We start from the raw sequence: 57,671 nt of genomic DNA, 5'->3' as shown, positions 1-57,671 counted from the left end.
TGAGGATGATGCAGTACCTGGGGAAACAACTGGCTTGCACAACACCTGGAAGCTGGCGCGAGCAAGCGTCGGTCAGCGTTCGCTACGGTTGCCCCGAAGTTGCTGTTTCAACACCTTCAACGGCGGCGCATAGAAAAACCCGAACGACACACTCCCCGTGCGCCCTTTCACCGCGTGGTGCAACCGGTGCGCCCGGTGCAGGCGCTTCAGGTAGCGGTTGACCGGCCGTGGCTCGCGCGGCCAATGCCGATGAAAGAACCCATCATGGGCCAGCACGTACAGCACGCCATAACCCGCCACGCCACCGCCCACCCACTGCAGCGGCGCATAGCCACTTTTGCCCAGCGCCATCAGTGCCGCAGCAACCAGCCCCAGGGCCACCAGGTACAGGTCGTTGGTTTCGAGCATGCCCAGCTGTGGCTCATGGTGCGAGCGGTGCAACCACCAGCCCCAGCCATGCATGATGTACTTGTGCGCCAGCGTGCCAACGCCCTCCATGGCCACCAGGGTGCCGAACAGCACGGTGAGATTGAACAACATGGAACGATCCGGGTGATGGCAAAGGGAGCCGCAAGGTTAACGGCTGGCCAGTTTTTTTTCCATTTTGCGTGACCAGATGAGGCCCATTTGCGCATTAAGCCATTGTCATGTTTTTGCCCTTGACCTGCTTGGCCACGCAACGTATGGTCCGCGTCGCAATTTTGCCTTCCTCAACAGGAGACCTGCCTTGGACAGTAGCCCCAGTCGCTTGCGACAGGCCCGCGTGGCGCGCTAGCCCGGCAGTGTCTTGTACTGTCTGGCCAGCCTGGCAAGACGGTGGTTTCTTGTAACCCCGCATCTCCCCTCCCCGTGGTCCTGCGCATTTTTCTGGTTTTTCAACCGCGCCAACTGATGGCGTTCATGCGGGTGTGTGCCCGTGGAAGAGGTTTGCTATGGATTGGAAAATATTTCTGCTGCGCGTCAGCATCGCCCTGCTGCTGGGGGCGCTGATCGGCGCCGAGCGCCAGTTGCGCCAACGCTTGACCGGGCTGCGTACCAACGCACTGGTCAGCACAGGTGCCTGCCTGTTCGTGCTGATGACCCAGGCAGTGCCGGGCATGGCCGCCGCCGATGCCTCACGGGTCGCTGCCTATGTGGTCTCGGGCATCGGCTTTCTTGGTGGTGGCGTGATCATGCGTGACGGTTTCAACGTTCGTGGGCTGAATACCGCCGCCACCTTGTGGTGCACCGCTGCGGTTGGCGTGCTGTGCAGCCTGGGGCTGCTGCTGGAGGCGGCCCTCGGGAGCCTGGTGGTGTTGTGCGCCAATATCCTGCTGCGCGACATCGCCCAGCGCCTGGACCGGCAGGACATGGTGCCGGCCACCGAGGTGGAGCAGCACTTCGAAGTGCGCATCGTCTGCCGCGCCGAGGACGAGATCCAGGTGCGCAGCCTCATGCTGCATAGCCTGGGCGACCCGCAGTTGCGCCTGCAGTCACTGCAAAGCGCTGACCTGGACAACCCTGCCCGGCTGGAAGTACGTGCTGAATTGCTGGGCACCGCCCAAGCCCCTGCGCAGCTGGAGCGCCTGGTCAGCCGGGTCAGCCTGGAAAAAGGGGTAAGTTCAGTGCGCTGGCAGTTACAGCAACAGGTATTGGCGGCGGATTGAATGACCAAGGCGGGAGCTGAAAGCCGCGCCTGCAAACGCGTTCGACTGCAGGCGCAGCCTTGCGCTGCGAACGGGCGGCCAGGTCCCGGCACATTACGAGTCCGCATGAACAACCAGCGTCTCTGCCACCCGGTACCCGTCACGGCCCTCGCGCTTGGCCTGGTATAGCGCCGCATCCGCTGATGCAAGCAGCGTCTGCGCCGTCACCCCCTCCCGCGCCAGGTCACCTACGGCAATTCCCGCACTGAACGACACCCGCCCCAACGGACTACCCGCATGCTCCAGCACCTGGCGTCGCAACAGTTGTTGCAACTCCAGCACCAAAAGCTCTGCGCCTCGGCCATCGGTATCGGGCAGCAGCAGGGTGAATTCCTCGCCGCCATAGCGCACCGCCAAGTCGGCCGGCCGTTTCAATACCTGGGGCAGCAACTCGGCAAAGCGCCGCAGGCACCAGTCGCCCGCGGGATGGCCGTACAAGTCGTTATAGGCTTTGAAGTAATCCAGGTCGAGCATCACCAATGCCAGCGGATAACCCTGCCGCCGCGCCCGGCGCAGTTCGGGCTCGAACACCGCATCCAGCCGCCGACGGTTACCCAGACCGGTCAGGCTATCGGTCAATGCCAGCGCTTTCAGCGTCTGGTGCGCCTGGTGCAGCGCCCGCTCGATGGCGATGCGCTCGCGTAACTGCCGCAGTACGACCCCGCCAAAGGCCGCCAGCCCGAGCAAAAACAGCAACAACACCGCCACCGACTTGATCGCATCGTGGCGCCAGGGCGCAATGATCGACTCACGCGACAGCCCCGCTTCCACCACCAGCGGGTAGCTGGTCAGCGCACGGTATCCATACAGCCGCGGAGTGCCATCCACCACCGCGACTGCCTCGGCTACGCCCTCCGCGGCATACGGCAAATGGTTGCGGAAGATTTCGCTGCTCGCCAGGCTGCGGCCTATCACCTGCTGCACGAAGGGGCGGCGTACCAGGATGGTGCCGTCGCGCTTGGCCAGCACCAGCGCGCCGCGCTCATCGAGCTTGAAATCACCGTAGTAGCGTACGAACCATTCGACCTTTATGGTGCCCAGCAGTACGCCGGCGAAGCTGCCATCGGCATACTCCAGGCGTCTGGAAATGGGGATGATCAAGTCGCCGGTCGAGCGGCTACGAACCACTGAGCCGATGCGTACACCCCGGTCGGTGTGGTTGCGATGATAGACAAAGTAATCACGGTCGGCGTTATTGGCGTTCGGCGGGATGGCCGCCTGGTCAGTAACGATCCAGCTGCCGTCCGGCCCATACACGAACAACCCGTGCAGCTGCGGCATGATGGTCTTCTGTTGCGCCAGCAACGCATGCAGGCGCGGCCGGTCGATACGCTCGAAGCCGTCACCCTCCAGGCGTTCAGCCAAGGCGGCGGTGATGGCATCGACCTGGCGAATGGCGTCTTCAGCATGCTGCGCCGTTGCTCGCGCCAAGTTAGTGACCATGTTCTCGGCATTGCCGTAGGCGTGTCGGTAATCACGCCAGATGCGCCAGCCTTCCACCAGCACAAAGGCCAGCATCACCACCACCATGAAGGCCAGTACCAGGCGGAACAACGCGACCGCGCGCCCCTCGCCGGTTGCGGCGAAAAGCCCGTCGTCGTCCTGTTGCCTGGCTGCGCCCATTGGAATCCCTGGCCTTAACGCGTTTGCCGCCTTTCACTATAGTTCAGCGCCGCGCACAGAAAGCTGCGACGAAAAAGATTAAACCTTTACCCCGCTCGCCCCCTCAACCGTACGCGACACTGAGGTCGCGCCAAGGGTAAGGAGTGAAGCATGAGCAGCCTATTCATGAAACGCGTCGGTTTGTCCATGGTGCTGGGGCTGGCATCGGCGCATGCATTGGCGGCCAGTTCCGATGACTTCGTCGATGCGGCAACCGAGGCCGGCATTGCCGAGGTGGTCACCGGTAACCTGGCCAAGGAAAAAAGCCAGAATGCCGACATCAAGACCTTTGCCGGGCAAATGGTCACTGACCACACCCAGGCGAACCAGAAACTCGCTGAAATCGCCCGCAAGCTCGACATTTCGGTACCGGATGACGCTGCAATGACCGACAAGGTCAAGAAGATGATCCTGGAATGGCGCGATGAATCGTTCGACAAGTCGTACATCAACAACCAGGTCGACGCTCACGAAAAAGCGGTGGAGCTGTTCAAGAAAGAGGCTGCATCGTCTGACAAGGCTGAGCTGAAGGCTTTCGCCAGCGAAACCCTGCCCAAACTGGAACAGCACCTGGAGCATGCCAAGGCACTTCAGGCCAAGCACGGCAAGTGAGGCCCGACATGAGCAACGATGCATTGAAAACCGAAGTGCTTACCCGGCTGTTGCATGCGCACCCCGAGGGGCTGGGCAAGGAAGTGCTGGATAACTACCGCGGTGAGAAAGCAGTGGCAGGCATGCTCAAGACACTGCAGGAGGCCGGGTTGATCCAGGATGGCAGCGTGGCGGTGAACAGTGACCACCAGATCAGCGTGCACTACCCCATCAAGCTGTCGGCGGCGGGTGTCGAAGCGGCGAGACAGGCTGAATCCTGAGCGGATCGTAGTAGGAGCGGCTGCGCCGCTCCTACACGCGTTCAGGTGTTCTTCTCGATATCTCTGGGTGGCTTGGCCGGCCCTTGTGGGTCGACCTGTGGGTCGTCTACATCGGGCGAATCCGGGTCGAAACCCAGATCATCCTGCGTTTCAGCCTGCTCCGAGGAGTGCGGCCCTTCTTTTTCAGGTGGTCGTGATCCAGTCATGGCGTTCTCTCCGGTGGGTGTTTAAGGAAGAAAGCCCCGGCCTGGAAAAGTTTGATTAATCTGCGCCTTCAGCCACCTGCGCCCTGCACAGCGCCAGTGCTTCGTCACGCGCTTGCAGCTGCTCCTGCAGATGCTGTAGCTGTCGCGCCTGCTCCGCGCACATGTCGCGACGTTGCTCCAGGCTTTGTGTCAGCACGTCCAGTTGCCGGCGCATCTCCTCGCTTGCGCCCTGGGCCTGCGCCAGGATCGTACGCAAGCCCTGGATCTGTGCATCGCGTTGCTCCAGCAACTCATCCTGCGCCCGGCACTCACTGGCAGCCTGGCGGTGCTCGCCCAGCAAACGCTCGTTATCCCGGTGCAGGCGGGTCAGTTCGTCCTGTTTGACGATCATGCCCTGCTGCAACTGGCGCACCTCAACCTGCATTTGTTGCAGTTGTGCCTCGTGACGGCGTTGGTCCTGCTCCCGTTGCTCGCGACTGGCGGTGCGATAGTGCTCTAGCGCGTCACGGGCATGCCTGTGCTTGTCCTCCAGCGACTTGACCTGCTCGTCCTTGTCGGCAAGGCGCACCTGCATCTCGCCCAGCGATTGATTGAGGCTGGCACTGCGCAATTGTTCAGCCTGCAGCGTGCTCTGCGTGGACAACAGCTTTTCAGTCTCAGCGGCCAAGGCCGCTGCATCGATCTGATGGCGTTGCTGAGCAGCAGCCAATGCCTGCTGGGCGTTTTCCAACTGCGCCTGCAGCCTCTCCCGCTGTTCTGTAAAGGCGCTTTCGGCCTGTTCGATCTTCAGGTCAGCCTCGTCTTGCAGTTGTGTTGCCAATTGCCCGACCAGACGGCTCAGCACATCACTCAGCGCCACGCCGCCCTCGGAAGCCACTGGATGCTGGCCGTTCAACTCTTTGAGGTAGCGGTGAATCGTGGTCTTGGAGCCCGTATTGCCCAGTTCGATACGTATCGCATCAATGCTGGGGTTCTCGCCACGGGCGATCAGCGCCTGTCGCGCCTGCTGCACTACCACCTTGTTGATACCGCCCCGGGCCATGCTTGCTCCTACGATTTTGTACTGTGTTATGTAACATGTAATTACATACCAATTATGGCAACTCTATCTTACCCCTGCAAACGTTTCCTAAGATTGAATAATCACGGCTTATCGCATGTGAGCTGCAAAAAGCGGCTGTTTACCATCCTTGAAGCCGTACTGAAGCCGGTGGTGCGCCACCTTGTGCCAGCGGCGCTGCGGCGGCACCATGGGCGTCCGGTACCAAGCGCTCACAGAAAGCACCACAGAAAATGACCCTGGAAAACTACAAGGCAATCGCCGACAGCATCGCCCTGCTGCTGTACCCGCACGCTGAAGTCATCGTGCATGACCTTGGCAGCCAGACAGTCGTGTATATCGCCAACAACTTTTCCCAGCGGCAGCTGGGTGACGATTCGGCAATCGATCACGAACTGGGCGATCTGCTCGAGGGCGGCAATCTGGGCCCGTACGAAAAGCTCAACTGGAATGGCCAGAAGGTGCGGTCCATCAGCACCGTGCTGCGCAACGCCCAAGGCGAAGCCGAGCACCTGATGTGCATCAACCTGAATGTGTCGGTACTCGAGCAGGCTCGTGTGGCGCTGGACGCGTTCTTCCAGATGAGCCGGCTGGTGCCGCAGCCTGACGCATTGTTCCGCAACGACTGGCAGGAGCGTATCAACACCTTTCTGCATGCCTGGCTGCAGGCGCGCAATCTGTCCCTGCAAACCCTGCAGATGAAGGACAAGCGCAGCCTGGTGCAGGCGCTGCATGCCGAAGGCGCGTTCGAAGGGCGCAGTGGTGCCGATTATGTTGCCAACGTGCTGAGCATGGGCCGCGCCACCGTGTACAAGTACCTGAAAGAAATCAAAGGCTGATAATGCCTCGCCGCCACGCTGGCCACCCAAACAGGTGATGCCAGCCGTTGCCCTGCCCGCTTGCCTGAAGTAGATGAATATTCTATCGTGGAAAAATATTCCACATGCATTCAGGAGCGCCGCATGTCACCCGCGACAGTTTCTTCAACCGTTGTCGATGCCCCATACCTCGATGCGCTCCATGAAGCCATCCAGCAAGCCCATGCCGCACTGCGTCCCGCTGTCGGTATCACCCCGCTCACTTACAGCGCCAGTCTGTCGGCGCAGACTGGCTGTGAAGTGCTGCTCAAATGCGAACACCTGCAGCACACCGGCTCTTTCAAGTTTCGCGGCGCCAGCAACAAGATCCGCTTGCTGCCGGCGGACCAGCGTGGCAACGGTGTCATTGCCGCCTCCTCTGGCAACCACGGCCAGGCGCTCGCCTTGGCAGGTAAGGCTGCCGGCGTGCCGGTCAAGGTCTACACCGCCACTTCGGCTTCCCCTTATAAAATCGCGGCGATGCGGGCGCTGGGTGCTGAAGTGATGTGCCTGCCCATCGACCCGCTCGGCGTGGAGCTCGAGGCGGCCCGCCAGGCAAAAGCCCAGGGCGTGCCCTTCGTATCGCCCTACAACGACCCGCAAGTCATCGCCGGCCAGGGCACCATTGGCATGGAGTTGTTCGAGCAGGCACCAGACCTGGATGCAGTGTTCGTGGCCGTGGGCGGTGGCGGCATGATTGCCGGCATCGGCGCTGCGCTGCGGGTACTCAAGCCGGGCACGGCGATCGTCGGCTGCTGGCCCGAGAATGACCCGGCCCTGGAGCAATCGCTCAAGGCCGGCACAATTATTGAAGTGGACGCCCGCGACACGCTGTCGGACGGCACTGCGGGCGGCGTCGAACCCGGTGCTATCACCTTCCCACTGTGCCAGTCGCTGGTGACCGATACCGTGCGGGTCAGCGAAGCCGAAATCCGCGCAGCCATGCGTGAAATTGCCAGCAGTGAACGTTGGATCATCGAAGGTGCTGCGGGGGTCGCGGTCGCCGGCATGAAAAAGCTCGCCGAACGCTATCGGGGCAAACGGGTCGCGGTGATCCTGTGTGGCCGCAACATCGTGCTGGACAAGTTCCTAGAGGCGATCGGATGAAGACCTACGACAAGGCCCAGATCATTGCCAGCTTCAATACGGAACTGGCGGTACGCCGGCTTGAGGAAGGCTTTGTCGCGTACTCGGACTCCAGGGTACAAGTGCCGCCTGTGCAGAGCTTTGCATTTACCCAAAACAACGGCGATTGCTGCGTAAAATCGGCGTACGTCGAAGGCAGCCCCACCTTCACCGTCAAGCTCTCGACCGGCTTCTATGACAACCCGTCCAAGGGCCTGCCAAGCAACGATGGCCTGATGCTGGTGCTGTCTGCGACCACTGGCCAACCACTGGCCCTGCTGCAGGACGAAGGCTGGCTGACCGGCATGCGCACCGCCCTGGCCGGACGTATCGCGGCCAGGCTGTTGGCACCGGCGCAGGTCAAGGCAATTGGCATTATTGGTACCGGGATGCAAGCACAAATGCAGCTGGAACAGTTGCGCGCCGTTACGGATTGCCGCCAGGTGTTCGTCTGGGGCCACAATGCCAGCCGGCTTGACGCCTGCGCAGCCTTTGCCCGTCACCTGGGCTTCCAGGTTCGCAGCACCCAGGATGCGGCCGAACTCGCCGGGGCCGCCAACCTGATTGTCTGCGCCACCCCTTCCCGCCAGCCGGTGTTGCGCAGCGAATGGGTCCAGCCTGGCACGCATATCACCGCCGTCGGTGCCGATGCGCCGGGCAAGCAGGAACTGGAGCCCGCGCTGGTTGCCAGGGCCGATCGCATCATCGTCGACTCGGTCGTCCAGTGCAGCCAGTACGGCGAAGTGGCTCACGCACTCGTCAGTGGCCTAGTCAGCCCTGACCAGCTGATCGAACTGGGTGCGCTGCTGGCCGGCCGCGCCAAGGGGCGTGAGCACGACGGCCAGATTACCTTGGCAGACTTGACCGGCGTAGCAGTACAAGATGCGCAAGTCGCAAGTTGCACCCTGACGGCACTGAGCGCCTGCGACTAGCACTGCATCAACGGGTGCGCTGCACGCGTGCGGGCGTGCGCTGCATCAGCACCTTGCCATTGCGTACCGACACCAGCGCATGCCCTTGGCTGCGGACCATTTCGTAATCGTCTGGTGCCGACAGCAGTAACAGGTTCGCCGGGCGCCCTACTTCGATACCGTAGCGCTCGCCCAGGTTCAGGGTGCGGGCGCTGTTGTCGGTGATCAGGTCCAGGCAGCGCTGCAGGTCCTCGTAACCGAGCATATGGCAGATGTGCAGGCCAGCCTCGAGAATGCGCAGGATGTTGCCGTTGCCCAACGGGTACCAGGGGTCGACGATCGAGTCCTGGCCAAAGCACACGTTCATCCCGGCGCGGTCGATCTCGGCCACGCGGGTAACGCCACGGCGCTTCGGGTAGTTGTCGAAGCGCCCCTGCAGGTGGATGCTTTCGGTCGGGCACGAGACAAAGTTGATGCCCGACAGTTTCAGCAGCCGGAACAGCTTGTAGCAATACGCGTTGTCGTACGAACCCATGGCCACGGTATGGCTGGCCGTCACCCGCGCACCCATGCCGCGCACGCGGGCTTCTTCGGCCAGCACCTCAAGGAAGCGGGATTGCGGGTCATCGGTTTCGTCACAATGTACGTCTACCAGGCAGCCGGTACGCTCGGCCAGGTCCATCAGGAACTTCAGCGATGACACGCCTTGGTCGCGCGTATTCTCGAAGTGGGGAATGCCGCCGACCACGTCGGCGCCAATGGCCACCGCCTCGGTCATCAAGGCCCGGCCGTTCGCGTACGACTCGATCCCCTCCTGCGGGAAGGCGACAATCTGCAGGTCGACCAACTCGCGCACGTCTTCGCGCACCTCAACCATTGCCTTCAGCGCGGTGAGTTTCGGGTCGGTGACGTCGACGTGGGTACGTACATGCTGGATACCGTGATCGACCAGCATGTCGATGGTCTTCTTTGCCCGGCGCTTGATGTCGTCGTGGGTGGTGATTTCCTTGCGCTCGGCCCAGCATTCGATGCCTTCGAACAGCGTGCCGCTCATGTTCCACCGCGGCTCGCCGGCGGTCAGGGTGGCGTCGAGGTGGATGTGCGGCTCGACAAAGGGTGCCACTACCAGGTTTTGCGTGGCGTCCAGATCATTGCCAACAACAGCCACCACGTCGGCCTGAGGCACGATGGCGGCGATGCGCGCGCCATCGAGCTCGATGCGGAACAGGCCATCTTTGCCGCGCAGGCGTGCGTTGATGATATTCATGCTGTTACTCCTTGCCGTGGGCTTCGCTCATGCACGATAGCAGCATGGCGACCGCCCCATGCAAATCCTGAACAAGGCGTGAAGCCGCTGCTATCCCTGCCGGGGGCAGGCGGCGTCCAGGCCCATTTGCCAGAAATCAGCCTCCAGGCTGGAGGCCTGGCCAAAAATCCCAACCAGCTCGGCGAAGCGCTGCTCGGTCATGCTCCGCGCCGCCAGTTCATCCAGCTGCTTGCGCGCTGCCGCTGCCACGGCCTGGTAACCCTCCCCGGCATATTCGCCAATCCATTCGCGATACGGATGGCTGCTCAAGTCACCGATCCGCTCGGCCAGGTTCCGACCGATCTCGGCATAGCCAACCACGCAAGGTGCCAGTGCCACGTGCAGCTCCAGCAGGTCTCCGGCAGCGCCGCAGTCCAGCACGTAGCGGGTGTATGCCACGGTGGCCTGGTGCTCGGGCGCCGCCTCGATATCGGCCTGGCTCAGCCCCCAGCGTGCGCACAGGCGCAGGTGAAGCTCGGTTTCATCAAGGATCGCCGACAACGTGGCCTGCGCGGCGCGGATGTCGGCCGGGCGGCGGCTTTTGTAGGCGGCCAGCGCCCAGGCGCGGGCGAACTGGACCAGAAACAGGTAATCCTGCACCAGGTAGGTCCGAAACGCATCCTCGTCCAGCGTGCCCTCGCCCATTTGCCGCACGAAGTCATGATCCACGTAGCGGCTCCACTGCTGTGTGGCAGCGGCCTTGAGGCGTTCGAAGATATCCATGCTCATTTGCCCTCCGGGTACACGGCGTCGAAGAACGCCAGTTCAAGGGCCACGGTGCGTTGGTAGAAGTCAGTTGCCAGCGCCGCCTCCTGCGGGCCGACGCGGTCCAGTTCGGCTTGCAGGAAAGCGACGAAGGCCTGGAATGCCGGGTTATCGTGCAGGGTGATCCACTCGGCATGGATGAAATGTTCCGGCAGGGGTTTTGGCGCCTTCAGCGCCCAGTCCAGGTAAAGGCCTTCGGCAACATTGAGTACCGCCAGCGCCGCCGCATAGGACCGGGTGGCTGCCGCTTCGCGCATGATCGCCTTGAACCCTGCGGTTGGCAGGGTATCGGCCGGTTCGCTGCGTTGTGCCGGGCTTACGTCCAGTGCCTCGAATGCGCGCAGGAAGTAGGTGTTCTCGTCGCTGGAGATCATTCCGGCAAAGCGGCCGAAACGCAGGCGCGCCTCGAAGGTGTCGGCGGTGGCGATGGCGGCGCCCAACAGGGTCAGGAAGCTGTCGAGGAAGCGGTGGTCCTGCACCAGGTAATCAACCATGACCGGGTCGGGCAGGCTGCCATCGCACAATTGGGTCACGAAACGGTGCCCGACGGCCGCCGACCAGGTGGGTTCGCTCTGCTGGCGCAGGGACTGGCTGAAACGTTCGGTCATGTTGCTGTCCTTGATGAAATTGACAGCGAGACCGTTGAAATTGGCATGGACAGGCCTCGCAGTGAGGCCGGCAAAAAGGCAGGTAATGAATCCCATCCCTTCGCCGGCATGATCCGGATCAGGTTCGAAGGGTCACCGCGCTGCAGCGCTCAGCAGTTTCTCAGCCCGTTGCCGGGCTCCCCTTGGTGGCGTTCAGATATACCGCAGGGCGCCCCCGCTGTCACTAGCCTGCGCACCCAAACCCTGGGGATTGGGGCCCCGCTAATGGGGACCTGTCCCCATTCTTGACGCCCTTTTATTTAGCGCGCATCAGTCGCCGCAAGGATTTGTTTAACAAAGCATTACAAAAATATCGGTTGGCACAGCCGTTGCTCGTGGCCCTTTAACCGGGCAAAACGCCATCGATGGCTTTACGCCATGCAGCCGCGAGTGAGGCATAAAGCAATGAAAACACCTGCCGTCATCCATCCAGCTAGGCACGCATTCCAGCTGTCCTCTGCCACTGCGCTGATGCTCAGCCTCGGGCTGATCACGGCCATGGCATCTTCCCTTGATGACAACAGCCAGCCATCGCCGACCGACCCGTCGGCGTATACCGACCAACCCGCTGACCCAACCACTGCACTGCTCAACCTGAACACCTTGCCCGAGGCTAATGAAGGCTCGCTGGAGCTGACAGATGGCGCGTACGGCGATCGCAACACAGTCACTACCGACAACGTGTTGCCGCCGGCGCTGCAAACCTCGGACAAATACCCCACCAACGGCAAACCCAGCCCATTGTTCGGCGCCCAGCCGTTCACCCAGCAACTGCTGCTGTTCGAGGAATTCGGCACGGAAAAACTCGACCCCACGCTGCCGCCGCCAAGCCTGACATTCCCGGTGCCTACCCTTGGCGCAGCACCCGCTCAGGACCCTGACAAGGTGGCCCGCAGCGGCCCCAGCGGCACTGCCCTGGAGGCCTTCCTCAAGCAACCTGGCCTGTACCCGTTCCCTACCCAGTATTCCAATGTGCTCGATCGCAACCCCTGGAAGGCGCAGATCGAGATGTTTCTCAACCGCCAACCAGTCGGTTCGCCGGCAGAGGGACGGCCACCAGGAAAAGGCTGGTCGCACCAGCGCTGGAACGAGTTCTACCCACAGGCAGCATTCAAGACCGCGCAGGCCGGTGCGCGCATCAACCTCGGCCTGCGCGACCGTAAACAACTGCACAACTACGCGGTTGGGGAGTTCGCGCCCGGCGGCCTGTACTACCAGACATCCGACATCCCCACCACGCTGGGTACCACCAAAGGCATCGACACCCGCTTCCACCCAAGCATGCCGCTGCAAAACCACAAGTCGGTCTGGACCTTCGACGGCACCTTCCCGCCCAAGCTGCTGATGGTGCGCTACGGCCAGCCAGTGCTGATGCGCCATTACAACGCCCTGCCGATCGACCCGTCGGCCAACGGCGGGTTTGGCCTGCACACCCTCTCCACCCACGAGCATAACGGCCACTCGCCGGCCGAGAGCGATGGCTTTGCCAACGCCTATTTCTTCCCCGGTCAGTACTATGACTACCGCTGGCCGGTGCAGCTGGCCGGCTATGACACCATCAACACCCGTGCCCAGGACCCGCGTGCCGCCTTCCCCTGCTCCCCGGGTGAAACCCTGTTCGTCAACGACGCCTCGCCGGGCCTGAAAACCTGCGAAAACGGTAGCATCAAGATTCGTGGTGACTGGCGCGAAACCATGAGTACCCACTGGTTCCACGACCACATGATGGATTTCACGGCGCAGAACGTCTACAAGGGCAACGCCGTAATGATGAACTACTACAGCGCTCTGGACCGCGGCAACGAAGCACTGCAGGACGGCGTGAACCTGCGCTTCCCCAGCGGCTCGTCCATGCCGTGGGGCAACCGTGACTACGACGTCAACCTGGTGATCGCTGACAAGGCCTGGGATGCCAATGGTCAACTGTGGTTCAACCCCTTCAATACCGACGGCTTCCTCGGTGACCAGATCCTGGTCAACTGGCAGTACCAGCCCCGGCTCAAGGTACGCGCACGCAGCTATCGCTTCCGTATCCTCAATGGCTCGGTGTCGCGCTACTTCAAGTTTGCCGTGGTACGCGAGATCGCCGGTAGCAGCGGTGAGTTCAAGGGCCCGACTGGCTCCAACCTGTCCTATGCACGGGTGCCGTTCCACATGATCGCCAACGACGGCAACATCATGGAACACGCTGTGCCGTTCGACGGTTCCATGGACCTCAACGGCGACGGCAACCTTCAGGACAGCAACGGCATCCTGCCGCTGCAAGGCATCGCCGAGCGCTACGACATCATCATCAATTTCGCCAAGAACGGGATCAAGGCGGGCGACAAGCTGTACTTCGTCAACCTGATGGAGCACCAGACCGGCAAGGGCCCGGAAGCCGCCATTCCGCTGGCAGACGTGCTGTCGGGGAAATACAAGGCAGTGATCAAGCAAACCAGCAAGGGCCCGCAGTGGGACAACGGCGACCCGGTGGTTGGCAAGTTCCTGCAATTGATCGTGCAGCCCTACACCGGCCAGGACCTGAGCATGGACCCGGTAGCCTACGAACCGGCCAAGCCAGGCAAGGCTGCAGGCCTGAAGATGCTGCCGCTGCCGATTGACCGCAACGCTGCTGGCGACCTGGCCAAGATCAAGGATGCCCGCCACCGCGAGTTCATATTTGGCCGCTCCGACGGTACCGACACCGCCCCGTGGACCATCAAGACTGACGGCGGCTTCGGCTACAGCATGGACCCCCGACGCATCAGTGCGGCCCCCCAACTGGCCAACCAGTCCACCGACGGCGGGTTCAGTGGCGATGGCACCCTGGAAGTGTGGAAAATCAAGAACGGCGGCAATGGCTGGAGCCACCCGGTGCATGTGCACTTCGAGGAAGGCGTGATCCTAAGCCGCGACGGCAAGGCGCCACCCGAGTGGGAAAAATGGGCGCGCAAGGACGTGTATCGCATCGGGCCGGACGCCGACTCTTCGGAAGAAGTGGAAATCGCCATCCGCTTCCGCGAATTCGCCGGTACCTACATGGAGCACTGCCACAACACCCAGCATGAGGACTCGTCGATGCTGCTGCGCTGGGACATCGACCGCCCCGGCCAGTTCCAGGTGATGCCGACGCCGCTGCCGGGTTGGGACGGTGTGCAGTACATGGCCTCGGTAGGCCTGCCTACCTTCCGCACCGAAGGCCATGATGACAACGACGACCCGGCCAACAAGCCACCCGTCGCGGCCAATGACAGCGCGGCGACCACCGCCGGCACGCCCGTCACCCTGAACGTGCTGGCCAACGACAGCGACCCGGATGGCAACGTGCCGCTGACGGTCACCGGCCTCAACCAGCCAGACTCTGGCAAAGGCACGGTAAGCACTGACGGCACCACGGTGACCTACACCCCGCCGGCCACGATCAATGCCCCCTTCACGGCCAGCTTCAGCTACACGGCGCGTGATGCCAAGGGTGCCGAGTCGCTGACACCGGCCACGGTCAGCATCGCCGTGAGCCAGGCAGCGGCGATGGACCAGATTCAGGTCACCAGCGCCACCGTGCAGGTACGCAGCGGCAACCGCTTCACCTGGGATGTATCGGGGACGACCACAGTGGCCACGGGCAACAGCATCAGTGTGACGGCCGCAACCACCGGCGGGCCGGTGAGCCTGGGGACTGCAACGCTCACGGCTACGACTAGCGGTGCCCGCTGGCGGGTGTCGGTGACCACCACCGGCTACGGCCCGGCCACACCGGCGACGGTGACCGTGAAATCGGCGCTGGGGCAGAGCGTGACGGCGCCGGTCCAGTACAAGTGAGTGAAAAGCGGGGGCCGCTCTGCGGCCCTTCGCGGGCGCTCCAAGGGGCTCAGCCAGAGCTGTCATTCAAGCCCAACTGCCAACCGACGAGGCCCCCATCATGTCCGGTTCATGGCGTTTCCTGCTGGTAGTCGCGCTGTTTGCCGCCAGCGTCCCGTTCTGGCCGCTGCAACCCAGGCAACCGGTAGCCGAGGAGGCCGCCACACCTTGGGGGGCCGACTACTTCCCCAACATCCCCCTTGTCACCCAAGACGGCGAACACGTGCACTTCTACGACGACCTGATCAAGGGCAAGGTGGTGGCCATCAACTTCATCTTCACCGGGTGTTCCGATTCATGCCCGGTGGAAACCGCCCGTTTGCGCCAGGTACAGAAAATCCTCGGTGACCGGGTCGGCAACGACATACACCTCTACTCCATCAGCATCGACCCTTACAATGACACCCCCGCTACCCTCAAGCGCTACGCCGAAAAGTTCGGCATCGGCCCTGGCTGGACCCTGCTCACCGGCGAGCCCGATGACATCGAACAGCTACGCCGGAGCTTGGGGCTGTGGATCGATGGCCTGGAAAACGGCCGCTCCAAAGACCACAACTTGAGCCTGATCATCGGCAACCAGGCCACCGGCCGCTGGATGAAGGCTTCTCCCTTCGAAAGCCCTTATATTCTCGCCGACCGCCTGGGCAACAGCCTGCACAACTGGAAGCAGGCCAGCGCCACGAACAATGACTACGCCCAGGCCCCCCAGGTACGCCCGCCCAGCAGTGGCGAGCAGATATTCCGCACCCGCTGCTCGTCCTGCCACACATTGGGCAACAACGAGCCCGGCCAGCCCGGTATCGGCCCGGACCTGCTGGGGGTGACCCGCCAGCGTGATGCCAACTGGCTGACCCGCTGGCTGAAGGAGCCGGACCAGATGCTGGCCGAAAAAGACCCGTTGGCCCTGCTGCTGTACGAGCAGTACAACCGCCTGGCCATGCCCAACATGCGCCTGGGTGATGCCGAAGTCAGTGCCCTCATGAGCTACCTCGAAGAAGAAACCGCACGGCTGCAAACGCCTGTCGCGGACAGGGGAAAACCTTAAAGGCTATTTGCCATCAGTCATCAGGCTGTCATCTCACTGTCGTATTTTTCCAGCATCACCCAGGGTCGGGAACTTTCAGCAGTGATTCGCCGTTCACTTTCCTCCGCCAGCCTTCTGCGGCTGCTGATCCTGATGCTCTGTGCAGCGACGCTGGCCTTTCTATGGGGGCTTCATTCCACCCAGAAAGCCGCCGCCCGCCAGGATGCGCTGTCGGCCAAGGCCGCCGAGCACCTGAACCTGGCCAGCATCGTCGGCGAAAGCCTGCGCCAGTTGGTCGACCGGGCCCAGGCGGTGGGCCGGGTCACTCAGGACGACATGAAGGTACTGCGCCAGGGCAACTTCAGCCTGGCGCGGATCCTTGCCGAAGACCCTGTGTTCAAGCGCATGGGCTTGTACGACCGCTATGGCAAGCTGCTGTCGGCCAGCCACGCTGACGAGGCGCCTGAGTTGCCTGGCCCGTGGTTGCAGCAGCTTCAGCAGCACGTCGCACGCTACGGTTTCACCCCGTTCCTGCCGAGCATCCAGCCCCATGACCTGCCGGTCGCCCTGCCCACCTGGCGGCTGCCCTTCCTGCTGCCGCTGACGGGCCCCACCGGCCGTGAAATCGACACCATCCTGGTGGTGCAGCTGGACATCGGCTACCTGGCAGTGCTGTTCCAGCACATCGACCTGGGCAGCACCGGCCTGGTGCGGCTGCTGCAGGATGATGGCCTGGAGCGGCTGCGCATTGACACCAGCGGCGTGGCGATGGCCAGCGATACCTTGCAGCCCCAACTCACGGACCTGGGAGCGGACACGGGCGTGCTCACCCAGTACGTTGCCGGCGAAGCCTACCAGAGCCTGTACCGGCGGATACCTGAGCGAGGTTTCAGCGTGGTGGTCAGCCAACGCCAGGACGAGATCCTGGCGCCTTCGACGCGGGCTTATGCGCGGCAGTTCTGGTTGAACCTGAGCATGACCCTGATGATCATCGCCAGCCTCCTATGGACCTTGCGCCTGTTGCGCAAGCGGCAGGAGGCCTTCAATGCACTGGAGCAGGCCCAGCAGGTCAACCAGCAACTGATCGGCCGCCTCGAGGACGAACACCGGCGCAGCAGCCATGCCGCCGCCACCGACCACCTCAGCGGCCTGCACAACCGTCGCCAGTTCGTCGAAGTTGCCGGCCAGGCCCTGACCCACCAGCGTGGCAAGCGCCGGTTGATGGCGATCCTGTTCATCGACATGGACCGGTTCAAATCGATCAACGACTCCCTCGGGCACAAGATCGGCGACCTGCTGCTGCAGGCCGTCGCCGGACGCATTCAGCGCCTGCTGGAGCCGGGCGACGAGGCTTCGCGCTTTGGCGGCGACGAATTCGTGGTGTTGCTGGCCGGCGAACGCAGCGAGGAACAGATCAATGCCTGGGTCCGCGAACTGGTGCAGAAACTGTCGGCCACCTACGCCCTGGACGGCCAGGAAGTCAACACCAGCCCAAGCGTCGGCGTCAGCATCTGCCCGCGCGACGGCCAGGACATCGACAGCCTGATCCGCAGTGCCGATGCGGCGATGTATTCGGCCAAGCAGGCCGGGCGTGCGCAGTATCGCTTCTTCGACCCCTCGCTGAACCTGGCCGACATCCAGGCCTTTACCCTGGAGCAGGCGTTTGGCAGTGCCCTGGCCGAGCGCCAGTTCGTGCTGCACTATCAACCGCAGATTCGCCTCGATACCCAGCAGGTGCTGGGATACGAAGCACTGGTGCGCTGGGACCACCCCGAGTTCGGCCTGCTGTACCCGGACCGTTTCATCGAGCTGGCCGAGCGCAGCGGGTTCATTGTCGACCTCGGCTGGGAGGTGCTGCGCCTGGCCTGCGAAGCTTTGGCAAGCTGGGATGCCCATGGGAGGGAAACGCGGCTGGCGGTGAATGTATCGGCGCTGCAACTGCGTCAGGACGGTTTCGCTGCGCGGTTGCTGAGCAAGTTGCAGCGGCATGGGATCGCGCCCCAGCGGCTGGAGCTGGAAATCACCGAAACCACTATCCTCGACCCCGAGGGCACTGCAGTAGGCCACTTGCATGCCTTGCGTGGCGCTGGCCTGGGCATCAGCCTGGACGACTTTGGCCGCGGCTACGCCGGCTTCGCCCACTTGCACTCGTTGCCATTGAGCAAGCTGAAGATTGACCGCTCGCTGATTGCGCCATTGTCCAACAGCCCAGATGACAGCCCGATCGTGTCTTCAACCATCATCCTGGCCAAGCGCCTGGGCCTTGAAGTGGTTGCCGAAGGCGTAGAAACCCGTGAACAGGTGGTGTGCCTGAAACTGGCCGGCTGCGATATCGCTCAGGGCTATCATTTCAGCCGGCCGCTGTCGTCCGCGCAGTTGCTCGACTACCCGCCATTCAACGGCGTCGAGCAAGCGGATGCACCCGCGCACACCGGCAAAGGTGCACCCACCGGGTACGTAGCATCTACACCACAGGCGATGCGGGACAGCCGAACCTTTTCGGTTTAAGGTGTACTCATCCTCACCGGCTCCCCGCACCATGACCGACATCGAGCGCTACCTGCGCGCCGCCACCCGTGACAGCACCCGGCGCAGCTACCAGGCTGCCATCGAGCACTTCGAAAGCCATTGGGGCGGCTTCCTGCCAGCCACCGCCGAGAGCGTCGCCCGCTACCTGGCCGACCATGCCGACCAGCATGCGGTCAGCACCCTGCGTCAGCGCCTGGCCGCACTCAGCCAATGGCACGTCGCCCAAGGTTTCCCCGACCCGACCAAGGCACCTTTGGTACGGCAGGTGCTGCGCGGCATCCGCACCCTGCACCCGGCACCGCCCAGGCAGGCTGCCCCATTGCTGCTGCAGCACCTGCAAACCGCCATTGGGCATTTTGAAGAAGAAGCCCGCCAGGCCCGTGAACACCACGACCTGGCAGCCTTGCGCCGGGCCCGGCGTGATGCTGCACTGCTGCTGCTGGGCTTCTGGCGCGGCTTTCGCGGTGATGAGCTGGCGCGTCTGCGCATCGAGCACATCCAGGCCGAAGCCGGCGTCGGCATTACCCTGTTCCTGCCGCGCAGCAAGGGCGATCGCGAGGCCTTGGGTGTGCAGCACCGCACCCCTGCCCTCAAAGCCTTGTGCCCGGTCACGGCCTACCTGCAATGGCTGGAAGTTGCCGGCATTGCCCACGGGCCCGTGTTCCGCAAGCTCGACCGCTGGGGCAACCTCGGCGACAGCCCGCTCAACAGCAACAGCCTGGTGGGTCTGCTTCGGCGCATGCTGGAACGTGCCGGGGTGCCTGCGGCACTGTACACCGGCCACTCGCTGCGGCGCGGTTTCGCCACTTGGGCCACCGCCAACGGTTGGGAATTGAAATCGCTGATGAGCTACGTGGGCTGGAAAGACGCCAAGTCGGCGCTGCGCTACATCGACTCGGCGCAACGCTTCGGCGAACTGGCCGTGTTACCGGCCAGCCAGGCCCAGCCGCTCATTCCCTGAAGCTGTGCCGGGCGATGCCGCCGGTTTCCGGGCGGATGGCATACAGGTCACCGGCGTCAGGATAATGGTGCAGGTCCTCGGCACTCATGCCAAAGCGCGCGGTACTGATGTACAAGGTATTGAGCCCGGGGCCGCCAAAACAGCAACTGGTCGGGCATGGCACCGGCATCAACACCTGGTCGGCCAGGTGGCCGTGGCGATCATAGTGGAGCAAGCAGCTGCCTTGGTACTGGCATACCCACAGCCCGCCTTCACGGTCCAGCGCCAAACCGTCTGGCCGGCCGAGCTCAGCAGGTGTTTCGGCAAACAGCGTGATCGCGCCCAGCCGGCCTTCGCTGAGGTATTCAGCGCAATAGATCGCACGCGCCGCCGAATCGACGAAGTACAACGTACGGCCATCCTCCGACCAGGCAAGGCCAGTTGGCAGTGCCAGGTCATCGTGGATCACCTGGTCGCTCAGATGCCCGTCAAAACGGAACAGGGCCCCGGTGTTGCCACTCAGGGCATCGTCCATCAACCCGGTGACAAAGCGCCCCTGCGGATCGCACGCGCCGTCATTGAAACGGTAGGACGGCCGCGGATGCACTGACGCCGAGTGCTGGCGCACCTTGCGCGCCGGCACATCGTAGATCGCCACGCTGGCATCTTCGGTGAAGATCAGGTTACCGCGGTCGGTCAGTGCGAGTGCGCCAATCCGCGCGGCAGACTCGTAAAGGTTCTCGACTTCGCCATCTGGCGTCAGGCAGTTGATACGACCGCCGGAAATGTCGACGAAGTACAACGTGCCGCTAAGCTCCTCCCAGACCAGGCTTTCACCCAGGTCCGCGCGGGTGTTGGCGACCTTGACCGGCACGTAATTGCATTCTTTGATGCGGTTCCAGCGCTCAGCCACTTCCGTCAGGTCACCGGCCTGCACCCGGCCCAGGTCACGTGGGTAGCTGACGCCGCTGTTTTCATTGAATCGCGTAGCGGTGAACTGGCCATTGCTGGCCCTCAGGATGTAGCCTGTGTCATGGCACAGCGCGCTGGCCAGGTACAACACACCGGGCGTAACCCATTCGGGTTTCAGCTCTTGCGGCGGCTGGCTGATACCCCACATGCGGGTTTTGGCCACCGGCGAAATCGCATTGACCAGAATCCCGTGCTCCTGACCCTCCATGCTCAAGGCATTCATGATCCCAACCTGCGCCATCTTGCCGGCGGCATAGGCCACCAGCCCAGGCTGTGCGTAGCGCTGGTACATGGCGCGGTCCGAAGTGGTCAGTACTACCCGCGGTGCAGCGGAGCGCTTGAGATGGGGCCAGGCGTGCTTGGCCAGCCACACCGGCGCCTGCACGTTGATACCCAGTGCACGCTTCAGGAAGCCGTCTTCCTGTGCTTCGATACGCTGGTAATCGACCCAGCCGGCGTTATGGATGAGGATATCCAGCGCACCGAAATGGGCAATGGCCAGCTCGATCAGCTGCTTGCAGGCGCCCTCGTCGTCAAGCTGACCGGCGTGCCCAACCACCGCGTAGCCCTTGGCGCGCATCGCTGCCAGCGCCTGTTCGAGCGTCGACGCATCCTGCCCTTGTCCTGAGCGATCGGTGCCCAGGTCACTGATCACTACCCGCACCCCGCGCTTGGCGAGCGCCATGGCATAGGCCAGGCCCAGGCCCTGTGCGGCCCCGGTGATGACCGCTACTTTATTGTGGAAAGGGTCTGGAACGGGCATTTCTGGCTACCTTGGATTCTCCTTTTTAAGATATCAACAAAAAAATCAATGACTTAATATTAAAAGCATGCAACTTTGATATCTCATGGATATCACCGCCGGCCCACGGCTTTGCAGGAATGCTGGATGATCGAGACACGTCTGCTCAGGCAGTTCATTGCCGTGGCTGAAGAGCTGCACTTTCACAAGGCCGCCGAGCGCCTGCACATGGCGCAACCGCCGCTGAGCCAGGCGATCAACCGGCTTGAGGAAAAGCTCGGCTTCAGCCTGCTGCTGCGCAACAAGCGCGAGGTGCGCCTGACCGCCGCTGGCACGGCGTTTCTTGACACCGCGTACCGCACACTGGCCGAGCTGGATCAGGGTATCGAGTACGCCCGCCATGTGTCGGCGGGGGTCAGCGGCAAGCTGAGCATCACCGCCATTTCCATCGCCTACTACGACGCGTTGCTCGGCATCTTACGCCGCTTCCGTGAAACTTACCCGAACGTACAACTGACCATTCGCGAGATGCCTTCGGCCTCGCAGGCCAAAGCGCTGTTGGCCGGTGAGGCAGACATCGGCTTCATGCGCAGGCTGCCCCTGCCTGCAGGTACCCTCGAAGCACGCTTGCTGCTCGACGAGCAGATCGTGATGGCCTTGCCCGCCGCCCACCCCAAGGCGCAATCGCGCGAGATAGAACTGCGCGAGTTCGCCGAAGAAGATTTCGTGTTCACCCCGCAAGCGTTGGGCGGCGGGTACCATGCGCAGTTGATTGCACTGTGCCAATCGGCGGGGTTCTACCCCAAGGTGGTACAGGAGGCGGCGCAGATCCATACGCTACTTGGCCTGGTGGCCTGCGGTTTTGGGGTGGCCCTGGTACCGGCTTCGTTCGCCAGCTCTACGCCGCGCGAGCGGGTGCAGTTTCGCCCGATCCGCCCGCTTGATGACCAGTCCGCCCCCGGCATTGGTCTGTACATGAAATGGAGCGCCCAGAATACGTCGCCGGCCCTGGCCAACTTCATCGCCCTGTTCGAAAACCAAGGCGTCACCGGCGACTAGGCGCTGTCTGAAAGTCTGAAGCGAAGGTCAGGCAAGACGAAAACGGCCGCGCAAGATGCTGTTCAGCACTGCTTGGCACAACGCCACAGACGACCGATATCACAGGCGCGCGCCTGAAGCAGCTCGGCGGCATTGGCACACGCCTGCTCCAGGCTCATCGGCCCACTGGCCAAGGCGAACGCAGCATCGACACCATGGCCATACAACTGCTGGTAGCCCTCACCCAAGGTGCCGGCCAGCACCACCACCGGCACAGCATGACGCTTGGCAACCCGCGCCACCCCCATCGGGGTCTTGCCGCGCAGCGTCTGCGCATCGAACCGCCCCTCACCCGTCACCACCAGGTCGGCGCCCTGCACCAGGGCGTCAAGACCGGCCAGTTCGGCCACCACCTCTACCCCGGGGCGGAACTGCGCCGCCATGAATGCCCGGGCAGCGAAGCCCATGCCGCCGGCAGCACCGCAACCCGGCTCGTCCCGCACATCCCCACCCAGCAGCCGCGCACAATGGTCGGCAAAATGCCCCAGCGCCTGGTCCAGGGCCTGCACCTGCTGCGGATTCGCGCCCTTCTGTGGGCCGAAGATCGCCGACGCCCCATTGGCGCCACACAGTGGGTTATCGACATCGGCTGCCACTTCGAATTGCACTTCGGCCAGCCGCGGGTCGAGGTCGCTCGCGTCGATCCGGGCCAGCCTGGCCAGGGCCAGGCCGCCCTCTTCCAGCGGCTGACCGTCGGCGTCCAGCAGACGCAGGCCCAGTGCGCGCAACATGCCACTGCCGGCGTCGTTGGTAGCGCTGCCGCCAATGGCCAGCACCACGCGTTGGGCACCGGCAGCCAAGGCGGCGGCAATCAGCTCGCCAGTACCCCAGGTGCTGCTGCGGCAGGCATCACGCTGGCCGGTCGGCACCAGTTGCAAGCCACTGGCCTGAGCCATTTCGATGATGGCCGTGCGGCTGTGCGACAACCAGCCCCAGCCGGCCTCGACGCTTTGCCCCAGCGGCCCGCGCACAATCTGGCGGCGCAGTTCACCGTGGCTGGCAGCCAGGATCGCATCCATGGTGCCTTCGCCACCGTCGGCCATCGGGCACTCGACCAGCTGTGCGTCCGGCCACGCTTCGCCAAGGCCCGCAGCAATGGCGCGGGCAACAGCGGCAGCGTCGAGGCTGTCCTTGAACGAGTCGGGGGCAATGACGATCTTCATGGGGATTCTCCTGTCCTGATGGCGGCATGCTGACAGTTGTACGCCCAAGCGGCCTCGGTCAAATGCACAAAACGCCGGCCGGGTTGTTTGGGCAGATGCCTTTGTGCCTGCGGTCTGAACCTTTGGAGGACAATCACCGGATCGTTCACGGTCAGTCTGGGGGCAACAGTTGCAACCCCAAGTACAAGCTGAACATCCCTTCCATGCGCAGCGGATCGACTTCGCCCAACTCGGCAATCCGCTCCAGGCGGTAGCGCAGGCTGTTGCGATGAATGCCCAAGGCATCGGCACAGGCCTGGCTCTGGCCGTCATGGGCACACCAGGCGCGCAGGGTGGGCAGGAGCTGGCCGCTGCCGTCTTTCGCGCGAATACGCAGCAACGGTTCCAGCAGTTCATCCAGCGCGTCATCGTTGCGATGGCGCCACAGCAGTGCCGGCAGCCGGTAGCGCTGCAGGCTGAGCAGGCGTTCGCCAGGCACTACCTCTCGGCCGTAAGCCAACAGGTCACGTACCCGGCGGTAACCGCGGCGCAGCTGCTCCAGGCTCTGCGCAGCGCTGCCCAGGGCCAGCCGCTCCACCTCCCAGCCATGTCGCTGCAAGCGTTCCAGCAAGCGCGGCTCGTCCAGGGGCAGCCCGGCCGGGCGACACCACAGCAGCGAGTGGCGCGCGGGGCTGACGCACCAGCTGTCCGGGTAGCGGCTGGTCAACCACGCGGCAAGCGCCTCGGCGGCCGGCCCCGAGGCCAGCTCGAACAGGCACGGTACCCGTGGCAACTGCGGCTTGAGGCCCAACTGCCGGGCTTCGTCGAGCAAACGCGGGGAGTCACCGCTGCCCCCCAGCAACAAGGCCAGCAAGTCATCACAGCGCTGTCGACGCCATTTCTGGTCGGCCTGCAAATGCCGTTGGGCCAACAGCATTTCGGCGGTCATGCGTACCAGTTCGCCGTAGGTGCGCACCTGCTGCGGGTCGCCTGTCAGGCCTAGCACGCCCATCAGCCGGCCATCGAGCATCAGCGGCAGATTCACGCCGGGTTGCACGCCCTTCAGGCACTTGGCCGCGTCAGTATCCAGCTCGACGATCCTGCCATTGGCCAGCACCAACTGCGCCCCTTCGTGACGGGTGTTGATGCGCTCCGGCTCGCCACTGCCAAGGATCAGGCCCTGGCTGTCCATGACATTGACGTTGCAGGGCAGAATGGCCATTGCCCGGTCCACGATATCCTGTGCCAGGTCATGGTCGAGTTCGAACATTGAACGGTCCTTTGGGTGTTAGGCTTTTGGGCCCGGGCACAGCAGCCCGGGCCGATCGCTGTGCAAAAGCACAAAGACAGGCACGCCGCAGTCCCCGAGACTCGTCAGGGCGAGCGCCGGAACAGGCGACGCGGCGACAACCATAACAACAGAGAACCCGATCATGGCACACAGCCCCGCCCCTGACCAAGGCATGGATACCTCCCGCAACGCGCTGTACCGGCGCATCACCCTGCGGCTGATTCCGTTCATTTTCATCTGCTACCTGTTCAACTACCTGGACCGCGTCAACGTCGGCTTTGCCAAGTTGCAGATGCTCGACGCCCTCAAATTCAGCGAAACGGTATACGGCCTTGGCGCCGGCATCTTCTTCATCGGCTACGTCTTGTGCGGTCTGCCGAGCAACCTGGCGCTCAACCGCTTCGGTCCGCGGCGCTGGATCGCGCTGATGATGATCGCCTGGGGCAGCCTCTCCACCTGCCTGCTGTTCGTCAGCACCCCCACCGAGTTCTATACCCTGCGCCTGCTCACCGGCGCTGCCGAAGCCGGTTTCTTCCCCGGCGTGGTGCTGTACCTCTCGCGCTGGTTCCCCGCTGCCCGCCGCGGGCGCATCATGGCCCTGTTCATGTCGGCAATCCCGGTGTCGGGCCTGCTCGGCGGGCCGTTCTCCGGGTGGATCCTGCAACACTTCGCCGCCGGCCAGCACGGCCTGGCCGGCTGGCAGTGGATGTTCCTGATCCAGGGCTTGCCGACCGTTGCCCTGGGGGTAATGGCGGTGTTCCTGCTCAGTGATGGCTACCAGAAAGCCGCGTGGCTGAGCCCGGCGGAACGCCAACTGATCGCCGCCGATCTCGACGCCGATGCCGCCAGCAAGCCGAACACCGCAGGCGACAGCGTGCTGGCCGTGCTGACCAACCCGCTGATCTGGACCTTCGGTTTTGTCTATTTCTGCATCCAGAGCGGCGTGTACGCGATCAACTTCTGGCTCCCCTCGATCATCAAGGGCATGGGCTTCGACAACCCGCTGCTGATCGGCTGGCTCAGCGCGATCCCGTACCTGCTGGCTGGTGTGTTCATGATCCTCTGCGGGCGCTCCGCCGACCTGCGCAACGAGCGCCGCTGGCATTTGGTCGTACCGATGCTGATGGGCGCCATTGGCCTGCTGATCGCGGTGAACTTCGCCGGCACCCCGAGCATCGCCATTCTTGGCCTGTCGATCGCCACCATGGGCGCCCTCACCGGCCTGCCGATGTTCTGGCCCATGCCGACTGCGCTGCTCAGTGCCAGCGCCGCTGTCGCCGGTTTGGCGATCATCAACTCGGTAGGCCAGATGGCCGGTTTTCTCAGCCCGTACCTGGTGGGGTTCATCAAGGACCAGACCGGCTCGACCGATGCCGCACTGTATTCGCTGGCCGCGCTGATCGTGCTGGGCAGCCTGGTGGCCTTGCGCGTGACCCGGGCGGGTGTGTTGAGCTCTGCACTCACCCGTTGAGGCATTCGCGGTAGATTCCGGCCACCTCGCCGTCACGCTAAAGGGCTACCGTTGCGCGGTAGCCCTTTAGCACGATTATCATCTTCATCAGGGAAGATGGTGTCCCCGTCACCGCCAGCGTGTCACCCGGCGGGTTAAAGCTTCCGATCGTCAGATCAACGCATCCCCCTCGCTACCCAGGCGTCAAATGGTTTCAAACCCCCTTGGAGAAACCCCATGACCGAGCACGCCGTGGCCCGCCTGGACCAACTCGACGAACATCGCCCCCTGCGCGTCCAGGCCGGTAGCGAAGAACTCATCCTCGTCCGTCAAGGGGAGCAGGTACACGCCTTTCAAGGCAACTGCCCCCATGCCGGGGCGCCACTCGACGAGGGCGTAGTCTGCGGTGGCCTGCTGGTCTGCCCCTGGCACAAGGCTGCGTTCGCCGTTGACGACGGCGTGGTCTGCGAGCCACCTGCACTGGCCGACCTGCGCCGCTACAAGGCGTGGGTCAAGGGCGATGAAGTCTGGGTCGATGACCAGCCCCTGCCACCGATCGAGCCGCCAAGGCACAGCGACGCCCGCTGCTTCGTGGTGGTGGGTGCCGGTGCTGCCGGCAGCGCCGCAGTCGCCACCCTGCTCAACCATGGCTTTTCCGGCCGCCTGGTGTGGGTCGACCAGGAGCGCCAGCCCGCCTACGACCGCACCGCACTCAGCAAATTCGTGATAGCCGGGCAGATGGCGCCCGATGAGGTCCCCGCGCTGCTCGAAGCCGACGCACTGCGCAAGGGCCACCTGGAGCGTAAGCACGGCAAAGTGCGCAGCCTCAACAGCCAGAAACGCCAACTCACCCTCGCAGACGGGCAGCAGATCGAGTATGACGCCTGCCTGCTGGCCACTGGCGCTAAAACCCTGCGCCCTGAGCTCCCAGGTATCGACCTGCCAGGGGTGTTTACCCTGCGTTCGCGCGAGGATGCTGCCCAGTTGCTCGATGCCACCGAACCTGGCAAACCGGTGGTGATCGTCGGTGACGGTTTCATTGGCCTGGAAGCAGCCTCGGCCCTGCGCCAGTACGGCGCGCAAGTGCATCTGGTCACTCGCCAAGACGTCCCGCTGGCGCAGCAGCTGGGTGAACGCATCGGGCGCAGCATCCGTGCGTTGCATGAACGCAAAGGGGTCATCTTCCACGGCCCTACCGAGGTAGAGCGGATCGAGGGGCAGGACAAGGTCGAAGCCGTAGTGCTGGCCAATGGTGAGCGATTGCAAACGCCACTGGTACTGCTGGGGACTGGGGTAAAGCCGGCGACCGCTTTTTTGCAAGGCGTGCCGCTGGGCGAGGACAAGTCGGTGCGGGTCGACGCGGAAATGCGCGCTGCCGAGGGCCTGTGGGCTGCGGGCGATATCGTGACCTTCCCGTTGACAGGCCGCCCGGTCCGTATCGAACACTGGCGCCTGGCCCAGCAGCACGGGGTGATCGCTGCCGCCAACATGCTTGGCGAGCAGCGCCGCTATGCCGACGTGCCGTTTTTCTGGACCTACCAGCATGGCCGCACGTACGAAGTGCTGGGGCACGCGCAGGACTGGAACCGGATCGCGTTCGTCGGTGAACCGGAACAGGGTGACTTCATGGCCCTGCAATGCGTGGATGATCGCGTCGAAGCGGTGATCGCCATGGGCTACTCCGACACCATGGCGACGCTGTCGCAACGCATGAAGCGACCATTGACCTTGCCGGAGGCCATGGCGCTGATCGGTTGAGCAGCGCCTTTCAATGCACCCGGGTTGTGTGTAAAACAGGCAGGTCAGCCGATTGCAAAAGGACCCACGCGCATGATCTACCGCCCTCTTGGCCACAGTGGCCTGCAGGTTTCCGCCCTTACCCTGGGCAGCATGATGTTCGGCGAGCAGACCAGCACCGAGGACGCCCTGCGCATCATCGACAAGGCCTGGGACCAAGGTATCAACTTCATCGATACCGCCGACGTGTACAACGCCGGGCGCTCAGAAGAAATCGTCGGTGAAGCGGTGGCGCGCCATCGCCAGGACTGGATCGTCGCCAGCAAGGTCGGCTTCGGCCCGTCCGACGGCCTGCCCAACCGCAGCGGATTGTCGCGCAAGCACATCTTCAACGCCCTTGAAGCGACGTTGACGCGCATGCGCATGGACTACCTGGACGTCTACTACCTGCACCGTGAAGACCGCCAGGTACCCCTGGAAGAGACCGTACAGGCCATTGGCGACCTGCTGCGCCAGGGCAAGATCCGCTACTGGGGCGTGTCCAACTTCCGTGGCTGGCGCATTGCCGAGGTCTGTCACATTGCCGAGCGCCTGGGGGTACCCAAACCGGTGGTCAGCCAGCCGCTGTACAACATCGTCAACCGCCAGGCCGAGCCAGAGCAACTCACAGCTGCGGCCGCGCACGGTCTGGGCGTGGTGCCGTTCAGCCCGCTGGCGCGAGGTGTACTCAGTGGCAAGTACGCGCCCGGGGCAGTGCCGGACCCTGGCAGCCGTGCCGGGCGCCAGGACAAGCGCATCATGGAGGTGGAGTGGCGCCAGGAATCGCTGGCGATTGCCCGGCAGATCCAGGCCTATGTCGAGGCCAAAGGTGTGGGGATGGTCGAGTTCGCCATTGCCTGGGTGTTGAATAACCAGTGGGTGAGTTCCGCTATCGTAGGGCCGCGCACCGAGGAACAGTGGGAGACCTATGGGGGGGCGCTGGCGGTGAAGATCACCGCCGAGGACGAGGCGTTCATTGACTCACTGGTGACACCGGGACATGCGTCGACCCTAGGGTTCAATGATGTCGCGCATTATGTGAGTGGGCGGTTGGCCCGCAGCTGATCGTCTTCCTGTACTGGCCTCTTCGCGGGCAATGGGAGCCCAACGCCGGGCTCCCAGTCCCCCTTTCACCCCGGCCGGATGACTGGCTCATGAAAGGACCTTGATGGCCAGCAAATGCAGCGGATAGAACAGGTAACCCCAGCGCCCCACCGCAGGCACCCGCCATTCATCCTGCCGTAACAGCAGCACCCCGAGCGGAATCGCCAGGGCTGCGGCAACCAGTGTCAGCACCGTAAACGGTGCCAACAGGTGCTCGCGCAACCAGCTATTGGTCAGATTGCCGCCCGCAGCCAACAGGCAAGGCAACAACCCGACAACCCCACCTTGCCTGCGCGCCATCAAGCAGGCGCCCGGCAGCAACACCCCCGGCAACCCATACATCAGCTGCTCACGCAACAACCAACCTGCCAGCAGGCCGGCGATGCCAAGCACGCGTGCCGATATCAAGGGGTGATGCACACCCCAGGCAACCACCAGCCCCAATGCCAGGGTGGGCATCACGCTGAATGTCTGCGAGCCACTGTCCAGCCAACGATACGCAGGCTCGGACAGCACCACGAACATCAGCATCAGCGCCAGATAGCGCAGGTTGCCACGGGTATACAGCGCCCCCGCCCCGGCTCGCCCCACGTTCACTGCTATCGCCAGGCAGAACAGTGGAAACGCCAGCCGCCCCAACACGAACAGGCCATCGGTCTCGGGCCACAGAAAACGCAAGTGATCGACGACCATGGTCAACATCGCCGTCCATTTGACCAGATCCAGCCCGGCCGAGCGCACTACCTAGCGCTCGCGCTCGACGGGGCTGACGCCCAGATAGCGTTCGGTCCACACTGCCAGAGGCAAGGGTGGTTGCTGCTCGATAATGCGCCGCCAGATCAACGCCAGGTCTGCGCCGTTGAACATCGAACCTGGGCCAGCGCCCTGAAACATCGAAGGCACATCGACAATCCAGCGCCCCTGGTTGTCACGGTGGGCCATGTTGAAACGGAAGGTGTAGTTGCCTGGAATACCCATACGCAGGTCGGTGACCACCAGCGCATCACCGATCTGGTCGTAGCGCAGCCAGTCATCGGTGAACCAGCGCAACCGCTGGTGCAGGGGATCATCGCTCAGCGCTTGCGCAAGCTGCAGGTTTCGCGACAGGCGCTGCATCTCTGGCGCTTGTCGGTCGAATGCACTGCTGATGCCTTCGTAGTAGTCCCCTTCCGCGGTCTTGGCCAGCACCCGCCAGACCAGGCTGTTGAACGCGATCGGCACGGCGCGGACCTCGCTGGTAGCGATGCCGCGCTGGTGCAGCGCCGCCTCGAAGCGCTGCTCGGCCGCCATGCGCCCGGCAAGGCCAAACCCCAGGTAGGCGGTACTGAATACCAGCGCCAGGGTCAGCAGGCGTTCAGCCCTGGCAGTCACGCCCTTGGCGATGGCGTAGATGACCGCCAGCAGCAGTGGCACGGTATAGACCGGGTCGATGATGAACACCGCCGCCCAGCTTTGCGGGGTACCTTGCAGCGGCCAGAACAGCTGCGTGCCGTAGACCGTGAAGGCGTCCAGCAACGGGTGGGTAACCAGTACCAGCCAGAATGCGAGGAACAGCCTGGGCAAGGTATAGCCCTTGCCAGGCCAGCATTTGTTGACCAGCCAGGCCAGCAGCAAGGCCAGCCCCGTGAGCACGAACAGCGAATGGGAAAAGCCACGGTGATAGGTCATCTGCGACACCGGGTCGGCGTAGCGGATGATCACATCGAGGTCGGGCAGCGTGCCCAGCGCTGCACCATACAGCAGCGCACGGCGGCCCTGGATGCGACCGAGCACGGTGCCTTGCAGGGCAGCGCCGAGTACAGCTTGGGTGATGGAGTCCAAGGGGTGCATTCCTGGCAGGTGATTGCTGAAAACTACCCTCAACCAAGGCGGATAGGCAAATGCCTGCCTTGTTGCTGATGCAACTGCCCACCTGGGTGCGCTCCTGCAAAAGGCGCCTGAAGCGTGGGAACGCACCGTGCCGCGGTCAGAACAACTGCCAGGTATAAACCAGCGTCAGGCGGTTCTCGTCGATATCGCTGCGGTAATTGGACCGCGCCATGGCGTTCCTCACGCGAATCCCCAGCCCCTTCAGTACCCCGCTCTGCACCGCATAGCCAATATCCAGATCGCGCTCGCGGTCGCGCCCTTCATAGCCCTGCCCGGTATCCACATTGTTACCGGTTATGTAGCGCACCGTCGCCGTCAGCCCAGGTACGCCCATGGCGGCGAAGTTGTAGTCGTAGCGCACTTGGTAAGAGCGTTCATCGGTGTAGGCGAACTCATACGTCGGCACCTCGTTACCCAGCGGCGAGATGTTGGCGAACACCCGTGGGAAAGGGCTGTCGCCATACATGCCCTGGTAGCCTGCGTGGAAGCTGTGCCCGCCATGTCGGGCGGTAAACATCGAGAAGAACGCCTGGTTGTCGATGTTGCCCAGCAATGCACCGCCCTCTTCACGCGCGGTGAAATAGCCCAGGTTGGCGCTGAGCACCCATTCCCCCACTGGCTTGCTGTGCTTGAAGCCGACAAAGCCCTGCTCGTAGATATCCTCCAGCTGCCCGTACCACAGGCTGACACTGCTCTGGTTGGCATTGAACGCGTAGTCGCCGCCAACGTAGTTGAAGGCATCGCTCTGGGCCTGGCGCATCGGCACATGGCCAAGCATCGCGTTCATCTTGCCGTCGCCGCCCTCGTTGCGCAGGTGGGTGCTTTTCAGGTGGCCGGCCTGTACGGTCAACCCGTCGATCTCCGCCGAACTGATACTGGCACCCTGATAAGTGGGTGGTAACAGGCGGATATCACTGAACGTCAGTACCGGCAGGTTGGGTTGCAGCTCACCCACACGGAGTTCGGTCTTCGACAGGCGCGCCTTGAAGGTCGGTGCCAGGCGGCTGTACTCATCGGCAGCGCGGCCATCACCGTGCACCGGCAGCAGGCCGGTGTTGGCCCGGTCGGGGCTGCTGTCGAGCTTGATGCCCAACAGGCCCAGGGCATCCACGCCAAAGCCGACCCTGCCCGGGGTGTAACCGCTCCTGAAGTCGAGGATGAAGCCCTGGGCCCACTCCTCGGCCCTGGACTGCTGGTTGGCCCCGACAATGTCGGAAAAATCGCGGCTGAAGTAGTAGTTTCGGGCGCTCAGGGTGGCCTTCGAGTCCTCGAAGAAGCCGCCTTCGGCAGCCAGCAATGGTTGGCTGAGCAAAGTCAGGCCCAGGGCGACGCAAGGGGTGTGATTCATTCCGAAGCTCTCTTGATCTTGTTGTTATGGGTAAAGCGTTGGGAACACGGCAATTCAGGATGTACGGCGCAGCACCTCCCGGACACGTGGCCGGCGCAGCCTGAGCAGTGCGTGTGCCAGCAGGCCGAACAGCAACCCCCAGAACGCTGCCGACAGCCCGAGGAACGCCACCCCGGAAGCCGTGACCAGGAAGGTGAACAGCCCGGCATCACGCTCTGCCGGCTCTGCCAGGCTGCGGGCCAAGGCCTCGCTGATGGCGCCATACAGGGCCAGGCCAGCCAGGGCGGCGATCAATGCGGCAGGAAAGGCCGCGAACAAAGACATCAAGGTGGCGCCCGCGATGCCCAGCAGCAGGTACAGCCCACTGCCAGCTACTGCCGCCACGTAGCGCCGGCGTGGGTCTTCGTGGGCTTCATGCCCGGTACACAGGCTGGCAGTGACCGCCGCCAGGTTCAGCCCGTGGCAACCAAACGGCGCCAGGACGGTACCGGCCAGGGCACTGGCGCCGATCAGCGGGCTGGCCGGCGTGCTGTAGCCGGCGTTACGCAATACCGCCATGCCGGGCATGAACTGCCCGGTCAGCGCCACCAGCACCAGGGGCAGTGCCAGGCTGAACACGGCTGGCAGGCTGAACTGCGGGGTGATCCACTGGGGAGAGGCAAGCTCCAGCACCAGCGCCTCGCTACGGAATGCGCCGCTGGCGACTGTTATCAACGTGCCCACGCAAAGCACGGCGACCACGGCATAACGGGGCTGTAACCGGCGCATCAGCACGTAGGTGACGAACATCCCCAGGACCAGCAACGGCTGCACCGGCAATGCCCGGAACACCTCGATGCCGAAACTGAACAGGATGCCGGCCTGCATGCCCGCAGCGATCGACCCTGGCAGGCGCGCGATGATGCGGTCGAACGCCCCGCTGATGCCAATCAGCAGCAGGATCAGGTTGGCCACCAGATAAGCCCCCACGGCCTGGGCCAGGCCCAATTGCGGCAACGCGGTGACCAGCAGTGCCGAGCCCGGGATGGACCAGGCGATCACCACCGGTACGCGGTAGCGCAGGCTGAGCAGCGCACCCAACACCGCACTGCCCATGGACACCGCCCAGACCCAGGATGACAGTTGCCGGTGCGACAGGCCGGCGGCTTCGGCGGCGTGGAAGATGATCACCAATGGCCCGGCATAGGAAATCATCGTGGCGATGCAGCCTGCCACGATGGCGGACAGCGAGCTGTCCCTGATCAAGGTTTTCATGAATTTCTCGCAAGGCAGCTGCCGGCCTGGTGGCTGGCTTTGGTGGTGTGTTGCCTGCTTCGCGGTGGCTTAGGCCTCCTGCAAAGCCCGTGACCGCCCACTGGCCAGGTGTACGGCCATGGCCAGCGCGGCGATCGCACCAGGAATGGCGAATGCGATGAAATTGAGTTGCAGCGGCAGGTTGATGCCCATCAGCGCGCCACCCAGCAGTGGGCCGACGATGGCGCCGTTGCGGCCGATGCCAGAAGCCCAGCCCAGGCCGGTGGAGCGCACCGACAGGCCGTACATCTGTGCAGCGCCGGCATACAGCAGGATCTGCGTGCCGATGGTAGTGGCACCGGCAATGAAGATCAGCAGGTACAACACCGGCATAGGGCTGTCCACACCCAGCAGGCTGATCGACAGCGCGGCCGCAATGAAGAACACCACCTTGACCTTGACCAGGTTGTAGCGGTCGCCCAACCAGCCGCCGAGGATCGCCCCGGCCATCCCGCCGAAGTTCAGTGCCAGCAGGAACGACAGGCTGGAGCCCAGGCTGTAACCGGCGTTGGCCATCAGTTTCGGTAGCCACGAACTGAGCGCATAGACCATCAGCAGGCAACAGAAGAACGCCAGCCACAGCGCCAAGGTGCGAATGGCCAGGCCGTTTCTGAACAGCTCGAGCACCGATGCCCCGCCGGCTTTGCGATCAGTTGCCTGCAGCACATCATCGGCCTGTACATCGCAGCCTGGGTCCAGTCGCTTCAGCAGCCCTCGCGCCTGGTCGCTACGCCCCTGGCGCACCAGAAAACCGATCGACTCTGGCAGGTAGTAGAGAATCACCGGCAACAGCAGCAGCGGCACGGCCGCGGCAAAGAACATGGATTCCCAACCGAAGCGTGGCAGCATGAAAATGCCGACGCCCGCCGACAGCATGCCGCCCAGCGAATAGCCACTGAACATGATCGCCACCAGCGTGCTGCGCAGGCGCTTGGGCGCGTATTCGTTCATCAATGCCACGGCGTTGGGCATCAGGCCGCCACAGCCCAGGCCGGCGATGAAGCGATAGATGCCGAATTCACTGGGGCTGCTGGCGAAGCCATTGAGGATGGTCGCCCCCGAGAACAAGGCAAAGCAGATGGCAATGCCCTTCTTGCGCCCGATGCGATCAGCCAGGCTGCCGAAGGCCAAGGCGCCGAACATCATGCCGAACAGCGCATAGCTGCCCAGGGCACCGGCCTGCAAGGGGGTCAGGCCCCACTCTTTCATGATGACCGGCAGTACCACACCGTAGATGAAAAGGTCATAGCCGTCGAAAATCAGCAGCAGGCCGCACCAGGCCATGACCATCCAGTGGAACGAGGTAAAGCGCGCGTTATCGATGATCGGGTGTACGTCAAGGGTTCGCATGGCATCTGTCGCTCTTGTTTTTGTTGTGTTGGAAAGCTGTTGCCCTGAAGGTGTTGCTCAGCCGAGGTCACCGCCCCCTACCGGCAGGGTCACGCCGGTGATGTACGAGGCTTCGTCGGACGCCAGGAACAGAATGGCCCCGACCTGTTCGTCGATGCTGCCGTAGCGGTGCATCAGGCTGCTGTCGAGGGTCTGGTCGACGATCTGCTGGTACCAGTGCTTTTCCTGCTCGGTTTGCGCTGCACTGTTGCGGGGTACGCGCCGGGGCGGCGCTTCGGTGCCACCCGGCGCGGTGGCGTTGACCCGGATCCCGCGGCCCGCCGTTTCGAAGGCCAGACAAGCGGTGAGCGCATTGACGCCGCCTTTGGCCGCGCCATAGGGCACACGGTTGACGCCACGGGTGGCGATGGAAGAAACGTTGACGATGACGCCGCTGCTGCGTTCAAGCATGTATGGCAGCGCGGCGTGGCAGCACCACAGTGTCGGGAACAGCGAACGGCGTACTTCGGCCTCGATCTGCTCGACATCGTAGTGCTCGAAGGGCTTGGCCCAAATGGTCCCGCCTACGTTGTTGACCAGTATGTCGAGGCGCCCAAAGGCTTCCACCGCGCTGGCCATGACCCGGGCGCAGTCGCTGTGTAGTTCCAGGTCGGCGGTGAGGGTAAGCATGCCTTCACCCGCCAGCTCGTGGACCAGTTCGGAACGGTCCACCGCTACCACTTGCGCACCTTCGGCCTTGAGCCGCCAGCACACACCCCGGCCGATGCCTTGGGCGGCACCGGTGACCAGGGCGACCTTGCCTTGGAATCTGTTGTTCATATGCAAATCTCCAGTTCGCGAGAGACCCTGTGGCAGCCACTGTCTTGCTCAAAGCCTGAAAGGCTGCGCGATGACTGTGGGAGCGGGCATGCCCGCGAACACGGGCGAAGCCCGTGCCCTCCACCGCGCAGCCCGTTCCCACAGGGTCGGCGTATTGCGTTGAATCAGAGGGGGCTGTCAGGCCGCAGCCGCAAACTTCTCGTAGTAGAAGTTGGCCGGGGTGATGCCCTGTTCCCGCACGTACTGGCTGACCGCCTCGACCATCGGCGGCGGCCCGCACAGGTACACATCGACATCGCCGTCGTTGAGGTGGCGTGGCTCGATGTGCTGGGTCACATAGCCCTTTTGCGGGTACTGACTGTCCGGGTTGGCCACGCAGGCGCTGTAGGTGAAGTTGGGGATGCATGCTGCCAACGCCTGCAGGCGGTCGAGCTCGACCAGGTCAAAGTCGTTGGTCACGCCGTAGATCAGGTGCAACGGGTGCTCGCTACCTTGCTCGGCGATCTTCTCCAGCATCGCCGTGAACGGCGCCAGCCCGGTACCACCGGCCAGCAGCAACAGCGGGCGCTGGATCGGCCGCAGGTAGAAACTGCCCAACGGCCCGGCCAGGCTCAGGCTGTCGCCAGCCTTGGCAAGGTTGGTCAGGAAGCTGCTCATCAGCCCGCCCGGCACGTTGCGGATCAGGAAGCTGACTTCGCCGTCCTTCTGCAGCGAGCTGAACGAATAGGCCCGGCTCTGCTCGCTGCCCGGCACCTTGAGGTTGACGTACTGCCCTGGCAGGAAGGCCAGGCGGCTCAGGGCCTCGCCCTTGATCGACAGGGCAATGGTACTGGCCGAAAGCTGGCGCACAGCGCTGATGGCTGCCTCGAAACTGGCCTGCTCGGTCTTGCACAGCTGCGACGAGGCCGGAATGCGGATGACGCAGTCGCTTTCGGCGCGCATCTGGCACGTCAGCACGTAGCCTGCGGCAATTTCGTCCTCGCTCAGTGCGTCTTCGATAAAGTTGTCGCCAAGCTCATAACGCCCGGACTCAGCCTTGCACTTGCAGGTACCGCAAGCGCCGTCGCGGCAGTCCAGCGGAATGTTTATACCCTGGCGGTAAGCGGCATCGGCCACGGTTTCTTGACCGGTGGCTTCAATGAAACGGGTAACCCCGTCTTCGAAATTCAGTGCGATCTGGTAGCTCATGTTGCACCTCGCGGGCGAGCCGGGCCACGGCGCATCACAAGACGCACCGGGCAATGCTCGCAAAACCCTGTATCAGATGTGGTAGATGTCGATGACCTGGCGCACGTAGTCGTTCTTCAGCACCACCTTCTTGGCCTTGATCAGCGGCTGCTCGCCGCGCAGGTCGAGGGTGTAGAAGCTGGTGCCGAAGTAACTGTCGGTGGTCTTGTAGCGGAAGCTGAGGGTGTGCCAGTTGAAGCGCACCTGGCAGCTGCCCTCGCCCTGCTCGACGATCTCGATGTTGCTGATGTTGTGCGAGGTGCGGGTGTCGGGCACGGTCGCACTGGAGCGTTCGGTCTTGATGCGGAACACGCGGTCTTCCAGGCCGCCACGGTTGCCGTACCAGATCAGCGAGATCTCGCTTTGTGGGTCTTCGGTGAGGGTGTCGTCATCGTCCCAGCTCGGCATCCAGAAGCTGGCATCGCTGGCGTACAGTTCCAGCCACTGGTCCCACTGGGCATCGTCCAGGTAGCGCGCTTCGCGGTAGAGAAAGTCGCGCACGGTTTCATACAGGCTCATTGCACGGCCTCCACGGGGATCAGCTGCTGTTCGTCCTTGAGGGCCTGGATCATGGTGTCCTGCCAGTACTTGTGCTGCAGCACGAAGAGGCCTTCGTCCTCGGTGCGCACGCCCGACAGCAGGGGTTCGAGGTCAATCTCCTTGGCCGCCTCATCGGCGCCTTCGACCCAGTGTTTGGCGCCACGGGACATGTCGTTCCAGCCCGTGCCGCCGCCATAGCCGGTCTGGCACGAGCGGAATTCTTCCAGGTCGTCCGGGGTGGCCATGCCGCTGACGTTGAAGAAGTCTTCGTACTGGCGGATACGCTTGGCGCGGGCATCGGCGCTCTCGCCTTTCGGCGCGATGCAGTAGATGGTGATTTCGGTCTTGTTCACCGAAATCGGCCGGGCGACGCGGATCTGCGAGCTGAACTGGTCCATCAGGTACACGTTCGGGTACAGGCACAGGTTGCGCGAGTTTTCGATCATCCAGTCGGCGCGGGCCTGGCCGAAGTCGGCGGCCAGTTGGTCGCGGCGCTCATAGGCCGGGCGGTCTTCCGGGTTGGCCCAACGGGTCCACAGCAGCAGGTGGCCATGGTCGAAGGAGTAAAAACCGCCGCCCTGCTTGGCCCAGGCACCCGCACTCATGGTCTTGATTTCGTCGCCCGCCTCGCGCTGCTTGCGCTGGTTCTGGGTAGCGGCGTAGTTCCAGTGCACGGAGCTTACGTGGTAGCCGTCAGCGCCGTTCTCGGCGGTGAGCTTCCAGTTGCCTTCGTAGATGTACGAGCTGGCACCACGCAGCACCTCCAGGCCTTCTGGCGACTGGTCGACGATCATGTCGATGATCTTGGCCGACTCACCCAGGTGCTCGACCAGCGGTTTCACGTCGGCGTTCAGGCTGCCGAACAAAAAGCCCCGGTACGACTCGAAGCGTGCCACCTTGGTCAGGTCGTGGGAGCCGTCACAGTTGAAGCTGTCGGGGTAGCCGGCGTTGCTCGGGTCTTTCACCTTCAGCAGTTTGCCGCTGTTGTTGAACGTCCAGCCGTGGAACGGGCAGGTGTAGCTGGAACGGTTGCCGCGTTTGTGGCGGCAGAGCATGGCGCCGCGGTGGCTGCAGGCGTTGAGGAAGGCATTGAGCTCACCGTCCTTGTTGCGCGCGATAAAAATCGGCTGGCGCCCCATGGTCAGGGTGAGGAAGTCGTTTTTCTCGGGGATCTGGCTTTCGTGGGCCAGGTAGATCCAGTTGCCCTCGAAGATATGTTTCATCTCCAGGTCAAACAGGCGTGGGTCGGTGAACATCTCGCGCTTGCAGCGGTAGACGCCCTTTTCACGGTCGTCCTCAAGCATGGCATTGAGGTAGTCGAATCCCAGGGACATGGCCAGGGTCTCCCTTGTTATTGTTTAGACCTGGTCAGGTTAGAGGCTGGGATTGGGTCGCAATATCCGGTTTGTGCGGGGTGCTATCCGTTTTGTGCAGGTTGAGGTGACAGGCTCAAGCGTCTCTTCGCGGCCCTACCCGCGAGAGACCGGTACGGTTCAACGCCGATTGCGCAAGGTTTCGGAGGGCAATTCGCCAAACTGCTGTCGATACACTTCGGAAAAACGCCCGAGGTGCAGGAAGCCATAATCCATGGCCAGTTCGGTCACGCTACGCACAGAGCAACTGGCATCGCCCAGGCAGGCACGCACCTGTTCCAGCTTACGTTGTCGCACGTATTGCTTGGGTGTGGTCTGCAGGTGCCGATCGAACAGCGCATACAACGAGCGCAAGCTCATGCACGCCTGCTCCGCCAGCGCCTCCGCTGTCAGCTCGAACTTAAGGTTGTGGTCGATGTAATCGATGATCCGCTCCAGGCTTGCACCCGGTGAGCTGAGGCTCTCGCGGCGGATATTGGTGCTCATCAGGGTCAGCAGCTTGCTGGCGACAATCTGGCTGTAATGGCCCTGCACCCTGGGCAGTGAATCGCCCACTTCCGCCTCGTGGCAAACCATGGCCAGCAGGTTGACGAAGCCATCCAGCTCATCCAGCCGGTAATGATTGCGCAAGAACCGCACGCCTCCATCAGGGCGCTGCCAGCGCTGTTCATCGCAGATCGAGTCCAGCAGCCGGGTCGGCACCTTGAGGATGAACTTCTCGCAGTCTTCCGAGTAAGTCAGGTCAACCGGGTCGTCGGGGTTGATCAGCAGCAATTCACCCGGCACCAGGTGTTGCTCGCGCTTGTGCCCGCGCCACAGGCAGTTGCCATTGAGCAGGACTTGCAGGTGGTAGATGGTTTCCAGCGCGGGCGAAGTAACGCGAACACTGCCGCCGTAGCTGATACGGCACAGGTCGAGTTCGGCGAACTTGCGATGGCTCAGGCTAGCCTGGGGGTGGGTGGTACGGGACAGACCGATGCAATGCTGGCCGACATGCTGGTTCACATAATCGGACACAGCATAAGGGTCGGCGTGGTGAAACACGCTACTGCGCTCGCTCAGCAGGCGGCTTTCCATAGGCAAGGCACTCGGTATCGTTATTGTTCTGGTCGCCGCGTCCTACCGCCTTGTGGGCTGTGGTTGCGGTCATCACGGTCATTCTATCGGGCTGGCAGCGCGTCGCAGGGGCAGGCGACAGCCGGCGAATGGGGGACACTACAGCAAAAAGGGGGGGGGTTGGGCAATGCAACGATGGGATTGGCTGGGCGGATAGCGAACAATTCAAATGCTGTAAATGTTCGGTTATCGAACGTTTTTTCCGGCAACTCCCTCTTCTCGGGGTAAATCTGCTACCTCGAACTGTGGGGGAGCGGGTTTACCCGCGAATGGGCCGGCACAGGCAGCCCATCACTCAATGCACTGCCACATCCTGCCGCGCCGTCCATCCCTGGCTGCGTGCCCGGTACTGGCGTGGCGCAATGGCGAACAACTCGCGAAAACGCCGGTAGAAATGCGGGAAACTCACGAACCCGCTGGCCACCGCCACTTCGGTCAGTGACTTGCTGGTGTGCTGCAGCAACTGCCGCGCATGGGTCAGGCGCAGTTCCAGATAATAACGCGGAGGGGTCGCCTGTACATGTCGGCGGAACAACCGCTCCAGGTGGCGGCGGGACAAACCGGCATGCTGGGCAATCTCATCGATGCCAATGGGGTCCTCGATGTTGGCGTGCATCAGTTCCAGCGCCAGGCGCACGCCCTTGGGCAGGCCGGGGTCGATTTCCGGGGTGCTGGCCGGGGCATCGCTCATCACCCGCGCCCGATCACATGCCAGCATCTGCTCCACGGCGCGGCGCAACGGCACTCCGCCGCACTGCTCAAGCAGCGCCAACATCATGTCCAGGGCGCTGCTGGCACCGGCGCAGCTCATCCGGCGGCGGTCCAGCACATGGGCCTGACGGCTGATGCGCACCTTGGGGAACAGTTCGCTCATCATTGCCCTGCCATCGGGGTGGAAGGCGCAATCGTGGTCATTGAGCAATCCTGCTTCGGCCAGGAAATAGGCACCGTTCCACAGGCCACCCAGCTGGCAGCCGTGCTGGTCGGCCTGGCGTAACCTGGCGCGTAGCAGCGCTGCGGTTTCCAGGCGCACGCGAAAACCGCCGCATACCAACAGGCAGTCCAGGCCCTGTACGTCCAGGTCGGCCAGCTGGGTGTTGACGGGCAAGGCAATGCCCAGGTCGCTCAGCACTTGCTCGCCCTCGCCTACCACCTGGACCTGGAACAACGGCGTGGCGCTCATCAGGTTGGCGGTGACCAGGCTGTCCATGGCGGCGGTGAAAGCCATCATCGAGAAGTGTTCGCGCAGGATAAAGGCCACCCGCTGGCAGGGCATGCTGAGTGTGGTGCGGATGGCGGGGGCCAGGTGGGCCAGGTTGGTGTTTTTGAGGGTGCTTTCGAAGTGGCTCATGGCTTTGACTCAACAGCAAAATTAGCGTTGGCTCGTTCGCGAGCAAGCCCGCCCCTGCAACTTCCTGCAGGTGCGGTCTGCCCGCGAATGAGCCAACACTGATGGATCCGGTTACTTACCGGCCTGGGCCGCAGCGTCGCGCGAGGCCTGCAGCCACTGGTCGAACTGCTGGCGGTGCGCTGCCACCCATTCCTTGGCATGGCGGGTGATGTCGGCAGGCTTCTTCTCGCCCTGCTGCATTTTCAGGTTCTGGTTGCTCTCGTCGTCGATGCTGATCTGCACCAGCGACAGGAACTTCTGCGCTGCCGGGTTCTTATCGGCAAAGTCCTTGTTCAGCACAGCCACCACCTTGTCGATGGCAAAGCCCAGGTTCTTGCCGTGGTACATCGTGTCGACATCGTTCTTGCCGTCTGGCAGGTCGGTTTTCGGCACTTCCAGCCAGACCACGTCCTTGCCTTCGACCAGCACGCTGGCGATCCACTGCGGTACCCAGGTGAAGTAGAAGATCGGCTTGCCTTCCTTGAAACGGGCGATGGTGTCGGCCATCAGCGCGAAGTACGAGCCCTGGTTGACGGTGATGCTCTTGTCCAGGTCGTAGGCCTTCATATGGTGGGCAATCACCAGCTCGCAGCCCCAGCCTGGGTTGCAACCGGTCATGTCGGCCTTGCCGTCGCCGTCGGTGTCGAACAGCTTGGCAATTTCCGGCTTTTTCAGGTCGGTGATGTACTTGATGTTGTACTGGTCGGCGGTTTTCTTGTCGATCAGGTAGCCTTGGGCCACGCCCGGGAGGATGTTGCCGGTCTTGACCATCACCTCGTCACCACCGGCCTGCTGGTAGAACTGGTTGTGCAGTTTCTCCCACAGGTGCACGGTAAAGTCGGCATCGCCGTTGGCCAAGGCCACCATCATCACGCCGTATTCGGTCTCCTTCGGCTCCTGCACCTTGTAGCCCAGCTCGCGCAGGCCTTCCATGGCCACTTCGCCCCGGAACCGCTCTTCGGCGATGGAGGGGAAGATCGGCGTTACCTTCACGCCATCGCCGGGCTTTTCCGCCGAGGCGTGTGCACCCAGGGCCGCGGCCGCCAGGGTCAGCGCCGTGGCGCATTTGAGGATGCTGCGGGTGAATTTGGATTCGTGCATCGTCGCTTACCTTTTTCTCATTTTTATCTTCAAGTGCGGCAGATCGAACGTCTCAAGGTTCTTGCAGTGCTCAGGCGGTCTTGCGCCGCCCTTGCGCTTGCCCTGCGCCAATCAGGCGCAGCACTAACCCGACCGGGCCGGTGTGGTACCAGCGCAGGCTCGGGTCACCGCTGGTGCGGGCGCCCATGGCCTGGGTCAGGCGGTCGAGGAAGATTGCCAGCAGCACCAGCCCTACCCCGCCCACGGTAGCCAGGCCCATGTCCAGGCGGCCGATGCCACGCAGCACCATCTGGCCCAGCCCGCCGACCGAGATCATCGAGGCGATCACCACCATCGACAGCGACAGCATCAGGGTCTGGTTAAGGCCGGCCATGATGGTCGAGGTGGCCAGCGGCAGCTGCACGCGGGTCAGCATCTGCCGTGGCGTACAGCCAAAGGCGCGTGCGGCTTCGATCTTGTCCTCCGGCACCTGGCGAATACCCAGGTTGGTCAGGCGCACCAGGGGCGGCAGGGCGAACACGATGGTCACCAGCACCCCAGGCACGTTACCAATACCGAACAGCATTACGACCGGCACCAGGTAGACGAACGCCGGCAGGGTCTGCATGGCGTCCAGCAGCGGCCGGATGATGCTTTCCAGGCGGTTGCTGCGGGCGCAGACAATGCCCAGCGGGATACCGATGACCGCGCAGAAAAACACCGAGGTCAGTACCAGCGCCAGGGTGGTCATCGACTCTGACCATACGCCGATCAGGCCAAGCAGGGTCAGGGTGACGAAACACAGCAATGCCATGCGCTTGCCGGCGAGCTGCCAGCCCAGCAACGAGGAAAGGATGATGCCGATGGTGGGCGGGATGCTCTGCAAGGTGAACTCGATACCGTTGAGCACCTGGTCGATCGGCCAGCGGATGGCGCGGAACACCTCACGGAAGTTGTGTACCAGGAAATTCAGGGTCGCGGTGACCCAGTCGCCCAAGGGGATGGTGGCCGCCTGGAACGGGTCGAGAAGGCTGAATTCGGACATGAGGGCTTACCTCTTTGTTGTTTTAATTGCGGCTCAGGGTCTGCAGCAGCTCGTTCTTCGACAGCGTGCCTTTGAAGGCGCCCTGGCGGTCGAGTACCGGTACCGGATACGGCAGGTCGGCTGCAATGCCCAGCACCTCGTGCAGCGGTGTGTCGATGTACACCGGGCGCTGCTCATGCAGGCTGTAGCGGTCACTGGCCGTGGCGCCGTTGGCGTCGGTGTCGACCACGCCCAGCAACTGCCCTCGGTCGTCGACCAGGTAGCCGAACGGGACACCGGCCTGGAAGCTCGGGGCCTTGCCGTTGACCTTGCACACCACCGCCGGGTCGAACCGGGCCACATCCCCGGCCTTGAGCACGCGCGAGCTGTCGAAGCTCTTGAAAAAGGTGCGCACGTAATCGTTGGCCGGCTGGTTGATCAGTTCTTGCGGTGTACCGATCTGCACCACGCGACCACCTTCCATGATCGCAATGCGGTGGCCGATGCGAATGGCTTCCTCGATGTCGTGGGAAATGAAGATGATGGTGCGCTGCTGCTCGGCCTGCAGGCGAATCAGCTCACCTTGCATTTCGCTGCGGATCAGTGGGTCGAGCGCAGAAAACGCCTCGTCCATCAGCAGAATCGCCGGGTCGTTGGCCAGCGCCCGGGCCAGGCCCACGCGCTGCTGCATGCCACCTGAGAGCTGGTGCGGATAGCTGTGCTCGTGGCCCGCCAGGCTAACCTGGCTCAAGGCTTCACTGGCACGGCGGTGGCGTTCGCCTTCCGGTACGCCGGCAATTTCCAGGCCGAACGCGGTGTTTTCCAGCACGCTCATGTGCGGCATCAAGGCAAAGGACTGGAACACCATCCCCATTTCCTTGCGGCGCACATCGAGCAGGGCCTTGTCACAGAGCCCGGTAATTTCCTTGCCGTTGAGGTGGATGCTGCCGGAGGTAGGTTCGATCAGGCGGTTGAACAGCCGCACCATGGTCGACTTGCCCGAGCCGGACAGCCCCATGATGACGAAGATCTCGCCACGTTTGACGGAAAAGCTTGCATCGAACACGCCGACGACGTGGCCGGTCTTGCTGAAGATTTCGTTCTTGTCGGCGCCCTTGCGGAGCATCTCCATGGCCATGTTCGGGTTGGGACCGAACACCTTGAAGATATTGTTTACCGAAAGAATCTCATCGGCATGGCTCATACGACCCTCTTTATTATGCTTATTAACCAATCTATCAACATCGCACTTTCAATAAGGCGGGTAGCGATCAGTGCGAGTACGCTTGGCAGTCCGTTCAAATTCGAACGTGAGTCATAACCGGCACGCAGAATGTCCTGCTTCGAAAAATTGTTCGACATCGATGTCTCGGTGTCGCGCCGTGTGATTAACGTTAGGGCCTGATACAAAGCGGGTCCAACGACATTTGCAGCACGCAAACCATTACCTGAAGTTATCAATCGCAGGGCAAGCCCCGCCGCAGAGCGCTTGGAAACAGTCGAATCCAGCAGCAGCCTTGTGCTGGGAAGATGCCCGCTCATACACTGCGCTAGCGGGGCCTGGACGGGGCCTTGCGCAGCACAAGGCTGCTCCCATCAGGTATCACCAAGGACCTGCACCCAACGCCATGGTCAGACACTCCGAACCCGATCAGACGCTGATCAAGATGCCCTCGCTGCGCGCGGTCAAAGTCTTCGTCGCTGCCGCCAAGTACCAGAACTTCACCCGTGCAGCCGAAGCCTTGTGTGTGACCCAAGCCGCCGTAAGCCGGCAGATCCGTGAGCTGGAAACCTACCTGGGTGCAGAGTTGTTCACCCGGGTGGGGCGCGCGGTAGAGTTGACTGTCGCCGGGTCGATCTTCTTCGATGCGGTGCAGTTATCGTTCGTCAACATTTCCCAGGCGGCCGAGCGCATCCGCAGCAACACCAACACCAAGCAGGTGGTCACCCTGTGCTGTTCACCGGCCTTTGCCGCGCTGTGGATGGGGCCACGCATGCCAAGGTTCTTCGACGAGAACCCGGACATCGACATCAACCTGGTGACCACCCAGAACTTCCTGTCGATGGAGCCGGGGGTTCGCCCTGATATCTACATCACCAAGCTGGGCAAAGTGCAGGCAGGCTACAGCTCGCACCCGCTCAACCATGACGTGATCTACCCGGTGTGCACGCCGCACTACCTGGCGCAGCACCCGGAGATACGCACCCTGCAGGGGCTGCGCGACGCCACGTTGCTCAACCTGAGCCCCTATGGCCGTTCGCAGGTGGCCGAGCATGTGGACTGGAACGTGTGGCTGGCCTTCCATGACGTCGACCTGAAAAGCCGCGCCAACACCGCACCGCATTTTTTCAATGCCAACGACTACAACCTGCTGGTGCAACTGGCGCTGGGCAACCAGGGCGTGGCACTGGGCTGGCACCACCTGGTGGCGCCGCTGGTGGCGCAGGGGCTGCTGGTAAGGCCGGTGGCAGAAGAACTGGTGCTCAAGGACACCTTCCACTTCCTGGCCTTCAATGAAGACAAGGAACATGAGTCCAGCTGCCAAAGGTTGCGCGACTGGTTGCTGGACGAGTTTCGCCCCATGCTGGAGGCAATGTCACTGCACGGGCAGGAAATTCATCAGCAGTAGGCTCTGGGCATAGTTGAGCCCGATCCGCCGATACCGCTCATCCAGCAACTCGGCCAGCAAATCCAGGCGCGCCACGATCTTGCCGAACTCCACGGCAAAGCTCAGGTTGCTGCCCTCCTCCGAAATTTCATTGGAGAACAACAGCAATACGCCATTGGCATCCTGCCGTTGGCTCAGCATCCAGGTGGCCTTCTCGATATTGCGCGCCGCGTTGTTGATGAACAACGGGTCGATCGTGTCGGTCATGTAGAACTCGCTACGCCCCCCGTGCGCGGTAATCAGCATGCTGCCGATCGCGTAGATGAATGCGCCCACGCGGTCACCCCGGAACTCCGGGCTCAGGGCGTAGCTCAAGGCAGCCAGGTCGCGGCGGTTGCCCAGTTGCGGCAGCGGCTGACGTTGCTCGATGGCGATACGGATCTGCCGCTCGGCCGTGGCGGCGTCGACGTACCCGGACAGCTTCCACTGGTTGGGGTTACGCAGGTAAAGCTTGTTCATCAGCAGGTACAGGCTTTGCAGGTTGTCGCGCATCGACAGCGTGGCCAGGCGGTCGACACTGGTCTGGAACAGTTCGCTGGGCTTGCCGTTGCCGAGCTGGTTGACCATGTCACGCCCCTGCTGCTGCGTGCAGGCGCACAGGCATGCGAGGGCACTTGTCAGTAGCAGGCGGGGAAAGAAATTGGAGTCGGTTAAAGCCATCGGCACAGGTTCGAAATTCGGCGGCCACATTGGAGATAAATAGGGCCTGGCCAAGCATAGAGCCCGGAAAATGGAAAAAGTGCACTGCGGTGGGATCAATGAACCTGACGTTGATAGCAAGTCCCGGTTTCAGTGTTGATGCAGCCAGGGGTACACCACGACGGCTTTTCCTCCCTGCGGCGCGGTCCAGCACCAACGACGCGTGAATGACTGTTGCACTGACCTTAACCGGCCGATTTGGCGATAGACCGGCTTCAGCAGCCCCGGCAGGTCACTCCCGTTACCTGGTAAATCTGACAGTACTCCAGCCTGCCCGAATGCGTTGATACTCTGCGCTCAAACGGAGGAAACCCCATGAGCACACGTATTTATAAAGCGGGTGAACTGGATCTCGAGTTCGGCGATGAGGGTTACGCCAAGCTACCGGAACCACCCAACGCCCTCCATACGCCCTCGTCCTACGCCTGGACAATTGACTCAGCGGGCCGAATGGTCTGGACCGCTGCTACCGCCATTGATAACAAGCTCTTCTACTATTGGACAACGCTGGATGCAAAGGGTGTTTGGCAACCCAAGCCCGGATTCGTCGAAATCGAAGACTCCCCCATAGATCCCGCGCTTTCCAATGAACGAAAAATTTATTTCGTCACGCCCGCGACAGCAGAAGGGAATTCGACCTTCATCACCTGCTCCCAATGTAATATATTGGAAAATGGCGACCTGCTCTATCACGCCGCTATTGGGCACTTTCAAAACAACTTCACCCCGCTTGACGGCTTCGGCACAAAAGGCATGATAGTGGTTCGACCTGACGGCCATCCCACGTCGATAACTGCGCCCAGCACTGCCATTGAACATCGCCGTTCGGAAGCACACTGTCTCAGCGATGCCAGTACTCCAGAGCAGCTGCAACGAGAAGACAGAGATCGCGCAATGGCGCCAGCCACCCGAGCGTTTTGATCGGCAACACGATCAAAACCTTGTACGCTTCTTCGTTCGATTCGCAACCGAACCAGACAGTCTGGCTTGCTTTGCATGATGCACAGACAGGCGTGCCAGTCGCCGGGCTCGGGCCGGATGGAAGTCGGAGCCAATGGCAGATTAAAAATTTTTTTGACAGTGATAGCGTATTCGTACCTGAGGGATGCCATTTCTTCGAGGACGGCGGATTCGCCCTGGTAGGCACTGAAGCGGGCGAAAGTATTGTCGCCAGATACAAAAGCAATGGGCAACTGGATCTCGATTTCAACAAAGTCGGGTTCATAAGGCTGAGTGCCCACACCATACAGCTTGGCGCGAATGAAGACAGAATCGTTATCGCGGTGAGCACACCTTTGCTATACGAACCCGTGAAGCTGTTGCTCAAGGTCTATGATAAGCACACAGGGGCGCCGGATACGACCTTCAACGAAACCGGGACGCTAAGTATAGAAATTGATCTCGGCATGACGATAAAAGGTATTGGTACAAAAAGCGTTATCATTGGGCAAACCGGTGACATCTACATCGCCGGAAACCTGTTTTACTATGACGGCCCTTCAATGTCGGATCGTGGCATCATTCACAGAGTCACCCGCGACGGAAAACTGGACGTCAGCTTCGCGTCGGAAGGCCGCTACGTATTTCCCGATAAAGTGACTAAATTAGAAGAGGCGCAGTTACGGCCCGACGGCCTCCAGTTCGTTGCACAACTGGATGAAAATGCCGGTTACTGCGCCATGAAACTGATGATCTGATCGTCATTGAAGCAAGGAACAAGCCATTGCATGACACGCAGTGGCTTGTCGCAGTCAGCGGTCATGTCATCCCACACCCGCCACTTAAATCTAAAGCAAGAATTATATACATTACCCCGCGGTTCACCTTAGGCGCTATACAAAAAGCCTTGATACTTGTTCATGCTGCGTTGAAAACAGCCTCGGAATGCTCATGTACTCCAGTACAGTCGGGCGCGACCCCGGCCGTTCCTCGGCTGTTTTCGCCTTGCCTGACCTGCGTCTTAAGACTTTTCGTACACAGCCTAGCACACCGGACAGCGAGCACCACCTGACAAATTTGATAGTACCCAGGCCTGCCAGAATGAGTTGATACTTTGCTGCAATTCTCGGAGGAAACATCATGAGCGAGCTTGGTAATAAAGCGGGAACGTTGGATCTGAAGTTTGGCGACCAGGGCTATGCCGCTCTACCTAAACCTGAGAACGCCCAAGCCTTCCCAGCTTCCTATTCCTGGAACATTGACGCCGCGGGCCGAATGATATGGATCGCCGAAACCGTCGTTGATAACGATATCTATACCTACTGGACATCACTGGATGCCCAGGGCAAACCCGAATCCGTCTTCGTCGAAATTGAAAATTCCTCTATAGACCCTGAGCTTAGAGGTGAAAGAGAAATCCGTTTCATCACGCGTGCAAAAATCGACGACAGTTTGAGGTTCATCACCCACTCTCAATGTCTCACCCAAAAAAATAACGACTTGTCATACCACGCCGTCGTTGGCCACTTTCAAAGCAATTACCTCCCCCTTGAAGGCTTCGGCACGAAGGGCATGATACGGGTCCAACCCGAGGAGTGGTCCTCCACGCCAGCTGCATCCAGCGGGCTCTCTGAATACCACCGTTCAGAAACAGACGCTTCGAAAATAACAAGCCATTCAAACCCACTGCAACAGGCAGAAGTCAAGGAGGCCACCGTTTCGGGAGCAGCTTCCCGTAGTGTATTATTCGGCAAGACGATCAAAACCTTGTACGCTTCTTCGATCTATTTGCAACCGAACAGTCAGAAGTTCTGGCTTGCCTTGCATGATGCTCAGACCGGTGAGCCAGTTGCCGGTCTCGGCCCGAATGAAGACCAGAGCCAGTGGCAGATTAAAGATTTTAGGGGCGGTGATGCCCCATTCCGACCTACGGACGCCCATTTCTTCGAGGACGGCGGGTTTGCCCTGACAGGCATGGAGGAGACCGAGAGCTTTGTAGCCAGGTACAAGAGTAATGGGCAACTGGATCTGGATTTCAACAAAATCGGGTACCTGAATTTTGGTAGCCACAACATTCAGCTTGGCGCGGATGAGCACAGAATCGTTGTCGCGCTGGGCAGCATTCTATCGAGCGATTCCGTGAAGCTGTTGGTCAAGGTCTGCGACAAGCACACAGGGGAGCCGGATACTGCGTTCAACGGGACCGGCACCCTGAGTATCGACCTTGGTCTAGATGCGAAGATCAGGGCGTTCAATGCAGGAACGGTCATCATCGGCCCAACCGGTGCCATCTACATTGCCGGAAACCTGTACATGCTCGACGGCGACTCGATTTCCCACAGAGGCATCATTTACAGAATTACCCACGACGGTAAACCGGACGTAAGCTTCGGGACGGGAGGGCGCTATCTGGTGCCCGATGAGGTGACGAGAATATCCGCTGCGCAGTTAGGGCCCAACGGCCTCCGATTCGTTGCATTGCGCAGTGACGACAGCGGTTATTGCGCAATGCAACTCTTGATCTGAGCCCCGCTAAAGCCAGTGACAAGCCATTGCATGCACGCAGTGGCTCGTCACATGCAGCGGTCATGCCAGCGCTTTCATTTTGCCTGGCGCAGCATCTCCAGCACCTGCGCATGCAGCGCAGGGTCACCACAGGCCACCACGCACCCGCCATCCTGCGCCGAACTGCCATCCCACGCCGTGATCACGCCACCCGCCCCTTCGATGATCGGCATCAGTGCCTGTACGTCATACGGCTGAAGGCTCGCTTCGACAATCACGTCGACAAAACCCGAGGCCAGCATGCAGTAGGCATAGCAGTCACCGCCGTACCGCATCAATCGCGCCTTGCCGGCGACTGCTTCGAATGCCGCCTTGCGCTCGGCGGTGTCGAACATGTCCGGCGTGGTGCACATCAGCGTGGCCGACGCCAGGTCGGCGCAGGCACGGGTCTGCAGCGGTGTGCCGCTGCGCCAGGCGCCTTCCGGGGTGCCGACGAAACGTTCGCCGGTGAACGGCTGGTTCATCACCCCCACCACCGGCTGCGTGCCGTCGTTCAGCGCGATCAACGTGCCCCATAGTGGCAAGCCAGTAATGAAGGCGCGGGTGCCATCGATCGGGTCCAGCACCCAGGTCAACGGGCTGCTGCCCACGGCAACGCCGGCCTCTTCGCCAAGAATGCCATGCTCGGGGTAACGTGCCTGGATCAGCTCACGCATGGCGTCTTCGGCCGCCTTGTCGGCCACGGTCACCGGGTCGTACAGGCGCCCGCCCTTGTCCTCGACAGCCAGGCTGGCACGAAAGTACGGCTTGATCGCCACAGCGGCAGCATCGGCCAATTGCTCGGCGAATACGCGAAATTCGCCGATCTGTTCAGCGCTCAGGGACATGGGACGGGCCTCGTGACAATGGTGGGGAGCCGCATGATACCCGACAACCCGCGCAGTGCCAGCCGGGCACGCATAGATGCCATTATTCTGCCATTATTCCTGCTTCATTTAAGCGTCACTCATTCGTTGTACTAGGATACCAACCACTTCCCTTCGCACGCCCTGGATGCGGGCCGGCAATACCGCGGCGGGATAACCCTCATTGGCCTTCATGGATGACACGATGAATTCGAACCTGCTCTACCCGCAAATTGGCAAAGTCATTGCCAGCACCGGCAGCCGCCAGTTCCCGCGGATGCTGCACGACCTGATCCAGGCCCACTTGTCCATCGACGCCACGCAGATCCGCCAGTTGCCACTGTTGCCCTGCGATTCGACGCTGATCGACGAGACGGTGTTTTCCTCGGACGAACAGCCGGATGGCGATTTCAACGACCCCTCACGGCTGCACCGCATCTCCCGTAAAGGCAACGCCCGCCTGGAAATCCAGGTGATCCGCGCCGACTCCACCTATGGCTTCTCGGCCTTCGAGCGCAGCCGCCTGGACGCGATTTCGCCGTTGCTGCTGCCGATGCTGGAAAAGCACGTCGATGCGTTGCAGCCCACTCCTGAACGGCACACCAAGGAAAGCCTGGAGCAGCGCTTTGTCGACCGGCTGGCGCAGTCAGGGCTGACGCTTTCCGAACGCGAGCGCCAGGTGTGCCTGGGTCTGCTGGCCGGGCATACTGCGCCGGAACAGGGCGATCGGCTGGGGCTCAAGGTCAATACCGTGGAAAGCTACCTGCGCCGGGCAGCCATCAAACTAGGGATCAGCGGTCGGCATTCGTTGATGCGCTGGATGTATGCCGAGGCCTGAATAGCGTAACCAGTGCCGACCTTCTTCGCACCGGTTGAGCACCCTTGCTGACCCGGCACGGTCCCCTGCAGGGGCAGCCTTGCGCTGCGCCTGCACGTCGCGGGTCTGTCTCGGGCGCACGGGGCTGTGTCAGTCCCTCGCCAGCGCCTCGATCGGGTCCAGCCGCGCCGCATTCCTGGCCGGCACGAACCCGAACACCACGCCGATCAACGTCGAGCAGGCAAATGCCATCACGATCGAGGCAGGTGAGAACACCATTTCCCACTGTTTGACGAACAACTCGAACAGATACCCCACCCCATACGACAGGCCTATCCCCACCAGCCCGCCAAACAGGCAGACCATCACTGCTTCGACCAGGAACTGCTGCCGAATGTCCGACTGCCGGGCCCCTACCGCCATGCGAATACCGATCTCGCGGGTACGCTCGGTGACCGACACCAACATGATGTTCATCACGCCGATGCCGCCGACCACCAGCGAAATCACCGCAATCAGCGACAACAGCAACGTCAGGGAGCGGCTGGTCTTCTGCACGGTCTGCATGATGCTGTCGAGGTTGTTGGTGAAGAAGTCCTTGGTACCGTGCCGTTGCAGCATCACCCGCGTCACCTCCTCCTCCACCCGCTTGCTGGGGACGCCGTCCTTGATGCGCACGCTGATGCTGTCAAGGTGGCGCTGCCCCAGGACACGCCCCGCCGCCGTTTCGTAAGGCACCCAGATGTTCAGCTGGTTGCTGGCCACGAACAGGTTCTTGTTCTCGGCCGTGACGCCGATCACCGTACACGGCAGGTTGCCGACCAGAATCACCTGCCCGAGCGGGTCGATGTTCGCGCCGAACAGGCGCTTGCGCGTGTTGTGGTCGATCACCACCACCTGGGCCTGGCGCCGGGCATCGTCGGCGCTGAACACGATACCTGCCGCCAACGGGATGTTCCGCACCTGGAAGTAGTGTTCGCTGACGCCATTGAGCTGCACGTCCACATCCAGGTTGCGGTAACGCACCAATGTGCTTTGGCCAATCACCGGGGTCGCGCTGTCCACGTAGTACAGTTCATTCAGGGCAGCGACATCGGCGGGCACCAGGGTTTCGATGGTCTTGGCCCGGCTGTCACCGAAGTTGCTGCCCGAATAGATATCGATGGTATTGCTGCCGATCGCCTGGATGTCCTTGAGTACGTAACCCTTGGCGCCTTCGCCGATGGCCGAAATGGACACCACCGAGGTGATACCGATGATGATCCCCAGCATGGTCAGCAAGGTACGCATGCGGTGCGAGATCAGCGCGATCCAGGCCATCTTGAACGCTTCGCGGAACATCCCCAGGCTCACCAGCAGGCGCCGCGGCCCCTGCGCCACGGGCTCCGGTTCGGGCTTGGGCACAGGCACTGCAGCACTGCGCCGATCACTGACGATCTGCCCGTCACTGACTTCGATGATGCGCTCGGCATGGGCCGCTACCTTCGGATCGTGAGTCACCAGGATCACCGTGTGCCCGGCTGCGTGCAGCTCCAGCAGGATGTTCATCACCTCTTTGCCGCTGGCCGTGTCCAGCGCGCCGGTCGGTTCGTCGGCAAGAATCACCTGGCCACCGTTCATCAGCGCCCGGCAGATACTCACCCGCTGTTGCTGGCCACCCGACAGCTGGCTGGGGCGGTGCGCCAGGTGGCTGGCCAGGCCCAGGCGGGACAGCAGTTCCCGCGCCCGTGCATGGCGCTGGCCCTGCGGCGTGCCGGCATACACCGCCGGTATCTCGACGTTGTGCAGGGCGTCCAGGTGCGGCAGCAAGTGGTAGCGCTGGAAGATGAAGCCGAAGTGGTCACGGCGCAGTGCCGCCAGTGCGTCATCGTCCAGCGCGCGGGTTTCCTGCCCACCCACCTGATAGCTGCCGCTGCTGGCGTTGTCCAGGCAGCCAAGGATGTTCATCAAGGTCGATTTGCCAGACCCAGAGGCACCGATGATCGCCACCAGTTCGCCGCTGTGAATCTGCAAGTCGATGCCCTTGAGCGCCAGGAACTCGCGGTCGCCGGCCTGGAAGCTGCGCGTTACACCGCGCAAATGCAACAAGGGTTCGGCGTTGCTGCAGGCAACCGCCATGCCGGCGCACGGCTGGACATTCATGTTCATGCTCACGCCCCTGTTTCGCCAGACACCGGCTCGCCGATCACCACCCTTTCGCCTTCGGCCAGGCCGTCCTTGATCTGCACCTTCACGTTGTTGTTGATGCCCGCCTGCACGTTGCGTACCTGGGCAAAGCCCTTCGCATCCAGCACCCGCACCGGGAAGCTGCCATCACCGTTGCGCGCGCCCAACGCCGCCACCGGCACGGTGAGCACGGCCTGGGCGGTATCGAGCACGATATGCACCTGAGCGGTCATCGAAATGCGCAGTCGGTGATCCGGGTTCGGTACCTCGAACAGGGCGTTGTAGAACACCGCTCCGCTGGCCTTGCTGGTACCGCCCTCGCTCTTGTCACTGCTTTGCGCGTAGTTCTGCGGCGCAGGCTCGGTGCCGCGCAGCCTCGCGTAGTAGCGTTTGTCTTCGCCGAGGATGGTGAAGTACACCTCCTGGCCAGGGCTGATGTGAATCACATCGGCCTCCGACACCTGCGCCTTGACCGTCATGGTGTCGAGGTCGGCCAGCTTGAGCAGCACCGGGGCCAACTGGTTGGCGATCACGGTCTGCCCTTCCTGGGTGACGATGCCCACCACATGGCCGGTGATTGGCGCGTTGATACGGGTGTAGCCCAGGTTGACCCTGGCGGTGTCAATTTCGACCCGGGCGCTCTGGATCTGCGCATCCAGCGAGCGCACGGCAGCTTGCTGCACTTCGTACTCGGACTCGGCGTTCTCGAAATCCTGGCGCGACACCGATTCGTCGGCTTGCAACTCGCGGTAACGCTCGTACACACGCCGGGCCTGCTTCAGCTGGGCCATCGTCGAACGCCGCTCGGCCTGCAGTTTGTCTTCATCGACCTCGGCCTGGCGCAGGGTGTTGCGCAGTACCAGCGGGTCGATCTCGGCCAACCACTGGCCCGCGCTGACCTTGTCCCCCAGCTTCACCTTCAGCGACTTCAGCTGCCCCGAGACCTGGGCCCCGACATCCACCTGCTTGATACCTTCGAGCATGCCACTGGCCAGCACCGCATTCTCGATGTCGCCCCGCTCGACCGTAGCGGTGATGTATTGCGGCGGCCTGGCCGGGGCCTGGATGGCGTACAGGCTGATGCCGACGACCAGGGCCACGGCAACGCCTAGGCTGTATTTGCGGAATCTGGATTTGTCCATGAACACTCACTTTCCAAAAAATTCACTCGACCAAGGGGCAATCACCGCCAATGGTCATGGGGTAACCTTGCCGTGCTGCAATGCCTGCCCGTCATGCCACCAGGCCGCCAGGCTGAACACATCCGGCACCTTGAGAATGCTGAAGTGATCCCCCGGGCCCTGCCACAGCGCCAGGCGTGGCATGAGCTGCTGCCAGCCCTCCTGCATGCCCGCGTGCTCGCGGGCGTTACCCAGTGCATCCAGGCGCGGGTCATCCACCAGCACCAACCCCACCGGGCCGCTGTAGGCCAGCTGCGGCCGGTAGACCGTTCGCAGTGCGGTCGCGAAGGTACGCACCGTGCCGTCCAGAACACCTGGGGTGGAGCGCGCAGGCAGCAGCCCACTGCCCACCATGGCTGCATGCAACTGCTGCAACTGCTGGTCATCCGTGGCCTGGGCAAAAGCGGCCGGATCGATCCCAAAGGCCTTGCCCGTGGCCAGTTGCAAGGCATCGATCAACCGCTGCAAGGCCTCTCCGAACGTGTAGGGCTGGCCACAGGTGCCGCCTGCGCCCGGTGCCTCGCTGTCGACCAGCGTCAACGAGCGTACCTGCCGGCCCTTGGCCTCGAGCCTGGCTGCGATGGCGTGCGCCACCCAGCCACCGAACGAGTGCCCCAGCAAACTGAGCGGGCCTTGCGGGTACAAGGCTTCGATGGCCTGCACATGGCAGTCGGCAGCAGCTTCGACCGTACTGTGCGGCACGCCAGCACCGTCCAGGCCCCGAGCTTGCAACCCGTAGAGCGGCCATTCCGGCCCCAGTGCCTCGGCCAGGCCAATGAAACTGGTCACGCTGTCACCGGCCCCGGGCACGCAGAACAGCGGCGTGTGCCCCGCCTGGCCGGTCTGGATGGCTACAGGCGATGAATAACCCGTATGGGGCCCCGCGCTGCAGGTGGCGAGGGCCTCGGTCAGCGCCTGCGCAACCGCCGTCACGTGGGGTGCCTCCATCAAGCTGCGGTGGTCACCGGGTACGGCAATGACCGACAATGGCTGCGTCGGCAGAGCCTCGCGCCAGCCCAGGCTCGGCAGGCTGTCACTGCCCTGCTCGGCCCGGAACAAGTGCACCGGCATGCTCAGGGGCGACAGGCGGTAATGGGCCAACGCATGCCCGTGAGCCAGCTCACGGCTGAAGTAATGCAGCAGTTGCGCATCACTCATGCTCGCCCACAACCCGTAGAGAAGCCCGTGCTCGCGGCAGCTGGCCAGCAACCCGGCAAAATCGGCCTGCGCTGACTCCAGGCGTTGCAGTTGCGCCCGTTTTTCCGCGGCTGCCGGGCCCTGGGTGCGCCAGAAGGTCCTGCAGTTCAGCAACAGTTGCCGCTCCAGTGCATGTGTTCCCGACCAGCGCGCCTTGCCTTGGTCAGCCAGGCGCGGCACATGCGTGTCGATCAGGCCAACGAACTCGACCGTTTCCTCCGCCCCCAGCAACTGGTTGGCCATTTCAAACGCCACGACCCCGCCAAACGACCAGCCGGCCAAGCGGTACGGGCCATGGGGTTGCACCTTGCGCATCTGTGCAATCTGGTAACGGGCCAGGCATTCCATGGTGCGCGGTTGGGCCTGGCCGGCAGGCACCCCAGGCAAACCGTAGATGGCGAAATCGCCACCCAGCTGTTGGCCCAGTACCGGGAAGTAGAAGTCCAGCCCGGTGAACTCGTGAAGCAGGAACAGCGGGGTTTGCGTCCCGCCCTCGCGTACCGTGATGGCGCCCTCGCCTTGGCCTGCGTGATCGCACAGCCGGGCTGCCAGCGACGCCACGCTGGGCTGCTGGAACACGTCGTTGAGCGCAGCCCGCAGGCCCGCCTTGTTGAGCCTGTCGACCAGGCGAATGGCCGCCAGGGAATGGCCGCCGAGCTCGAAGAAATTGTCGTGGCGGCCCACCTGTGGCACCTCCAGCAGTTCACCCAGGATCGCTGCCAGCAGGTTTTCGGTTTCGCCTTGCGGGGCTTCGAATGGGCGGTCATGCAGCACGCCGGGCTCTGGCAGCGCCTTGCGGTCGAGTTTGCCGTTAGGGCTCAGCGGCAACGTCTGTAGATGCACGAAAACCGCCGGAACCATGAACGCCGGCAAGCGGCTGAGCAGCGCCGCACGCAACGCCTCCAACGGCTGCTGCTGGCCGGTGTAGTAAGCGAGCAGTTGTTGCTCGCGTGCGACTACGACCGCCTCCTTCACCCCTTCGATGCAGGTGAGACTGGCCTGGATTTCACCCAGCTCGATGCGCAGACCGTGAAGCTTGACCTGGTCATCGTTGCGGCCGAGGTATTCGAGGTTGCCGTCTGGCCGGTGGCGGGCCAGGTCGCCGGTACGGTACAGGCGCCCGCCAGGCACGAACGGGTCATCGATGAAGCGCTCAGCGG

At 62.5% G+C, this 57,671-nt stretch carries 47 protein-coding genes, 2 pseudogenes and 1 riboswitch; of the genes and pseudogenes, 19 read left to right on the top strand and 30 right to left on the bottom strand.

All coding sequences use genetic code 11. The annotated features are described in order from the left end of the window. Positions 1–72 precede the first annotated feature (72 nt). Entirely contained in the window at positions 73–540 is a 468-nt protein-coding gene (locus OO258_RS25610) for a sterol desaturase family protein (RefSeq protein WP_266034239.1), read from the bottom strand. 392 nt (positions 541–932) lie between these two features. Between OO258_RS25610 and OO258_RS25605 the strand changes: the two genes are divergently transcribed. Next, complete coding sequence (locus tag OO258_RS25605) at positions 933–1,646, top strand: MgtC/SapB family protein (protein WP_110745415.1); 714 nt, start codon at positions 933–935, stop codon at positions 1,644–1,646. Positions 1,647–1,739: 93 nt separating this feature from the next. Here OO258_RS25605 and OO258_RS25600 read toward each other — a convergent pair whose 3' ends face one another. Further along, positions 1,740–3,308, bottom strand: a complete 1,569-nt coding sequence (locus OO258_RS25600; RefSeq protein ID WP_266034236.1) for a sensor domain-containing diguanylate cyclase — start codon at positions 3,306–3,308, stop codon at positions 1,740–1,742. 150 nt (positions 3,309–3,458) lie between these two features. On the opposite strand from OO258_RS25600, the gene OO258_RS25595 reads away from it, so the two are divergent. Together OO258_RS25595 and OO258_RS25590 are read left to right on the top strand one after the other, a co-directional pair. Further along, complete coding sequence (locus OO258_RS25595; RefSeq protein WP_110745417.1) at positions 3,459–3,959, top strand: DUF4142 domain-containing protein; 501 nt, start codon at positions 3,459–3,461, stop codon at positions 3,957–3,959. 8 nt (positions 3,960–3,967) lie between these two features. Next, on the top strand, positions 3,968–4,219 hold the full coding sequence (locus tag OO258_RS25590) for a hypothetical protein (RefSeq protein WP_110745418.1): 252 nt from the start codon (positions 3,968–3,970) through the stop codon (positions 4,217–4,219). A gap of 41 nt (positions 4,220–4,260) precedes the next feature. Here the strand turns inward: OO258_RS25590 and OO258_RS25585 are convergent, their stop codons facing one another. Both OO258_RS25585 and OO258_RS25580 read right to left on the bottom strand, forming a co-directional pair. Further along, on the bottom strand, positions 4,261–4,425 hold the full coding sequence (locus OO258_RS25585; RefSeq protein WP_177410749.1) for a DUF6021 family protein: 165 nt from the start codon (positions 4,423–4,425) through the stop codon (positions 4,261–4,263). Between the two features lie 55 nt (positions 4,426–4,480). Beyond that, positions 4,481–5,467, bottom strand: coding sequence for a DNA-binding protein (locus OO258_RS25580; RefSeq protein WP_266034228.1), 987 nt, complete (start codon positions 5,465–5,467; stop codon positions 4,481–4,483). Positions 5,468–5,718: 251 nt separating this feature from the next. Here OO258_RS25580 and OO258_RS25575 point away from each other — a divergent pair, with 251 nt between their 5' ends. The 3 genes from OO258_RS25575 to OO258_RS25565 all read left to right on the top strand — a co-directional run bounded on the left by OO258_RS25575 (position 5,719) and on the right by OO258_RS25565 (position 8,399). Beyond that, the gene (locus OO258_RS25575) at positions 5,719–6,324 is read left to right on the top strand and encodes a helix-turn-helix transcriptional regulator (RefSeq protein ID WP_110745420.1); all 606 of its coding nucleotides are present in this window, start codon (positions 5,719–5,721) and stop codon (positions 6,322–6,324) included. A gap of 123 nt (positions 6,325–6,447) precedes the next feature. After that, entirely contained in the window at positions 6,448–7,449 is a 1,002-nt protein-coding gene (locus OO258_RS25570) for a threonine/serine dehydratase (RefSeq protein WP_266034226.1), read from the top strand. Then, positions 7,446–8,399: an ornithine cyclodeaminase family protein gene (locus OO258_RS25565; protein WP_266034223.1), complete on the top strand. Its 954-nt coding sequence runs from the start codon at positions 7,446–7,448 to the stop codon at positions 8,397–8,399. The genes OO258_RS25570 and OO258_RS25565 overlap by 4 nt, the downstream gene beginning before the upstream one ends. A gap of 7 nt (positions 8,400–8,406) precedes the next feature. Here the strand turns inward: OO258_RS25565 and codA are convergent, their stop codons facing one another. The 3 genes from codA to OO258_RS25550 all read right to left on the bottom strand — a co-directional run bounded on the left by codA (position 8,407) and on the right by OO258_RS25550 (position 11,057). Continuing rightward, the gene (gene codA, locus OO258_RS25560; protein WP_266034221.1) at positions 8,407–9,645 is read right to left on the bottom strand and encodes a cytosine deaminase; all 1,239 of its coding nucleotides are present in this window, start codon (positions 9,643–9,645) and stop codon (positions 8,407–8,409) included. A gap of 90 nt (positions 9,646–9,735) precedes the next feature. Continuing rightward, positions 9,736–10,413 (bottom strand): thiaminase II, encoded by a 678-nt coding sequence (tenA, locus tag OO258_RS25555; RefSeq protein WP_266034218.1) that lies wholly within the window; start codon positions 10,411–10,413, stop codon positions 9,736–9,738. After that, positions 10,410–11,057 (bottom strand): TenA family protein, encoded by a 648-nt coding sequence (locus OO258_RS25550; protein WP_266034215.1) that lies wholly within the window; start codon positions 11,055–11,057, stop codon positions 10,410–10,412. Before OO258_RS25550 ends, tenA begins: the two co-directional genes overlap by 4 nt. A 78-nt stretch (positions 11,058–11,135) precedes the next feature. After that, positions 11,136–11,250: riboswitch (TPP riboswitch) on the bottom strand. Positions 11,251–11,501: 251 nt separating this feature from the next. Here OO258_RS25550 and OO258_RS25545 point away from each other — a divergent pair. The 4 genes and pseudogenes from OO258_RS25545 to OO258_RS25530 all read left to right on the top strand — a co-directional run bounded on the left by OO258_RS25545 (position 11,502) and on the right by OO258_RS25530 (position 19,450). Next, positions 11,502–14,897 carry an Ig-like domain-containing protein gene (locus tag OO258_RS25545; protein ID WP_266034213.1) on the top strand — a complete coding sequence of 1,132 codons (3,396 nt, stop codon included), beginning with the start codon at positions 11,502–11,504 and terminating at the stop codon, positions 14,895–14,897. Between the two features lie 100 nt (positions 14,898–14,997). Continuing rightward, a complete protein-coding gene (locus OO258_RS25540) occupies positions 14,998–15,981 on the top strand; it encodes an SCO family protein (RefSeq protein ID WP_266034211.1) in 984 nt (327 codons plus the stop codon). Positions 15,982–16,062: 81 nt separating this feature from the next. After that, positions 16,063–18,369 (top strand): annotated as a pseudogene (locus tag OO258_RS25535) (putative bifunctional diguanylate cyclase/phosphodiesterase); the annotation flags it as partial. Between the two features lie 130 nt (positions 18,370–18,499). Then, a complete protein-coding gene (locus OO258_RS25530) occupies positions 18,500–19,450 on the top strand; it encodes a site-specific integrase (RefSeq protein WP_266034209.1) in 951 nt (316 codons plus the stop codon). On the opposite strand, the gene OO258_RS25525 is transcribed toward OO258_RS25530, so the two are convergent. Together OO258_RS25525 and OO258_RS25520 are read right to left on the bottom strand one after the other, a co-directional pair. Then, a complete protein-coding gene (locus OO258_RS25525; protein ID WP_266034245.1) occupies positions 19,440–20,549 on the bottom strand; it encodes an SMP-30/gluconolactonase/LRE family protein in 1,110 nt (369 codons plus the stop codon). The two genes, OO258_RS25530 and OO258_RS25525, sit on opposite strands and share 11 nt — an antisense overlap. A 6-nt stretch (positions 20,550–20,555) precedes the next feature. Then, a pseudogene (locus OO258_RS25520) lies at positions 20,556–21,164 on the bottom strand (SDR family NAD(P)-dependent oxidoreductase); the annotation flags it as partial. Positions 21,165–21,290: 126 nt separating this feature from the next. Here OO258_RS25520 and OO258_RS25515 point away from each other — a divergent pair. Continuing rightward, positions 21,291–22,202 (top strand): LysR family transcriptional regulator, encoded by a 912-nt coding sequence (locus OO258_RS25515; protein ID WP_266034207.1) that lies wholly within the window; start codon positions 21,291–21,293, stop codon positions 22,200–22,202. Positions 22,203–22,264: 62 nt separating this feature from the next. On the opposite strand, the gene OO258_RS25510 is transcribed toward OO258_RS25515, so the two are convergent. After that, entirely contained in the window at positions 22,265–23,404 is a 1,140-nt protein-coding gene (locus OO258_RS25510; RefSeq protein ID WP_266034204.1) for a glycerate kinase, read from the bottom strand. A gap of 151 nt (positions 23,405–23,555) precedes the next feature. After that, positions 23,556–24,653 (bottom strand): sugar diacid recognition domain-containing protein, encoded by a 1,098-nt coding sequence (locus OO258_RS25505; protein ID WP_266034201.1) that lies wholly within the window; start codon positions 24,651–24,653, stop codon positions 23,556–23,558. Positions 24,654–24,816: 163 nt separating this feature from the next. Here OO258_RS25505 and OO258_RS25500 point away from each other — a divergent pair, with 163 nt between their 5' ends. From OO258_RS25500 to OO258_RS25490, 3 genes are all read left to right on the top strand, one after another. Continuing rightward, positions 24,817–26,145, top strand: coding sequence for an MFS transporter (locus tag OO258_RS25500; protein ID WP_266034198.1), 1,329 nt, complete (start codon positions 24,817–24,819; stop codon positions 26,143–26,145). A 216-nt stretch (positions 26,146–26,361) separates the two neighbouring features. Further along, a complete protein-coding gene (locus tag OO258_RS25495) occupies positions 26,362–27,882 on the top strand; it encodes an FAD-dependent oxidoreductase (protein ID WP_266034195.1) in 1,521 nt (506 codons plus the stop codon). A 72-nt stretch (positions 27,883–27,954) separates the two neighbouring features. Continuing rightward, positions 27,955–28,965 (top strand): aldo/keto reductase, encoded by a 1,011-nt coding sequence (locus OO258_RS25490; RefSeq protein ID WP_266034193.1) that lies wholly within the window; start codon positions 27,955–27,957, stop codon positions 28,963–28,965. Between the two features lie 87 nt (positions 28,966–29,052). On the opposite strand, the gene OO258_RS25485 is transcribed toward OO258_RS25490, so the two are convergent. The 14 genes from OO258_RS25485 to OO258_RS25420 all read right to left on the bottom strand — a co-directional run bounded on the left by OO258_RS25485 (position 29,053) and on the right by OO258_RS25420 (position 44,637). Next, entirely contained in the window at positions 29,053–29,745 is a 693-nt protein-coding gene (locus OO258_RS25485) for a TraX family protein (protein WP_266034191.1), read from the bottom strand. A 3-nt stretch (positions 29,746–29,748) separates the two neighbouring features. Continuing rightward, positions 29,749–30,825: a metal-dependent hydrolase gene (locus OO258_RS25480; RefSeq protein WP_266034188.1), complete on the bottom strand. Its 1,077-nt coding sequence runs from the start codon at positions 30,823–30,825 to the stop codon at positions 29,749–29,751. Positions 30,826–30,970: 145 nt separating this feature from the next. Next, positions 30,971–32,221, bottom strand: a complete 1,251-nt coding sequence (locus OO258_RS25475; RefSeq protein ID WP_266034186.1) for an OprD family porin — start codon at positions 32,219–32,221, stop codon at positions 30,971–30,973. A 54-nt stretch (positions 32,222–32,275) separates the two neighbouring features. Continuing rightward, positions 32,276–33,475: a benzoate/H(+) symporter BenE family transporter gene (locus tag OO258_RS25470; protein ID WP_266034184.1), complete on the bottom strand. Its 1,200-nt coding sequence runs from the start codon at positions 33,473–33,475 to the stop codon at positions 32,276–32,278. A 69-nt stretch (positions 33,476–33,544) separates the two neighbouring features. Then, positions 33,545–34,864 carry an MFS transporter gene (locus tag OO258_RS25465; protein WP_266034181.1) on the bottom strand — a complete coding sequence of 440 codons (1,320 nt, stop codon included), beginning with the start codon at positions 34,862–34,864 and terminating at the stop codon, positions 33,545–33,547. Between the two features lie 57 nt (positions 34,865–34,921). Then, positions 34,922–35,683, bottom strand: coding sequence for a 1,6-dihydroxycyclohexa-2,4-diene-1-carboxylate dehydrogenase (locus tag OO258_RS25460; protein ID WP_266034179.1), 762 nt, complete (start codon positions 35,681–35,683; stop codon positions 34,922–34,924). A gap of 177 nt (positions 35,684–35,860) precedes the next feature. Then, a complete protein-coding gene (gene benC / locus OO258_RS25455) occupies positions 35,861–36,871 on the bottom strand; it encodes a benzoate 1,2-dioxygenase electron transfer component BenC (protein WP_266034176.1) in 1,011 nt (336 codons plus the stop codon). A 72-nt stretch (positions 36,872–36,943) separates the two neighbouring features. Beyond that, complete coding sequence (gene benB / locus OO258_RS25450; protein ID WP_004374327.1) at positions 36,944–37,429, bottom strand: benzoate 1,2-dioxygenase small subunit; 486 nt, start codon at positions 37,427–37,429, stop codon at positions 36,944–36,946. After that, positions 37,426–38,784: a benzoate 1,2-dioxygenase large subunit gene (benA, locus tag OO258_RS25445; RefSeq protein WP_266034169.1), complete on the bottom strand. Its 1,359-nt coding sequence runs from the start codon at positions 38,782–38,784 to the stop codon at positions 37,426–37,428. Before benA ends, benB begins: the two co-directional genes overlap by 4 nt. A gap of 159 nt (positions 38,785–38,943) precedes the next feature. After that, positions 38,944–39,900 (bottom strand): helix-turn-helix transcriptional regulator, encoded by a 957-nt coding sequence (locus OO258_RS25440; RefSeq protein WP_266034164.1) that lies wholly within the window; start codon positions 39,898–39,900, stop codon positions 38,944–38,946. A 334-nt stretch (positions 39,901–40,234) separates the two neighbouring features. Then, positions 40,235–41,290, bottom strand: a complete 1,056-nt coding sequence (locus OO258_RS25435) for a GlxA family transcriptional regulator (protein WP_266034161.1) — start codon at positions 41,288–41,290, stop codon at positions 40,235–40,237. Between the two features lie 111 nt (positions 41,291–41,401). Further along, positions 41,402–42,430 (bottom strand): glycine betaine/L-proline ABC transporter substrate-binding protein ProX, encoded by a 1,029-nt coding sequence (gene proX / locus OO258_RS25430; RefSeq protein WP_266034158.1) that lies wholly within the window; start codon positions 42,428–42,430, stop codon positions 41,402–41,404. Between the two features lie 70 nt (positions 42,431–42,500). Then, the gene (gene proW / locus OO258_RS25425) at positions 42,501–43,454 is read right to left on the bottom strand and encodes a glycine betaine/L-proline ABC transporter permease ProW (protein WP_266034156.1); all 954 of its coding nucleotides are present in this window, start codon (positions 43,452–43,454) and stop codon (positions 42,501–42,503) included. A gap of 22 nt (positions 43,455–43,476) precedes the next feature. Then, complete coding sequence (locus OO258_RS25420) at positions 43,477–44,637, bottom strand: quaternary amine ABC transporter ATP-binding protein (RefSeq protein WP_266034153.1); 1,161 nt, start codon at positions 44,635–44,637, stop codon at positions 43,477–43,479. Between the two features lie 424 nt (positions 44,638–45,061). Here OO258_RS25420 and OO258_RS25415 point away from each other — a divergent pair, with 424 nt between their 5' ends. Then, on the top strand, positions 45,062–46,063 hold the full coding sequence (locus tag OO258_RS25415) for a LysR family transcriptional regulator (protein WP_266034150.1): 1,002 nt from the start codon (positions 45,062–45,064) through the stop codon (positions 46,061–46,063). On the opposite strand, the gene OO258_RS25410 is transcribed toward OO258_RS25415, so the two are convergent. Next, the gene (locus tag OO258_RS25410; protein ID WP_266034148.1) at positions 46,031–46,792 is read right to left on the bottom strand and encodes a hypothetical protein; all 762 of its coding nucleotides are present in this window, start codon (positions 46,790–46,792) and stop codon (positions 46,031–46,033) included. The genes OO258_RS25415 and OO258_RS25410 overlap by 33 nt on opposite strands. Before the next feature lie 324 nt (positions 46,793–47,116). Between OO258_RS25410 and OO258_RS25405 the strand changes: the two genes are divergently transcribed. From OO258_RS25405 to OO258_RS25395, 3 genes are all read left to right on the top strand, one after another. Further along, on the top strand, positions 47,117–47,722 hold the full coding sequence (locus OO258_RS25405) for a hypothetical protein (RefSeq protein ID WP_266034145.1): 606 nt from the start codon (positions 47,117–47,119) through the stop codon (positions 47,720–47,722). 20 nt (positions 47,723–47,742) lie between these two features. Further along, positions 47,743–48,498, top strand: a complete 756-nt coding sequence (locus OO258_RS25400; protein WP_266034140.1) for a hypothetical protein — start codon at positions 47,743–47,745, stop codon at positions 48,496–48,498. A gap of 382 nt (positions 48,499–48,880) precedes the next feature. After that, positions 48,881–50,266 carry a hypothetical protein gene (locus OO258_RS25395; RefSeq protein ID WP_266034138.1) on the top strand — a complete coding sequence of 462 codons (1,386 nt, stop codon included), beginning with the start codon at positions 48,881–48,883 and terminating at the stop codon, positions 50,264–50,266. A gap of 74 nt (positions 50,267–50,340) precedes the next feature. Here the strand turns inward: OO258_RS25395 and hisN are convergent, their stop codons facing one another. Further along, positions 50,341–51,132, bottom strand: coding sequence for a histidinol-phosphatase (hisN, locus tag OO258_RS25390; protein ID WP_266034135.1), 792 nt, complete (start codon positions 51,130–51,132; stop codon positions 50,341–50,343). Positions 51,133–51,355: 223 nt separating this feature from the next. Between hisN and OO258_RS25385 the strand changes: the two genes are divergently transcribed. Beyond that, positions 51,356–51,988, top strand: a complete 633-nt coding sequence (locus OO258_RS25385; protein WP_110745451.1) for a helix-turn-helix transcriptional regulator — start codon at positions 51,356–51,358, stop codon at positions 51,986–51,988. 129 nt (positions 51,989–52,117) lie between these two features. On the opposite strand, the gene OO258_RS25380 is transcribed toward OO258_RS25385, so the two are convergent. The 3 genes from OO258_RS25380 to OO258_RS25370 all read right to left on the bottom strand — a co-directional run. After that, entirely contained in the window at positions 52,118–54,109 is a 1,992-nt protein-coding gene (locus OO258_RS25380) for a MacB family efflux pump subunit (RefSeq protein ID WP_266034242.1), read from the bottom strand. Positions 54,110–54,117: 8 nt separating this feature from the next. Then, entirely contained in the window at positions 54,118–55,275 is a 1,158-nt protein-coding gene (gene macA, locus OO258_RS25375; protein WP_266034128.1) for a macrolide transporter subunit MacA, read from the bottom strand. Between the two features lie 54 nt (positions 55,276–55,329). Then, a partial coding sequence (locus tag OO258_RS25370) for a non-ribosomal peptide synthetase (protein ID WP_266034125.1) occupies positions 55,330–57,671 on the bottom strand: 2,342 nt, incomplete at its 5' end.

It is taken from the genome of Pseudomonas sp. DCB_BI (assembly GCF_026240995.1).
Classification (GTDB): Bacteria; Pseudomonadota; Gammaproteobacteria; order Pseudomonadales; family Pseudomonadaceae; genus Aquipseudomonas.
The sequence above is the reverse complement of the archived record's forward strand: the minus strand, read 5'-3'. Positions and strand labels throughout refer to the sequence as shown.

Bases quoted from the DNA above. Each gene is read 5' to 3' on its own strand.
- OO258_RS25610 (WP_266034239.1), bottom strand. From the start codon at position 540: ATGTTGTTCAATCTCACCGTGCTGTTCGGCACCCTGGTGGCCATGGAG.
- OO258_RS25605 (WP_110745415.1), top strand. From the start codon at position 933: ATGGATTGGAAAATATTTCTGCTGCGCGTCAGCATCGCCCTGCTGCTG.
- OO258_RS25600 (WP_266034236.1), bottom strand. From the start codon at position 3,308: ATGGGCGCAGCCAGGCAACAGGACGACGACGGGCTTTTCGCCGCAACC.
- OO258_RS25595 (WP_110745417.1), top strand. From the start codon at position 3,459: ATGAGCAGCCTATTCATGAAACGCGTCGGTTTGTCCATGGTGCTGGGG.
- OO258_RS25590 (WP_110745418.1), top strand. From the start codon at position 3,968: ATGAGCAACGATGCATTGAAAACCGAAGTGCTTACCCGGCTGTTGCAT.
- OO258_RS25585 (WP_177410749.1), bottom strand. From the start codon at position 4,425: ATGACTGGATCACGACCACCTGAAAAAGAAGGGCCGCACTCCTCGGAG.
- OO258_RS25580 (WP_266034228.1), bottom strand. From the start codon at position 5,467: ATGGCCCGGGGCGGTATCAACAAGGTGGTAGTGCAGCAGGCGCGACAG.
- OO258_RS25575 (WP_110745420.1), top strand. From the start codon at position 5,719: ATGACCCTGGAAAACTACAAGGCAATCGCCGACAGCATCGCCCTGCTG.
- OO258_RS25570 (WP_266034226.1), top strand. From the start codon at position 6,448: ATGTCACCCGCGACAGTTTCTTCAACCGTTGTCGATGCCCCATACCTC.
- OO258_RS25565 (WP_266034223.1), top strand. From the start codon at position 7,446: ATGAAGACCTACGACAAGGCCCAGATCATTGCCAGCTTCAATACGGAA.
- codA (WP_266034221.1), bottom strand. From the start codon at position 9,645: ATGAATATCATCAACGCACGCCTGCGCGGCAAAGATGGCCTGTTCCGC.
- tenA (WP_266034218.1), bottom strand. From the start codon at position 10,413: ATGAGCATGGATATCTTCGAACGCCTCAAGGCCGCTGCCACACAGCAG.
- OO258_RS25550 (WP_266034215.1), bottom strand. From the start codon at position 11,057: ATGACCGAACGTTTCAGCCAGTCCCTGCGCCAGCAGAGCGAACCCACC.
- OO258_RS25545 (WP_266034213.1), top strand. From the start codon at position 11,502: ATGAAAACACCTGCCGTCATCCATCCAGCTAGGCACGCATTCCAGCTG.
- OO258_RS25540 (WP_266034211.1), top strand. From the start codon at position 14,998: ATGTCCGGTTCATGGCGTTTCCTGCTGGTAGTCGCGCTGTTTGCCGCC.
- OO258_RS25530 (WP_266034209.1), top strand. From the start codon at position 18,500: ATGACCGACATCGAGCGCTACCTGCGCGCCGCCACCCGTGACAGCACC.
- OO258_RS25525 (WP_266034245.1), bottom strand. From the start codon at position 20,549: ATGTGGGGTATCAGCCAGCCGCCGCAAGAGCTGAAACCCGAATGGGTT.
- OO258_RS25515 (WP_266034207.1), top strand. From the start codon at position 21,291: ATGATCGAGACACGTCTGCTCAGGCAGTTCATTGCCGTGGCTGAAGAG.
- OO258_RS25510 (WP_266034204.1), bottom strand. From the start codon at position 23,404: ATGAAGATCGTCATTGCCCCCGACTCGTTCAAGGACAGCCTCGACGCT.
- OO258_RS25505 (WP_266034201.1), bottom strand. From the start codon at position 24,653: ATGTTCGAACTCGACCATGACCTGGCACAGGATATCGTGGACCGGGCA.
- OO258_RS25500 (WP_266034198.1), top strand. From the start codon at position 24,817: ATGGCACACAGCCCCGCCCCTGACCAAGGCATGGATACCTCCCGCAAC.
- OO258_RS25495 (WP_266034195.1), top strand. From the start codon at position 26,362: ATGACCGAGCACGCCGTGGCCCGCCTGGACCAACTCGACGAACATCGC.
- OO258_RS25490 (WP_266034193.1), top strand. From the start codon at position 27,955: ATGATCTACCGCCCTCTTGGCCACAGTGGCCTGCAGGTTTCCGCCCTT.
- OO258_RS25475 (WP_266034186.1), bottom strand. From the start codon at position 32,221: ATGAATCACACCCCTTGCGTCGCCCTGGGCCTGACTTTGCTCAGCCAA.
- OO258_RS25470 (WP_266034184.1), bottom strand. From the start codon at position 33,475: ATGAAAACCTTGATCAGGGACAGCTCGCTGTCCGCCATCGTGGCAGGC.
- OO258_RS25465 (WP_266034181.1), bottom strand. From the start codon at position 34,864: ATGCGAACCCTTGACGTACACCCGATCATCGATAACGCGCGCTTTACC.
- OO258_RS25460 (WP_266034179.1), bottom strand. From the start codon at position 35,683: ATGAACAACAGATTCCAAGGCAAGGTCGCCCTGGTCACCGGTGCCGCC.
- benC (WP_266034176.1), bottom strand. From the start codon at position 36,871: ATGAGCTACCAGATCGCACTGAATTTCGAAGACGGGGTTACCCGTTTC.
- benB (WP_004374327.1), bottom strand. From the start codon at position 37,429: ATGAGCCTGTATGAAACCGTGCGCGACTTTCTCTACCGCGAAGCGCGC.
- benA (WP_266034169.1), bottom strand. From the start codon at position 38,784: ATGTCCCTGGGATTCGACTACCTCAATGCCATGCTTGAGGACGACCGT.
- OO258_RS25440 (WP_266034164.1), bottom strand. From the start codon at position 39,900: ATGGAAAGCCGCCTGCTGAGCGAGCGCAGTAGCGTGTTTCACCACGCC.
- OO258_RS25435 (WP_266034161.1), bottom strand. From the start codon at position 41,290: ATGAGCCACTTCGAAAGCACCCTCAAAAACACCAACCTGGCCCACCTG.
- proX (WP_266034158.1), bottom strand. From the start codon at position 42,430: ATGCACGAATCCAAATTCACCCGCAGCATCCTCAAATGCGCCACGGCG.
- proW (WP_266034156.1), bottom strand. From the start codon at position 43,454: ATGTCCGAATTCAGCCTTCTCGACCCGTTCCAGGCGGCCACCATCCCC.
- OO258_RS25420 (WP_266034153.1), bottom strand. From the start codon at position 44,637: ATGAGCCATGCCGATGAGATTCTTTCGGTAAACAATATCTTCAAGGTG.
- OO258_RS25415 (WP_266034150.1), top strand. From the start codon at position 45,062: ATGGTCAGACACTCCGAACCCGATCAGACGCTGATCAAGATGCCCTCG.
- OO258_RS25410 (WP_266034148.1), bottom strand. From the start codon at position 46,792: ATGTGGCCGCCGAATTTCGAACCTGTGCCGATGGCTTTAACCGACTCC.
- OO258_RS25405 (WP_266034145.1), top strand. From the start codon at position 47,117: ATGAGCACACGTATTTATAAAGCGGGTGAACTGGATCTCGAGTTCGGC.
- OO258_RS25395 (WP_266034138.1), top strand. From the start codon at position 48,881: ATGAGCGAGCTTGGTAATAAAGCGGGAACGTTGGATCTGAAGTTTGGC.
- hisN (WP_266034135.1), bottom strand. From the start codon at position 51,132: ATGTCCCTGAGCGCTGAACAGATCGGCGAATTTCGCGTATTCGCCGAG.
- OO258_RS25385 (WP_110745451.1), top strand. From the start codon at position 51,356: ATGAATTCGAACCTGCTCTACCCGCAAATTGGCAAAGTCATTGCCAGC.
- OO258_RS25380 (WP_266034242.1), bottom strand. From the start codon at position 54,109: ATGAATGTCCAGCCGTGCGCCGGCATGGCGGTTGCCTGCAGCAACGCC.
- macA (WP_266034128.1), bottom strand. From the start codon at position 55,275: ATGGACAAATCCAGATTCCGCAAATACAGCCTAGGCGTTGCCGTGGCC.